This is a genomic window from Pseudomonas sp. NPDC087358 (assembly GCF_044900785.1).
In the GTDB taxonomy this organism is placed as follows: Bacteria; Pseudomonadota; Gammaproteobacteria; order Pseudomonadales; family Pseudomonadaceae; genus Aquipseudomonas.
On sequence record NZ_JBJDOA010000016.1, the window covers coordinates 70,489 to 128,159 of the forward strand.

The 57,671-nt window shown below is 64.0% G+C and carries 22 protein-coding genes (2 of these 22 only partly in view); 14 read left to right on the forward strand and 8 right to left on the reverse strand.

Annotated elements, in window-relative coordinates; genetic code table 11:
• Window positions 1–284, forward strand: partial view of an OPT family oligopeptide transporter gene (locus tag ACI2KS_RS26590; protein ID WP_404624002.1) — the final stretch only. It extends 1,471 nt beyond the left edge of the window; the window shows 284 of its 1,755 coding nt (coding positions 1,472–1,755); its start codon lies beyond the left edge, outside the window; the stop codon is at window positions 282–284.
• A gap of 146 nt (window positions 285–430) precedes the next feature.
• Window positions 431–1,411: a FecR family protein gene (locus tag ACI2KS_RS26595; RefSeq protein WP_404624003.1), complete on the forward strand. Its 981-nt coding sequence runs from the start codon at window positions 431–433 to the stop codon at window positions 1,409–1,411.
• A gap of 51 nt (window positions 1,412–1,462) precedes the next feature.
• Here ACI2KS_RS26595 and ACI2KS_RS26600 read toward each other — a convergent pair whose 3' ends face one another.
• From ACI2KS_RS26600 to ACI2KS_RS26610, 3 genes are all read right to left on the reverse strand, one after another.
• Window positions 1,463–3,736, reverse strand: coding sequence for an acylase (locus ACI2KS_RS26600; protein WP_404624034.1), 2,274 nt, complete (start codon window positions 3,734–3,736; stop codon window positions 1,463–1,465).
• A 147-nt stretch (window positions 3,737–3,883) separates the two neighbouring features.
• Window positions 3,884–5,221 carry a lysine N(6)-hydroxylase/L-ornithine N(5)-oxygenase family protein gene (locus tag ACI2KS_RS26605; protein WP_404624004.1) on the reverse strand — a complete coding sequence of 446 codons (1,338 nt, stop codon included), beginning with the start codon at window positions 5,219–5,221 and terminating at the stop codon, window positions 3,884–3,886.
• 149 nt (window positions 5,222–5,370) lie between these two features.
• Window positions 5,371–5,853: a sigma-70 family RNA polymerase sigma factor gene (locus tag ACI2KS_RS26610; protein ID WP_404624035.1), complete on the reverse strand. Its 483-nt coding sequence runs from the start codon at window positions 5,851–5,853 to the stop codon at window positions 5,371–5,373.
• A 284-nt stretch (window positions 5,854–6,137) separates the two neighbouring features.
• On the opposite strand from ACI2KS_RS26610, the gene ACI2KS_RS26615 reads away from it, so the two are divergent.
• The 4 genes from ACI2KS_RS26615 to ACI2KS_RS26630 all read left to right on the forward strand — a co-directional run bounded on the left by ACI2KS_RS26615 (window position 6,138) and on the right by ACI2KS_RS26630 (window position 11,346).
• Window positions 6,138–7,310: an efflux RND transporter periplasmic adaptor subunit gene (locus ACI2KS_RS26615; protein WP_404624005.1), complete on the forward strand. Its 1,173-nt coding sequence runs from the start codon at window positions 6,138–6,140 to the stop codon at window positions 7,308–7,310.
• The gene (locus tag ACI2KS_RS26620) at window positions 7,311–9,281 is read left to right on the forward strand and encodes a MacB family efflux pump subunit (protein ID WP_404624006.1); all 1,971 of its coding nucleotides are present in this window, start codon (window positions 7,311–7,313) and stop codon (window positions 9,279–9,281) included.
• A gap of 7 nt (window positions 9,282–9,288) precedes the next feature.
• The gene (locus ACI2KS_RS26625) at window positions 9,289–10,695 is read left to right on the forward strand and encodes an efflux transporter outer membrane subunit (protein ID WP_404624036.1); all 1,407 of its coding nucleotides are present in this window, start codon (window positions 9,289–9,291) and stop codon (window positions 10,693–10,695) included.
• 189 nt (window positions 10,696–10,884) lie between these two features.
• Window positions 10,885–11,346, forward strand: a complete 462-nt coding sequence (locus ACI2KS_RS26630; RefSeq protein ID WP_404624007.1) for an REP-associated tyrosine transposase — start codon at window positions 10,885–10,887, stop codon at window positions 11,344–11,346.
• 658 nt (window positions 11,347–12,004) lie between these two features.
• Here ACI2KS_RS26630 and ACI2KS_RS26635 read toward each other — a convergent pair.
• Entirely contained in the window at window positions 12,005–14,491 is a 2,487-nt protein-coding gene (locus tag ACI2KS_RS26635) for a TonB-dependent siderophore receptor (protein ID WP_404624008.1), read from the reverse strand.
• A 255-nt stretch (window positions 14,492–14,746) separates the two neighbouring features.
• Window positions 14,747–16,387 (reverse strand): PvdJ/PvdD/PvdP-like protein, encoded by a 1,641-nt coding sequence (locus ACI2KS_RS26640; protein ID WP_404624009.1) that lies wholly within the window; start codon window positions 16,385–16,387, stop codon window positions 14,747–14,749.
• Window positions 16,388–16,603: 216 nt separating this feature from the next.
• Here ACI2KS_RS26640 and pvdM point away from each other — a divergent pair, with 216 nt between their 5' ends.
• The 7 genes from pvdM (at window position 16,604) to ACI2KS_RS26675 (ending at window position 38,977) form a co-directional block, all read left to right on the forward strand.
• Window positions 16,604–17,953: a pyoverdine-tailoring dipeptidase-like protein PvdM gene (gene pvdM, locus ACI2KS_RS26645; RefSeq protein WP_404624010.1), complete on the forward strand. Its 1,350-nt coding sequence runs from the start codon at window positions 16,604–16,606 to the stop codon at window positions 17,951–17,953.
• A gap of 30 nt (window positions 17,954–17,983) precedes the next feature.
• Window positions 17,984–19,282 (forward strand): aminotransferase class V-fold PLP-dependent enzyme, encoded by a 1,299-nt coding sequence (locus tag ACI2KS_RS26650; RefSeq protein WP_404624011.1) that lies wholly within the window; start codon window positions 17,984–17,986, stop codon window positions 19,280–19,282.
• A 30-nt stretch (window positions 19,283–19,312) separates the two neighbouring features.
• Window positions 19,313–20,212: a formylglycine-generating enzyme family protein gene (locus tag ACI2KS_RS26655; RefSeq protein ID WP_404624012.1), complete on the forward strand. Its 900-nt coding sequence runs from the start codon at window positions 19,313–19,315 to the stop codon at window positions 20,210–20,212.
• 294 nt (window positions 20,213–20,506) lie between these two features.
• Window positions 20,507–22,156 (forward strand): cyclic peptide export ABC transporter, encoded by a 1,650-nt coding sequence (locus tag ACI2KS_RS26660; RefSeq protein ID WP_404624013.1) that lies wholly within the window; start codon window positions 20,507–20,509, stop codon window positions 22,154–22,156.
• A 516-nt stretch (window positions 22,157–22,672) separates the two neighbouring features.
• Window positions 22,673–26,026 (forward strand): amino acid adenylation domain-containing protein, encoded by a 3,354-nt coding sequence (locus ACI2KS_RS26665; RefSeq protein ID WP_404624014.1) that lies wholly within the window; start codon window positions 22,673–22,675, stop codon window positions 26,024–26,026.
• Complete coding sequence (locus ACI2KS_RS26670) at window positions 26,026–37,926, forward strand: amino acid adenylation domain-containing protein (RefSeq protein WP_404624015.1); 11,901 nt, start codon at window positions 26,026–26,028, stop codon at window positions 37,924–37,926. Before ACI2KS_RS26665 ends, ACI2KS_RS26670 begins: the two co-directional genes overlap by 1 nt.
• Before the next feature lie 79 nt (window positions 37,927–38,005).
• Window positions 38,006–38,977 (forward strand): alpha/beta hydrolase, encoded by a 972-nt coding sequence (locus ACI2KS_RS26675; RefSeq protein WP_404624016.1) that lies wholly within the window; start codon window positions 38,006–38,008, stop codon window positions 38,975–38,977.
• Between the two features lie 496 nt (window positions 38,978–39,473).
• On the opposite strand, the gene ACI2KS_RS26680 is transcribed toward ACI2KS_RS26675, so the two are convergent.
• From ACI2KS_RS26680 to ACI2KS_RS26690, 3 genes are all read right to left on the reverse strand, one after another.
• On the reverse strand, window positions 39,474–42,002 hold the full coding sequence (locus tag ACI2KS_RS26680) for a TonB-dependent siderophore receptor (RefSeq protein ID WP_404624017.1): 2,529 nt from the start codon (window positions 42,000–42,002) through the stop codon (window positions 39,474–39,476).
• A 955-nt stretch (window positions 42,003–42,957) separates the two neighbouring features.
• Entirely contained in the window at window positions 42,958–46,143 is a 3,186-nt protein-coding gene (locus ACI2KS_RS26685) for an amino acid adenylation domain-containing protein (RefSeq protein WP_404624018.1), read from the reverse strand.
• Window positions 46,140–56,510, reverse strand: a complete 10,371-nt coding sequence (locus ACI2KS_RS26690) for an amino acid adenylation domain-containing protein (protein ID WP_404624019.1) — start codon at window positions 56,508–56,510, stop codon at window positions 46,140–46,142. The genes ACI2KS_RS26685 and ACI2KS_RS26690 overlap by 4 nt, the downstream gene beginning before the upstream one ends.
• Before the next feature lie 1,110 nt (window positions 56,511–57,620).
• On the opposite strand from ACI2KS_RS26690, the gene ACI2KS_RS26695 reads away from it, so the two are divergent.
• A protein-coding gene (locus tag ACI2KS_RS26695; RefSeq protein WP_404624020.1) for a siderophore-interacting protein crosses the window boundary here: on the forward strand, window positions 57,621–57,671 show its 5' end (the start). It continues 924 nt past the right edge of the window; 51 of the gene's 975 nt are visible here — the first part of the coding sequence; it begins with the start codon at window positions 57,621–57,623; its stop codon lies off the right edge, out of view.

Genomic DNA, 57,671 nt, shown 5'->3' on the forward strand with positions numbered 1-57,671 from the left:
CATCCGCTGACTTGGCGGGCGTGGTCCTGGGCCTGCTCGACAGCCTGCTGCCTGCACGACTGGCGCGTTTTCTGCCCAGTGCCGCCGCATTGGGCCTGGCGTTCGTGCTGCCCACCTCGACCTCGTTGATGATGGCGCTGGGTGCCCTGCTGACCTGGTTGGTCGCGCAGCGCTGGCCGGATATCACCACGCACTTTGCGATCACTGTTGCCGCAGGCCTGATCGCCGGGGAAAGCATCACCGGCGTCGGCGCGTCATTCTGGGCCATGGCAACTCATCTCTGAACGGCTGGCCGCGCCTGCCGGTGATTGAGGCGCGCGACCGTTCGCCGATTGGTGGTGATTTTGCGTGAAACGATGATATGCATTTGCCATGATGGTTGGTCCGGCCCTGCCTCGAAGGTTAGAATGCGCAAAATCAGGACTGATCGATGACCGACGCACACGATTCCCACGTTCAGGACAGCATCGCCGACGCCGCCGCGCATTGGTGCATGCGCCTGCACGAGTCGGACTGCACCGAGGCTGAACGAACAGCGTTCGCCCAATGGCTGGCGGCCGATCCCCTGCATGCCGTCGAGTACCAGGCGATGCTGGAAATCTGGGACGTCGCCGATCACCTGCCCCGCTCCCCGGCCGACAAGCTGCTGCCGCTACCGGTCAGGCGCCGGAACTGGCGACAGTACGCGGTCGCGGCGGCGATCAGCCTGTTGGCCATACCACTGGCCGGTATCGCCGGCTGGAACATGGGCTGGGTGCCAAACGCCTATCAGCGTTTTGAAGCCGACGGCCAGGTCCGCCACGTGACGTTGGCCGATGGCAGTCAGGTCGAGCTGAATCTGGGCACTCACCTCACCTACGCCAACTACAAAGACCAACGTCGGGTCACGCTGGACGACGGCGAGGCGTTCTTTCAGGTCAGCCGTTCGGCCGCACACCCGTTTGTCGTGCGCGCAGCCGATGGCCAGATCCGGGTGACCGGCACCGAATTCAACGTCTGGAAGTATGAGGACCAGGTGCGCGTCACCCTGCTCAAGGGTTCGGTGCTGGTCACCGGCAATCGCCAGCGTGATGGCTACCGTCTGGATCCGGGGATGCAGGCCAGCTACAAGTCAGGCGACTACGAGCCGCAGATCCGCCAGACCTACGCCCAGGATTCCTCGCTGGCATGGCGAGACGGCAAGCTGGTGCTGGACAACCTCTCCCTGGACGAAGCCCTGCCGCTGATCAACCGTTACCTGGAACGCCCCGTGCAACTGGCCGACGAGGCCACCGGCAGGATCCGCATCGGTGGGGTCTACAACACGCGAGATATCAAGGGGCTGGTCAAATCGTTGCCCAAGGTGCTGCCGGTTTACCTGAGCGAGAACAGGGATGGCAATCCGGTGCTCAGCTCGACGCCAAAGACCTGATGGTGTTTGTTGCCAAGCCGTAGCAGCAATCACCCTCCGGCGCCGTGATGCCTACTGCTTGACCACCACCTGATCGCCTTCGCGAATGACCTGGCTGCTGTAATGGGCGTCGTCCCTGATCTGCTGTTCGGTGAATGGCAGTACGCTCCATTGTTTCTTCGAGAACGCTTCGGTCTGATCTTTCGAATAGGGCGAGGTCGGGTCGCTGGAAAGCGAGAACGCCAGCAGCCCCGTGGCGTGCGGGCCTTTGTCGTCGAAAGACACCACTTGCACGTAACTGGTGCCGCTGACCACTTCGCGCTTGCCACCCGGCCCCGGCACGCTTTGCATGGCGTTGTAGACGCCCAGATCGGAAGGGCCGCCATGGATCGCAATGCTCCTGCCGCCACTGCTGACTTGCTGGACGTCACCCCAGACACTGTCAGCCTTGAGCCCCGCCGTGGAGGTCTGTTCGACGGACGCCAGCATCGCCTGGCGCAGCGCTGCAGCGACGGCCGGCTGTTCGATGTCCAGCCCTCGTGGCGAATGCTGCGGGTCATCGGCGGTGAATTTCACCCGCCAGATATCATCGTTTTCCAGCAGCGCCTGCATGACGTTCTGAAAGTGCACAAAGCCGATACCGCTTTGCAGATTGGCACTGCCATCCCAGGCCTTGAGGCTTGAACAGAGTGACAGCAGCGTGCGGGCATCGGCGCCCAGATCCCCCGCGCAATAACGCAGCAGATCGGGCAGGACCTGCCCTGCCAGATACACCTGGTCGTCCATGACCATGTGCTGCAGGTCTTGCGCCTGGACCGGCCCGGCCTGGTCCAGCTCGGCCAGGCGCTGCAGGGCAAATCGCGCCCGCGCGCCCAGCGCCAGCCGTTCACGACTGAGCACCGGCGAGTACCCGGTCAAGGGCGCTGCGGGGTTGACCATCCAGGCCGAATCGTTGGAATTCTGCACGTAGTCGCTGCGCAGCAACTGTGGCTGTTGGTCGGCCGGATAAATACCTTTCTGCACACTGTTGGCGGCCACGCTCCAGCTGCAACCCTGGCGCGATCCGTCGAGCACGATCATCTCCAGCCCGGCGCGGGGATCGCTGCACTGCGCAAGCTTGGCGGCATCCACGTACGGCACCACCGACAGGTTCATGTACAGCGTCTGGCCCTTGTCGTCGACCGCCAGCGTATTGACCCACGGAATGCCGTGGACCTTGTGCACCGAGGCTTGGAATGCCTCGAGGCTATCAGCCCGGTTCATCGCGTACCACTGCTGCAGCACCCGGTCGTTGTCCTGATTGGCGTCGCGCAGGCTGAAGGCGACCTCGCGGTTCCAGTCCAGTTTGCCCGGCCACTGCACCACCGGCCCGAATGTCGAACTGTAGACCGTATGCGTCTGCATCTTGCTGCTGCCGTCGGCCTGCCTGACCTGTACCGACACATCGCGCTTGCCCATGGCCACCGACTTGCCGTCGAGCAGGTAGCGGGTGGGATCTTTGGGGTCCAGTTGCAGGCGATACAACGTGAAGTGTTTAGAGGTGTCGACGGTATGGGTCCACGCCAGATGCTGGCTGAAACCGATGTTGATCATCGGCAGGCCCGGCAACGCGGCGCCCATCACGTCCAGCTTGCCCGGGATGGTCAGGTGCATCTGATAGAAACGCATGCCGCCGACCCAGGGAAAATGCGGGTTGCCGAGCAACAGGCCGCGACCGTTGAAGGAGCGGTCACGGCCGATGGCCACGCCATTGCTGCCCCGATCCAGGGCGAAGCGTTGCTGGCGCGCCTCGGCCAGCTGGAACGAAGGCTCGCGCTGCACCTGCGCACTGTCTTGCGGCGGCCGCGCACCGGCCAGGGCCTCGGCGAACTGACCAATGCCACCCTCGGCCAGCAGGCGACGCGTGAGCTTGACCAGATCCAGCGCCGTGATCGGCCGCACCCACGCCGCCTGGCACGCTTGGGGCAGGGTTTTGCGCTCACTCAACTGGCGGTTGTAGCCGGCGACGTAACCTTCCATCAGTTTGCGCACCTCCGGCGTCTGCGCCTGCCAGAACGCCGACACCGCCTGCGGGGTATTGAGCCAGTTGAAAAACAGGTCGCTGGTGAGGTTGTCGCGCTGCTCGATGGTCATCTGCTCTGGTCCGAAATACTTCGAACGCTCGCCGTTGACCGTCACGACTTCATTGGCCAGCAGGCACAGATTGTCCTGAGCGTAGGCATACCCGATGCCGTACCCCAGGCCACGCTCGTCGGCCGCGAGGATATGCGGCACCCCATAGGTGGTGCGACGAATGTCAGCGCTGAGGTCGGTGTTCTGGGGTTTCGCCTGAGCGCTCAGACTCATGCCGATGAACAGCGCCGACAGGCAGAAACGAGGAAACGAACGAGCAATGATCACGCTGACTCCAGACCAGATAGGGGGCTTGCGGGGCGCTGGGTGCAACCCGCTGTTGATGTCGAGCATCGAACTGCTGCAGGACCCGAGGGTGCGTCAGCTGGCGGTTGCCAGCAACCCGTCATGAATGCTGCGAACAGGCACCTGCTGCTTGCCATGGGCGTACAGCGACGCGGCGATTTCATCGGCGCGTATTGGCAGGATCGACAGCAGCGTGTCGCTCAAACCATGGCTGGCCTGACAGAAACCCTGCATATAGATACCCGCCTTGCACCGCTCATCGGTGGCCAGCCGATAGTCACGATCGACCTGGTAATCACCCAGGTACTCAGCCAGCGGCGCCAGCAACTGGCGATGCATCTGGCGCTCGTAACCGGTGGCAAGAATCACCACGTCGTAGTGATGCTCACTCGGCTCGCCCGTCGCCGTACTGCGCAGCGCCAGTTCGATGCTGCCCTTGTGGCTGATGGCGCGCTCGACCGTGGTCAGGCTGCGAAACGCGTGACGCGGGATGCCCGACACTTTCTGCCGATAGAAAATGCCGTAGATGCGCTCGATCAGGTCCAGATCCACCACCGAATAATTGGTGCTCTGGTATTCGTTGATCAGCCGCTCACGTTCGGCGCTGTTCTGCTGGTAGATCAAGTCAGTGAACTCCGGTGAGAACACCTCATTGACGAACGGGCTGTCATCGGCCGGTTTCAACGCCGAGCCGCGCAGGATCCAGTCCACCTGCACCGAGGGGAAGCAATCGTTGAGATCGATGAAGGCCTCGGCGGCACTCTGTCCACTGCCGATGATCGCCACACGCAGGGATTGGCCGCTGATACTCGGTTGCGCCGCCATGCGCTCCAGGTAGCGCGAATGGTGAAACACCCGGCCATCGTCTTTCAGCGCCTTGAAGGGCTCGGGAATGCGCGGCGTGCCACCGGCGCTGACCACTACCGAGCGCGTGGTGCGCACCGACTGCTCGCCGTGGCTGTCACGCGAGATCACGCGCAAGGCCTGGACCTGCTGCTTGTGCAGCACCGGCTCGATGGCCAGCACTTCTTCCCCGTAGCGGCTCTGCGCCTGGAAGTGCCCGGAAACCCAGCGCAGGTAGTCGTTGAACTCCATGCGGCATGGATAGAACGTGCCCAGGTTGATGAAATCCACCAGCCGGCCATGGGTCTTCAGATAGTTGACGAACGAATACGGGCTGGTCGGGTTGCGCAGGGTCACCAGGTCCTTGAGGAAGGAAATCTGCAATTCGCTCTGGGCCACCAGCGTATTGCCGTGCCAGCGGTAGTCGGCCTGCTTGTCGAGGAACAGCACATCCAGTTCGCCGTGGGTCTGCGCATGCTCACGCAGGGCAATGGCCAGCGCCAGGTTTGAAGGGCCGAAGCCCACGCCGATCAGATCGTGAACGACAGCCGATGCGATTGCCTGAGTCATTTCCAGTGTCCTCTGGATAGCCCCTCAACAGTGGGGACGAAAAACCGGGTGACCTGATCGGCGCGCAAGGCGGCGCAGGTCGTCTGTTGAGTAGGAACGAGGACGCAGCGGCAAAATTTAGCAAGCGATGGCGCCGATTGCGGCGAGTCTCAACCGATGTCCCATTGCCGAACCCGCACGCGGCAATGTTTCATGGCGTTGACGATGTGCTTCTCCACCACACTGCGGGAAATACCCAGGCGTTCGGCGATCTGGGGGTGTGACAGACCGTCGATCTTGCGCAGCGTGAAGCATTCGCGGCACAGGTACGGCAGCTCGGCCAAGGCACGCTGCATCATTTCCAGGCGTTGACCGTGGTCCATGGTCGCCTGCGGTGAAGGGCTGAACAGTTGTTCTTCATGATCGACCGCGTCCAGCGGCTCGGTCTGACGAATCACATTGCGCCGGTGATCGTCGATCACCAGGTTCAGGGCCGTGCGATAGAGAAACGCGCGAGGCTGCTTGATCGGCGTTTCACTGGAGCGCTCCAGCACCCGCAGATAAGCGTCATGCACCACGTCTTCGGCCGACTGCCGGTTGCCCAGTCTGGCGTTGAGGAAACACACCAGCTCCCGATAGTAGTTTTCCACGATGACTCCCGCTAACCCTGCGCCTGTCCTTGCTGCCGTCTGCGCCACTCGAAAACGAGTAAAGGCACGATGATGGCAATCCGAGGGCGCTAATTTATAGTAATTCTCATCTGGAGTTAAAGATCTGTCGGTCGGCAGATACAAAATTCATTGCAGGACAGCCCGCTTGCGCGCCTAAATTTCCCGCACCACCCTTCGTTTATCTGGCAGTCCCCGTCTATTGCGTGTTCGAGCCTTGCGGTTCACTCCCCATGCGCCGGGGCGATTTCCAATTGCCGGAACCCTGCATGAAACGTCCCCGCAAACCCCGACGCGCGCTGCTCGCCACACTCTGCCTGATACCCGTCGTTGCCTGCGCCGCCTGGCAGCTGATGCCGGCCGGACGCGATCAGCTGGCCACGGTGCAAGTCAGCCGTGGCGACATCGAAAGCAGCGTGACCGCCCTGGGCACCTTGCAGCCCCGGCGTTATGTCGATGTGGGCGCCCAGGCTTCCGGGCAGATCAGGAAAATCCACGTCGAAGCCGGCCAGCAGGTCGAGGAAGGTCAGTTGCTGGTGGAAATCGATCCTTCCACGCAAAAGGCCAGGCTCGACGCCAGCCGCTTCGCCATCGACAACCTCAAGGCGCAACTGCAGGAGCAACGTGCCCTGCATGATCTGGCGCAGCAGAAATACCAGCGCCAGCAGCATCTGGCCAAAGGCGGCGCGACCCGCGAAGAAGACGTGCAGAGTGCCGAGGCCGAACGGCGCACCACCCAGGCGCGCATCGACATGTTCCAGGCGCAGATCCGTCAGGCCCAGGCCAGCCTGCGCAGCGACGAAGCCGAACTCGGCTACACGCGTATCTATGCGCCGATGGCCGGCACCGTGGTCGCGCTGGACGCCCGCGAAGGCCAGACCCTCAACGCGCAGCAGCAGACGCCACTGATCATGCGCATTGCCAGACTGTCGCCGATGACGGTCTGGGCCGAGGTTTCAGAAGCCGACATCGGTCACGTCACACCGGGCATGAGCGCCTATTTCACGACCCTGAGCGGCGGCGCACGGCGCTGGAGCAGCACTGTGCGCCAGGTATTGCCAGTGCCGCCCAAGCCGCTGGAACAGCAGAACCAGGGCGGTGGTAGTCCGGCCAGCACCAGCAAGAGCGGCAGCGGCCGGGTGGTGCTGTACACCGTGCTGCTGGACGTCGACAACAGCGACCACAACCTGATGGCCGAGATGACCGCACAGGTGTTCTTCGTCGCCAGCGAGGTCCGCAACGTGCTCACCGCACCCATCGCCGCCCTGCAGGGCGATGGCAGCAGCGACCGGCCGACGGTGCGCGTGGTCGCCAGAAACGGCGACATCGAATCCCGTCAGGTGCATACCGGGGTCAGCGACCGCCAGAAAACCCAGATCCTCGAAGGCCTGGTCGAAGGCGATTACCTGTTGATCGGCCCGGCCAATGGCAGCGGGGGCTGAATGCAGACGCCTTTGATCGAACTGCAGGGCATCTGCAAATCCTACGGCGGCGGCGACAGCCCCAGGGTCGACGTCCTGCGCGGGGTCAGCCTGTCGATCCATGCTGGAGAGTTCGTGGCCATCGTCGGCGCTTCGGGCTCGGGCAAGTCGACCTTGATGAACATCCTCGGCTGCCTGGATCGTCCAACTGAAGGCAGCTACCGTTTCGCCGGTGAAGACGTGGCCCGGCTGGACAGCGATGAGCTGGCGTGGCTGCGGCGCGAGGCTTTCGGCTTCGTATTTCAGGGCTACCACCTGATCCCTTCCGGCACGGCCCAGGAAAACGTCGAGATGCCGGCGATCTACGCCGGCATTCCCGCCAGCGAACGTCACGCCCGCGCCGCCGCCCTGCTCCGGCGGCTGGGGCTGGCCGAGCGCACCGGCAATCGTCCACATCAATTGTCTGGCGGTCAGCAGCAACGGGTGTCGATCGCCCGTGCCCTGATGAACGGCGGGCACATCATCCTGGCCGACGAACCGACCGGTGCGCTGGACAGCCACAGCGGTGCCGAGGTGATGACGCTGCTCGACGAGCTGGCAAGCCAGGGCCACGTGGTGATCCTCATCACTCACGACCGGGAGGTGGCGGCGCGGGCCAAGCGCATCATCGAAGTACGCGACGGTCTGGTGGTCAGCGACAGCGCGCGGGCCGCTGCACATGAGCAACCTGGCGCCAATCCCAAGGCACTGAACGCGCTGGATCTGCGTCAACGCCTGAGTGAAGGCAGCCTGCAGCGCAGCGCCTGGAAAGGCGAGCTGGTCGACGCGATCAAAGCCGCGTGGCGGGTGATGTGGATCAACCGTTTCCGGACCGCGCTGACCTTGCTCGGGATCATCATCGGCGTCGCGTCGGTGGTGGTCATGCTGGCAGTCGGCGAAGGCAGCAAACGCCAGGTCATGGCGCAAATGGGCGCGTTCGGCTCCAACATCATCTTTCTCAACGGCAGCGCACCCAATCCGCGAGCGCCGCAAGGCGTCGTCAGCCTGAGCGACGTGGCGGCGCTGGCCACCCTGCCGCAAGTGACGCGGATCATGCCCTTGATCGGTGACTACGCCGGTATCCGTTACGCCAGCAACGACTACAAAGTCTACGTCGGTGGCGCCAGCACGCTGTTCCCGGACATCTTCAACTGGCCGCTGTCCCAGGGCAGTTTCTTTACTCGCGCCGACGAGCAGAGCGCAGCCTCGGTGGCGGTGATCGGCGACAAGGTACGGGAAAAATTCTTCAGCCACAGCAACCCGGTCGGCCAGTACATCCTCATCGAGAACGTGCCGTTCCAGGTGATCGGGGTGCTGGCGGCCAAGGGTGCCAGCTCCGGCGAAAAAGACAGCGACGTGCGGGTGATGATTCCCTACTCGTCGGCAAGCATTCGCCTGTTCGGCAGCCATGATCCCGAATACGTGGTGATCGCCGCCAACGATTCGCGCAACGTCAGGGAGACCGAGCAGGCGATCAACGAGCTGATGCTCAAGCTGCACCGCGGCAAGCACGACTATGAGCTGACCAACAACGCGGCGATGATCCAGGCCGAGGCGCGGACCCAGAACACCCTGTCGCTGATGCTCGGCGCGATTGCCGCCATTTCCCTGTTGGTGGGCGGCATCGGGGTCATGAACATCATGCTCATGACCGTGCGCGAACGTACCCGCGAGATCGGTATTCGCATGGCCACCGGTGCCCGTCAGCGCGACATCCTGCGCCAGTTCCTGACCGAAGCGGTGCTGCTGTCGGTGGTCGGCGGGCTGACCGGGATTGTCCTGGCGCTATTGGTCACCGGGGTGTTGCTCGTCGCTCAAGTGGCCGTCGCCCTCTCGCTGGCGGCGGTGCTCGGTGCCTTCGCCTGCGCCCTGATCACAGGTGTCGTCTTCGGCTTCATGCCCGCCCGCAAAGCTGCCCGGCTCGATCCGGTGACGGCCCTTACCAGTGAATGAATTCTTGATCAGACCCTGCCTGAGTGTTCTCACCGTCTGCGTGCTGCTCAGCGCGTGCAGCGGCCCTGCCCCACACCTGGACAGCGGCATCCCGGCTCCGGCGGCGTGGCAATCGCCGCAAGCCTTGCACAGCCTTAAGGACAACCGCCAGTGGTGGACGCAGTTTGCCGATCCGCAACTCGACGCGCTGATCGAACAGGCGCGGCTGGGCAGTCATGATCTGGCAGCGGCGGTGGCCCGTGTGCGCCAGGCACGGGCAGCGCTCATCGTGGCCGGCGGCCCGCTGTTGCCGCAAGTTCAGGGCACTGCCAATGCCAGTCGCGAAAAGCTGCTGCGCGGCAGCGGCTACACCCAGCTCGATGCCGACAGCGAGAACAAGGCGGTGGACTACTTCGACGCCAGCCTGACCGTCAGCTACGAGGTGGATTTCTGGGGGGCTCGGGCGGCGGCTTATGACAGCGCCCGGCACAGCCTGCAAGCCTCCGGCTTCGATCAAGCCACAGTTGAGCTGACCCTGCTCAGCGCGGTCGCCAGTACCTACATGCAGGTGCTGGCGCTGCGCGAGCAGACGCACATCGCCGAGCTGAACCTGGCTAACGCGCAACATGTGCTGGAGCTGGTACAGACCCGCTACGACGCGGGCTCGGCGACAGCACTGGAACTGGCGCAGCAGAAAAGCCTGGTGGCCAGCCAGCAACGTCAGCTGCCGCTGATACGGCAACAAGCGCAGGAGGCGCTGATCGGCCTGGCGCAGTTGCTCGGCCAGCCGGTGCAGCAGGTCCGGATCGAGCGCGATGGGTTCGATCGCCTGCACTGGCCACGGATCGGCAGCGGCCTGCCCAGCCAGCTGCTGACCCGCCGACCGGACATCGCCAACGCCGAAGCGCAATTGGCAGCAGCGCAGGCCGACGTCAAGGTTGCGCGGGCGGCGATGCTGCCAACCCTGACCCTGAGCGCCAACATCGGCTCCGGCGCCGACAGCGCCAGCGACATTCTGCGCAGTCCCTTCTACAACCTCACCGCCGGTCTGGTCGGCCCGATCTTCAACAATGGTCGCCTGAGCGCCGAACGCGATCGCGCCACGGCCCGTCAGGAGGAACTGCTGGAGAACTACCGGGGCACGCTGATCAACGGTTTCGCCGACGTCGAAAAAGCCCTCAACGGCATCGCCGGCATCGACCAGCAACGCCAGTGGCAGGACGAAGAACTGCAACAGGCCCAACGCGCGTTCGACATCGCCGAACGCCGCTATCGAGCCGGCGCCGAAGACCTGCTCACGGTGCTCGAAACCCAGCGCACCCTGTATGCCGCGCAAGACCTCAACGTGCAATTGCGCCTGTCCCGATTGCAGGCGAGCGTGGCGCTGTACAAGGCGCTGGGCGGTGGCTGGCAAAGCGAAACAGCAGGCTTGTAGACGCCGGTCATGCCACGGGGAACGCGCGCCGTGCGGCATTGCGCCGGCTTTGCCGGTCGCGGGGCAGGCGCTGTTGTGCGGGTGTGATCGTTCGCCAATTTCTGTCACACAAAGTGCATCCCGATGAGCGCATTCAACTAGGTAATCGACACTACCGTTATGGGTTCATGGACCCATCAGGACAACGGAATGTCTGGATTATCGGCAAACAGCTATCGCTTGCGTCAGGGGCGGTTTTCGCAATCGGGGCGGATCTATCTGCTGACGAGTGTGACCCAGGATCGCCAGCCCGTATTTTCCGACTGGCGAATCGGGCGCCTGGTCGCCAAGGCCTTTCGCCTGGCAGAGGATGAAGGCTGCGCCAGCTCTCTGGCCTGGGTGGTGATGCCTGACCACTTCCACTGGCTGATTGAGCTCAAGAACGACTCCCTACCAGCGTTAATGCGCAAAGCCAAATCGCGAAGCTATCGCTCGGTCAGCGCGGCTACGGGAGATGAGCGCCCGTTGTGGCAAAAGGGCTATCACGATCGGGCAATCAGACACGAACAAGACCTTAAGGCCGTGGCGCGCTACATCATCGCCAACCCGATACGCGCAGGGCTGGTGACACGCTGCCACGACTATCCGCTGTGGGATGCAGTCTGGCTGTGAAATCAAGGGGCCCCGGAGCAGGACCGTAGGAGCGGGCTCGCCCCGCGAGCGGCGACGCAGTCGTCGTAGAACCGGTGAATGCGGAGTGTCAGGTATAGCAGCCATCGTGATCGCAGCGTGTCAGACACACCCGCATTCACAGACCTTACGACCGGTCCCCGGCCGCTCGCGGGGCCAGCCCGCTCCTACAGCTTCAACCACGACACCGCATCCAACCGCCATTACCGTCCTTGGAATGCAACTCAGCGGTAGAGACACGCACCCCGTAGGAGCGGGCTTGCCCCGCGAGCGGCGACGCAGTCGTCGTAGAACCGGTGAGTGCGGGGTGTCAGGTATAACAGCCATTGTCGTAATCGTGATCGCAGCGTGTCAGACACACCCGCATTCACAGACCTTACGACCGCTCCCCGGACGCTCGTCCGAGTGCGGCCCAGAGGCCAGCCCGCTCCTACAGCTTCAACCACGACACCGCATCCAACCGCCATTACCGTCTTTGGAATGCAACTCAGCGGTAAAGGCACACAACCCGCAGGAGCGGGCTCGCCCCGCGAGCGGCTATAGGGGTGCATGACAAACAAAAACCCCGCCAGGCTTTCACCTGGAGGGGTTTTGTTTGCGTCGGCGGGTGATCAGGCGGGTACAGCGCCCGAGCTACCGATCAGAACTTCCATTTGGCGTTGAACATCAGGTTGCGCGGTTCGCCGTAGGAGCCGGAGTTGAAGGTGCCCAGGCCGTCGTAGTACTTGCGGTCGAACAGGTTGTCGAGGTTGGCGCCGACGGTCAGGTGGTCATCGACCTTGTAGTTGGCCAGCAGGCCGACGACGGCGTAGGGGTCCTGGGTGGCTTTGTGCACGCCATCGTCGAACTCGTTGGCCGCGTAGATCTCGCTCTGCCAGATCACATTGCCGCCGATGGTCAGGCGATTCCAGGCGCCGGGCAGGCGGTAGGTGGTCCCCAGTTTGAACAGGTTCGAAGGCTGGTTGGTTTCCACGCGCTCACCGTTCTTGTCGTGGGATTCGCGGTAGGTGTAGCCACCGAACACGTTCAAGCCGTCAGCCAATTCACCGGATATTTCCGCCTCGACACCCTTGGTGCTGGTGCCGCTGATGGCACGATAGACTTCGCGACCGGTCACCGCGTCGTCACCGACGAACTGCGGCGTGTTCTTCTGCTCCACGTCGAACAGGGCAATGCTGGCGTTCAGCGCGCCGTTGAAAAATTCGCCCTTCAGACCGATCTCGTAGTTGTCGCCTTCAAGCGGGTCCAGCGAGGTGTTGGCGGCAGTCTTGTAGAAGGTCTGCGGCAGGAAGATATCGGTGTAGCTGGCGTAGACCGAATAGGTGTCGTTGATGTCATAGATGATCCCGGCGTACGGGGTCACTACACCGCTCTTCTTGGTGCGGTCGGTCGACTCGCTGTAGGCGTCTTCATCGGTGGCGAAGTTGCTGCTGAAGTCGTTCTGTTTCCAGGAGCTGACGCGAGTACCGATGATGATCGACAGCGGGTCGAACGGTTTGAAGTTGGCGGCGGTGTAGAAGCCAGTCTGCTGCAAGGTCGTGACGTTGTCACCGACGCGCGACAGGTGGGGCTTGTCGAGCTGGTGACCGTCCCAGGCAAAGATGTTCGGCACGTCCGGGTTCTGGTTCTGGTAGGTCGGGTAGTTCAGGTGAGTCCGGCTGGTGCTGCCACCGACGACCAACTGGTGCTCACGACCACCCAACTGGAACGGGCCGGAGGCGTACACATCCAGAGTGTCCTGCTCCTGATAGCTGTCCAGGCGGTTGACGAACATGAACACGCCTTCGCCCGTGCCCGGATCCGGCTGGCCACCGCTGGCCGAGCCGACCGTGCCGCGACGGTATGAATACTGATGGCTGTACGCCGCTTTCAGGCTCCAGTCATTGGCCAGCTTGTGCTCCAGCAGCGTGGTGAAGTTGTAGTGGGTGTTGTCCAGATAGCTCCAGCGCGCCGCCGGGTTGAACGAGCGCGAGAAGTTGGTCTGCGAACCATTGTTGTAGAACAGCGGGATGTGACCGAAGCTGACGCCGTCGGAGTCGTTGTTCTGGTAATCCAGGCTCAAACGCAGCAGGGTGTCTTCGCTGAGGTCGACGTCCAGTGCGCCGTACATGACCTTCTTCTCGGTCTTGTACCAGTCGGCGAAGGAGTTGGATTTTTCGTAAACCCCCACCAGACGACCACGAATAGTGCCTTCGGCGTTCAACGGACCGGATACATCGGCTTCGCTGCGGTATCGGTCCCAGGCGCCGGCCTCACCGGAGACGTAGGCCTGGAAATCCTGGGTCGGGCGCTTGCGCACCAGGTTGACGGTCGCCGATGGCGTGCCTGCACCGCTCATCAGGCCGGTCGCGCCACGTACCACTTCGACACGGTCGTACAGCGCCATGTCCAGCAGGCTGCTGGTGTATTGCTGGGATTCGTTGGCCACCTGCGACGGGATGCCGTCGTACATGAAGTTCTGGATCTGGAAGCCACGCGAATAGAAGGTGTAGCGATCACTGTCGCGGTGGTTGCTGGTGATGCCGGGGGTGAACTTGAGCACGTCATCGATGCTGGTCAGGTTCTGGTCATCCATGAGCTGGCGAGTGACCACGCTGACCGATTGCGGCGTTTCACGCAGTGACAGCGGTAACTTGGTGGCGGTCGAGGTCGCGCCGGTGGTGTAGGAACCGGTGTTTTCCGTGGTCAGCCCCAGGCCTTGGCTGCTGACGGTGGTGGCGTCCAGCGCAAGCGCCGAGCTGTTGGCGCTGTTGGCGCTCAGCACCAGATAGCTGCCGTCAGCCTGACGCGAGGCATTGGCGCCGGTGCCGGCCAGCAAACGCAGCAAGCCGTCCTGCGCGGTGTAACTGCCTTGCAGACCGGGGGAACGGCGCTCCCCCGCCGCTCCCTCAGCCAGCACCTTGACACCGGTGGCGGCGGTGAAACTCGCCAACGCACTGCTCAGGGGCCCTGCAGGAATCGAGAACGTGCTTTTGCCCGACTCGCTCTGAGCGAACGCCGAACCCGAAAACAGCGCTGCACCCACGGGCGCCGCCAGTGCCGCGCCAAGCGCGATGGAGCGAACGGCGCGCGGCAAGGCCTGCAGCGCGAAGACCCTGGTAGGGGAAGAGCGGAACGCGGTGGACATCGTGAATGATCCTTTTGATGACAAGTGGTGGACGGCGTCTTTTTGCGCCTCTGGTAACTGAGACGGGCCAGAAATAAAAACCAGACGCATTCTCATAAAAATAAAAGGTTTGTCTCAGCCCTTGCTGCATGCGCATCTGGCCGTTATCGGTGACCTGTAGCCGCACGGCTTGCCGACCCAGGCGCCCTGGACAGCGCTGCCATCGGCAAGCCGTCCTGCGACGGGTCAGTGGCACCTGAGGCGTTTCGGTCCGCCTCAATTCCAGGGAGTCGAACTGCTCAGATGGCGGGCATACCAGGGTCGCCTGGGTATGCGTTTGAACAGACCCGCCAGCGTGTCTTCGTCCTCGAAGGTGATGCGCAGCGCCAGTTTCATGGTTTCCGGGTCCATCTCCACGGTCTTGCCGGGAACCAGGCCCGGTGTGGTGCTGCAACCATGGGTGCTCGGCCCCAGCCATGGATCGGCCACCTCCACCCACCGCCCCGGGGCAAACCAGGGCACGCCGTTGAGCGTCTGGCGCGTGAGTTCACCGGGATGAAAACGCCCGTGGGCCAGGAACCAGTCCTCCAGGCGATCGTCGATCCAGCCATGGAAATGCCAGAACACCGGATTGACGTGAGAGGAAAACGGATCACCGAGAAAGTCGTTCTCAGGACTGAACCAGCGCGCGGCAAAATCGGCCGGGTCGCGGGCCATGGGCACCGCAGCGCCGTTGGACGGATCGCGGGGTACCGATGCCCAGCGCATGTGCAGCCAGTCGTGCAGGCCCAGTTCGATCTCCGAGCCGAACTGGCCCAGGGTCAGCCTCGACAGATAACGCGGATCGCGATAGCGCGACTCCCACACCTGAAAGTTGCTGTGGAAGGTCTCGGCGTTTTTGATGTCGCTGACCCATTGCGTGTATTCGTCATCGTCCTCGGCCAGCCAGGTCGGCGGGATCGAATAGCCGTCGTGGTTCTCGAAATAGCGGGCAAACCCCGGTCGATCACGCTCAAGTTCCGGCTGAGGCAGCGGGAAGTGCTGCCATGACGGCAAATCCTGCAAGGCGCGTGCGTGCCTGAGCATGTGGCGATGCATGAAGAAAAAGTCGACCCCCGAGCCGTTGCGGTCCTTGTGCTCGCCCCGCGCGTCACGCTCCTTGTCCCGCGGCCCCGGTTGCCAGCCGATCCCCCGCAGCGCATTACGCTTGTCCTGCGAGAGTTTGTGCCACTTGTCCCGCGAGGCATGCCAGAGCTGATGAAACAGCCGGTGTTCGGGGGCGATCAACGAGGCCAGCAGTGCTTCATCAAGGCCGATACGCTGGCGAGCCTCGGGAAACAGCCGCTTGACCGCGACCAATCGGTTGTCGTGCAGCGGCAGGCCGGCCGGGCGATCAAGGCGCAGCACGCGGCCGCTGAGGGTCGCGCCACCGGCGTTGCCGAACTCGGCCCAGACCTCGTCCAGGGTCAGCTCCAGCTCATAGCCAACCCGGCCATTGGCGGGGTCTGCGCTGAACAGCCGCCAGTGCAGCCCTGCCGCTGGGGTCGGGGCCGGGTCGAGCGGCACCAGATCGCCCATCAGTTGATAACGCGGTGGTTCATCGGCACGCAGCCGCTGGGGGGTATCGACGAACCCGCGCACGCCACGCCCGCGCTGGGCGATATCGATGAGTAATTGCAGGCCCGCCGCCGGCAATCCGTCGAGCCCGGCATCGGCGCCTTCGAAACGAATGTCCCAGACCCCGCGCAGGGTGTCGGCCAGTTGCCGTCCGTTGGTGTCCGGCAACTCCACCCGGGCCTCTTCCGGGGTGACCGGTTCTTCAGCGCGGGTCAGTTGGCGATGTGCGTAATACACCGCTGGCACCGCCGCGCCCGTGAGCGCAAGACCTGCGATGAACCCTCGTCGAGAAATCGTCATTGCTCTACCTGTTTGAGCCATGGAGCAGGCTTTATCCAAGCTAGAACGTTCCTCACCCGGGCAAATTTAGCGGCGCGGACACACAGCGCCAAGCGTCGACCACCCCAGGCTAAATTTGCCTGCCCATCGCTCGTTCTTCCCACATAGCAAAGCGCCCTGCGTTGACAGCAACCTGTGCTGCACCCGATCTGGACGGCGAACCTGACTGAGATGGCAATGACTAAACTGCGTTGGAAAAAAGCCCTGTACCTGGGCCTGCCATTGGCACTGGTGATCGGCGCCGGAGCAGGCTTTGCCGCCTGGGAACTGTGGTTCAACGAAACCCTGAGCTACCCGCTGAAGGTCATCAGGCAGGCCGATGAGCTACAGGAGCGGATTCTGTCTTTCGACAGCCACATCACCGTGCCGCTGGAGTTCGGCACCGCCGGCAACGAGGCCGACAAGGACGGCGAAAGCCAGTTCGACCTGGTCAAGGCCGGACGCGGGCGTCTGTCCGCTGCGGCATTGACTGTATTTGGCTGGCCGGAAATCTGGAACGGCGCCAACGCCCCGCACAAGCCCACCGCCGGATTCGTCGAACAAGCACGCCATCAGCAGGAGGTGCGCTACAAGATCATCCAGGGCCTGGTGCGCGATTTTCCCGAGCGGATCGGCATCGCCTACAGTCCCGATGACATGCGCCGGCTGCACGGCGAGGGCAAGTTCGCGATCTTCATCAGCATGCTCAATGCCTACCCGCTGGGTAATGACCTGAGTCTGCTCGACACCTGGGCCGCGCGCGGCATGCGCATGTTCGGTTTCAGTTATATCGGCAACAACAGCTGGGCCGACTCTTCGCGCCCCCTGCCCTTTTTCAATGACTCGCCGGACGCCCTCGACGGCCTCTCCGACATCGGCAAGCAGGCGGTGCACAGGCTCAACGACCTGGGCGTGATCATCGACGTCTCGCAAATGTCCAGCAAAGCCCTGGAACAAGTCGCGCAACTGAGCCGCACGCCACTGGTGGCCTCGCATTCGGCGCCACGGGCAATGGTCGACATCCCGCGCAACCTCAGTGACAAGGAACTGCAACTGATCGGGAACAGCGGCGGCGTGGTGCAGATCGTCGGCTTCGGCGGCTATCTCAAGCCGCTGAGCCAACGCACCCAAGGCAGGCTCAACGAGCTGCGCGGCACATTCGACCTGCCGCCGCTGCCGAACCTGGCCATGGCGCTGATGCCGGGCGATCCGATCATCGCCGCCTGGCCGGAAAAGAAGTTCGGCGAGTACGCAAGCCAGCTCTACGCGATTCTCGACGAAGAACCCAAAGCCACCCTCAAGGACCTGGGCGACGCCATCGACTACACAGTGCGCAAGATCGGCATCGACCACGTCGGCATCAGCTCGGACTTCAACGAGGGCGGCGGCCTCAAAGGCTGGAAGGATGTCAGCGAGGTGCGCAACGTCACCGCCGAACTGATCCAGCGCGGCTACTCGGAAGCCGACATCGCCAAGCTCTGGGGCGGCAACTTCCTGCGCGTCTGGGATCAGGTGCAGCAAGCCGCCCGCCCCGTGGCCAGCCGCTAATTCCTCTTTTCCTGCCGGATGAACCGTGCCATGACTGACCGCAGAACCTTTCTCAAGCAGGCCGGGATGCTCGCCGCCGCCCTGCCCCTGGGCACTGCCCTGAACGGCACCGCCTTCGCCGCTGATGCTGTCAGCAGCAAACAGCCGGCCGGGGTCTCCAGCGACAAATGGGCGCAGTTGCGCCAGCTGTTTGTGCTCGATCCCGACTACATCCACTTTTCCAACTTCCTGATCACGCCGCACCCGCTGCCGGTGCGCGAGGCCATCGAAAAGCACCGGGCCTGGCTGGACCGCAACCCAGGTCTTGCCATGGACTGGGATCGCGAGGAAACCTGGCAGCACGAAGGCGAAGTGCGCCATCAGGCCGGTCGTTACCTGCAGGTCAAACCCGCTCAGATCGCCCTCACCGGCAGCACCACGCAAGGGCTGGCGATGATCTATGGCGGGGTTCATGTGCGTGCCGACCAGGAAATCCTGACCACTGAGCACGAGCACTATTCGACCCAGTACATCCTCGAGTTCCGCACCCGCAAACAGGGCACGCAGGTGCGCCAGATCCGGCTGTTCAAGGAGCCGCAACAAGTGTCGGTGGACGAAGTGCTGGGCACTATCGCCGGCAACATTCGCCCCAACACCCGGGTCCTGGGCATGACCTGGGTGCAGTCAGGCAGCGGCGTGAAACTGCCGGTCGGCGAGATCGGCAAGCTGGTGCAGGAACACAACCGCAATCGCGAGGAAAAGGACCGGATCATCTACGTGATCGACGGCGTGCATGGCTTGGGCGTGGAGAACGCCAATTTCGCTGACTTCAACTGTGACTACTTCATCGCCGGGACCCATAAATGGATGTTCGGCCCGCGCGGCACCGGCATCGTCTGCGCACGCAGCGAGGTGGTCACCGACCTGACGCCCAACGAGCCGACCTTCTCCCAGGACGACAACTTCGCCACCAGCCTGTCGCCGGGCGGCTACCACGCCTTCGAGCATCGCTGGGCGCTGAACGAAGCGTTCAAGCTGCACCTGCAACTGGGCAAGGCCGACGTGCAGTCACGCATCCATGAACTCAACAGCTACCTCAAGGCGCGTCTGCAGGAGCATCGTCAGGTGGAACTGGTCACGCCGCTGAGCCCGCAGTTTTCCGCCGGATTCACCTTCTTCCGGGTCAAGGACCGCGACAGCGACGAGGTCTCCGCGCACCTGATGCAGCACAAAGTCATCGCCGACGCGGTGGACCGCGACGTTGGCCCGGTGATCCGCACCGCGCCAGGCCTGCTCAACAGCGAACAGGAAGTCGACCGTTTCAGGGCCCTGCTGAGCCAGGCGTTCTGACGCCCCCATTCCCCGACATCGAGAGGCCCCATGAAGCCGATATCCCCCATCAAACTGCTGAGCGGCCTGACCCTGGCGGGTCTGATCAACCTGCTGCCGGGTCTGGCCCATGCGGCAAAGCATGACGAGCACGCCAGCCATGCCGAGCTGCACCCGGGCAAGGTGTTCAAGGACTGCAAGGATTGCCCGGAAATGGTCGTGCTGCCCGCAGGCACTTTCACCATGGGCACGCCTGACGATGAAGTCGGCCGCCAGCAGGATGAGGGGCCTATGCATCCGGTGACCTTCGCCAGACCCTTGGCCATCAGCCGGTTCGATGTGCTGGCCAAAGAATGGAAGGTGTTCATCAAGGACACCGGCTACCAGATGCCCGATGGCGACACCCGCCCCGGTCGCGAATGCATCGCCGGTGAGCCGCGCTACCCGGTCGGCCCGACCCAGCCTGCGGTGTGCATGGACATGGCCGAGGTGCAGGCGTACATCGCCTGGCTGTCGAACAAAACCCACCAGCATTACCACATGATGAGCGAGTCGATCCGCGAGTATGCCGCCCGCGCCGGCAGCAGCGGACCGTTCCCGTTCGAGTTCGACGAAGGCAAGACCTACAGCATTGCCAGACACGCCAATACCTATGGCCCGGAGGATGGCTACAGCTACACCTCACCGGCCGGCGCCTTCGCGCCGAACGCCTTTGGTGTGTATGACATGCACGGCAACGTGTCGGAGTTTCTCGAGGACTGCGCCCACGACAACTACATCGGTGCGCCCAGCGATGGCAGCGCCTGGACCGAACCGAACTGCCAGTTGCAACAGATGCGCGGCAACGACTGGACCGAAGCACCGATCTGGTCGCGGTCGGGCAACCGCAACAACATCTACGCCACCGACCGCGGTGACTGGCTGGGCTTTCGGGTGGTGCGCGATCTCTGATCAGGGCGCGGCGTGGCTTGTCCCGCGAGCGCCTGCGCAACAGTCATGAAGACCCTTACGCGTGGCTGTTTCCGGGGCACCGGGTGTACCGGTTCACGACGACTGCGTCGCCGCTCGCGGGGCAAGCCCGCTCCTACGGCTCTGGTGCCAGGATCGGCCGCATCGCGCTAAATCCTTGCCCGGTTGACTCGTCTTCCTAGCAGTGATTCGCCGTCCGCCGTCTGACGACGAAAGCGTCTCAACCATTCGCCATCAGCACGTCGCCCGCCCCCGCGCTGCGACGGAGGTAGTTTCATGACCGCAAAACCGCGCAGCGCCCTTCGCGAAATCCTCAGCCTGCTCAAGCCGTACCGCGCAATCGTCAGCGGGTCCATCCTGTTCGGCATCGTCGGCGGTCTGAGCGTCACGGCGCTGCTGGCCACGGTCAACCGCGGGCTGCACAGCGAAGATGGCCTGAACAGCGCCGTGGTCCTGGCCTTCGCCGGGCTGTGTCTGCTGGCCCTGCTGAGCAGCATTGCCGCCGACATCGGCAGCAATTATGTCGGGCAGAAAGTCATCGCCGGCCTGCGCAAGGACTTGGGGGCCAAGGTGCTGGCAGCGCCAATCGAGCAGATCGAGCGCTATCGCACCCATCGGCTGATCCCGGTATTGACCCACGACGTCGACACCATCAGCGACTTCGCTTTCGCCTTTGCCCCGCTGGCGATTTCGATGACCGTCATTCTCGGCTGCCTGGGCTATCTGGCAACCCTGTCGCTGCCGATCTTCGCCATGACCGTGCTTGCGATCGGCATCGGTTCGGCGGTGCAATATGTCGCCCAGGGCAAGGGTATCCAGGGCTTCTACGCCGCCCGCGACGCTGAAGACAGCCTGCAAAAGCACTATCAGGCGATTGCCGAAGGCGCCAAGGAATTGCGCATTCATCGCCCGCGTCGGCATGCCATGCTGACCCGCAACATTCAAGGCACTGCCGATCACATCTGCGACACCCACGTGCGCTCGATCACCATTTTCGTCATGGCCAAGAGCTTTGGCTCCATGCTGTTTTTCGTGGTGATCGGCCTGGCCCTGGCCCTGCAGGCATTCTGGCCCAGTCAGAATCCGGCAATGATGAGCGGCTTCGTGCTGGTGCTGCTGTACATGAAGGGCCCGCTGGAAAACCTGCTGTCCAACCTGCCGATCATCAGTCGCGCGCAGATCGCTTTCCGCCGTATCGCCGACCTGGCCGAGCGTTTCTCTTCCCCTGAACCGCATCTGCTGCTGAGCAATGCCGAGCAGCAGGTGCCGGTGATGCACAGCCTGGAACTGCGCAACGTGCAGTACGCCTTCGCGCCGGTGCCGGGCAGCGAACCGTTCAGATTGGGACCGGTCAACCTGACCATCACCCCTGGCGAGATTCTGTTCATCGTCGGTGAAAACGGTTGCGGCAAGACCACCCTGATCAAGCTGCTACTGGGTCTGTACACGCCGCAGCAGGGGGAAATCCGGCTCAATGGCCAGGCGGTGGACGCCCGTGGCCTGGATGATTACCGACAGATGTTCACCACGATTTTTGCCGACTACTACCTGTTCGACGATCTGCCGGAAAGCGAAAAAGCCCTGCCTGCCGATGTCGGTCAGTATCTGCAACGGATGGAACTGGCGCACAAGGTCAGCGTGGTCGATGGCGCCTTCACCACCACCGACCTGTCCACCGGGCAGCGTAAACGCCTGGCGCTGATCAATGCCTGGCTCGACGAACGCCCGGTGCTGGTGTTCGACGAATGGGCCGCTGACCAGGACCCGACTTTCCGCCGGGTGTTCTACACCGAGCTGCTGCCCGACCTCAAACGCCTGGGCAAAACCATCATCGTCATCTCCCACGACGACCGCTATTTCGACGTCGCCGATCAACTGGTGCGCCTGAGCGCAGGGCAAGTGCTCGCCGAACGAGCCTGCGCCTGATGGGCACCTGGTGATCGTTCCCACGCGCCTGCGTACACCACCCGCCCGCTTCTACAGTTGAACGCGGTGTTTGCTCGTTACCACGCGGAGCGTGGGAACGATCAATCAATTTCGACGTGGCCGATCAACTGGTGCGCCTGAGCGCAGGGCAAGTGCTCGCCGAACGAGCCTGCGCCTGATGGGCATCTGGTGATCGTTCCTACGCGCCTGCGTACACCACCTGCCCGCTTCTACAGTTGAACGCGGTGTTTGCTCGTTCCCACGCTCCGCGTGGGAATGCATACCCTGACGCTCCGCGTCAGCTGGATACTGGACGCTGAGCGTCCGCGGCGGCGTTACCACGCGGAGCGTGGGAACGATCAATCCTCGGATTCTGCCCGAGGGGCCGGGGAACCATCACTCACAGGTGCCGGACCATCCGCTGCACCTGACAGCACATCCCCGCTAAATCTCGCCCGTCACGCTTCGTCCTTTTGAGAACGCTTATTTACTCCGTGCACGGCGACGAGATCGATCATGACCCCTTTGAACCAAACCCTTGACGACGACCTGCTGGCCCTGTTGATGGCTGACGAGCAAGACGCCGGGCATGGCATTCCCTGTGTCGCCGAGCGCGGGCCGAGCGTGCTGTCTTTCGCCCAGCAGCGGCTGTGGCTGTTGCAGCAGTTTTCCACCCAGAGTTCGGCCTACAACCTGCCCAGCGCCTTGCACATCAGCGGGGCGCTGGATGCAGCGGCGCTGGCCCGGGCGCTACAAACGGTCATCGAGCGCCACGACATTCTTCGTACGCGCTTCGGCGAAAACGCCGGCGTCGCCTTTCAACAGGTTGACCGCACAGCGCGGATCACCCTGCCCACCGAAGACCTCAGCGCCCTGCCCGCCGCTCCTCGCGGACAAGCGCTGCAAGGCATGCTGGAAGCGGAATCCGCCCACGCCTTCGACCTGGCCCAGGCGCCGCTGATGCGCGCCACGCTGATCCGGCTGGCGGCGGATGCACACGTGCTGTTGCTGAACATGCACCATATCGTCTCCGATGCCTGGTCCAACCCGATTCTGCTGCATGACCTCAACCGCGCTTATCAGGCAGCGCTCGAGGGCAACCAGGCGCCATTGCCACGCCCGGCGATCCAGTACGCCGATTACGCCCACTGGCAACGCCAGACCTACACCGATACCGCACACCAGCGACGCTGCGCCGACTATTGGAAACGCTATCTGGGCGAGCAGATCCAGGCGCTGGATTTGCCCACCGATCACCCGCGCAGCAGCGCCCTGTTTCACGGCGCCGGCAGTCATCATCTGAGCCTGCCCGACAGCCTGACCAGACAGATTCACCAACTGTGCGAGGCACGCGGCCTCACCCCCTTCGTGGTGCTGCTCGGCGCCTGGCAATTGCTGCTGGGACGCTACAGCGGCCAGCGCGACTTCACCGTCGGCGTGCCCAGCGCGACCCGCAGCCAGGGCGAAACCCAGGAGCTGGTCGGTTACTTCGTCAGCAGCCTGATCTACCGCGCACAACTGGAGCCGGACCTGAACGCCGAGGCGTTCCTGCAACGCCTGCGTCAGCAGAGCCTGGCGGCGTTCGAGCACGGCGACTACCCCATCGAACTGATCCTCGAACACCTGCAACTGCAACGCAGCGGCCAGGGTAATCCACTGTTTCAGACGCTGTTCGACTGGCACGTCAGCGGCCAGCAACAGGCGCAACCAATGCTCGGCGAGCTGCCACTGACGCTGATCCCGGTCAGTCAGCAGCAAGCCAAATTCGACCTGTCGCTGGATGTCGATTACAGCCGCCAGCAGATCTCGGCGAACCTTGAATACAGCACCGCGCTGTTCAACCAGGCGACCATCGCGCGCCTTGCCAACCACTGGCGCAACCTGCTGCAGGCGCTGGTCGACAACCCGCGCAGCCGGCTGAGCGAGCTGCCGATGCTGGACGCCGCCGAGCACCAGCAACTGGTCAACGACTGGAGCAGCGCAACCCTCGACTACCCAAGCGAGCAACCGGTGCATGTGCTGTTCGAAGCGCAGGTCGCGCGCCAGCCTGAGGCGCCGGCGTTGTTGTTGGGTGACGTGGTGCTGAGTTACGCGCAACTCAACGCTCGCGCCAATCAGCTCGCCCGTCACTTTCGCGCTCTGGGCGTGGGCCCGGATGTGCTGGTGGGCATCGCCGTCGAGCGTGGGCTGGACATGATCATCGGCTTGCTCGCGGTGCTCAAGGCCGGTGGCGCATACGTGCCGCTGGACCCGGAGTACCCACAGGACCGCCTGCACTGCATGATCGAGGACAGCGGCACGCGGTTGTTGCTGACCCACAGCCATTTGCTGGCGCGGCTGGCAATTCCTTCGGAGGTTGAGCAGCTGTGTCTGGACCAAGACAGCGATTGGACGCTCTTGGGCAGCGACAACCTGAGCAACGTCACTCACGGTGAAAACCTTGCCTACGTGATGTTCACCTCGGGCTCTACCGGCCGCCCCAAGGGCGTCGGTATCAGCCAGCTTTCCCTGGCGCGCCACGCTTATGTGTCCCTTGAGTTTTTCAATCTCAAGGGCGACGACCGCATCCTGCAGTTCTCCACCTTCAACTTCGACGGCTTCGTCGAGCAGCTGTACCCGGCCTTGATCTGCGGCGCCTCGGTGGTGCTGCGCGGCACCGACATCTGGGACAGCGAGACCTTCTATCGCGAGCTGGTGGGTAAACAGATCAGCGTGCTCGACCTCACCACGGCCTACTGGAATCTGCTGGCCCGCGACTTCGCCCGTGCCGGGCGGCGCGACTATGGCCGTTTGAAACAGGTCCATGCCGGTGGCGAAGCCATGCCGCCGGAGGGTCTGGCCGCCTGGCATCAGGCCGGGCTGGGGCATGTGCGCCTGCTCAACACCTATGGCCCGACCGAAGCCACGGTCACGGTCACCGCGCTGGACTGCAGCGACTACGTCACCGGGGCCAGACCCACGCCGCTGACCATGCCCATCGGCAGCGTGCTGCCGGGACGCAGCATCTACCTGCTGGACGACAGCGGTTCGCCCGCGCCGATTGGCGTGGTGGGTGAGCTGGTGATCGGCGGCGAGCTGCTGGCACGCGGGTATTTCAAGCGCCCGGGCCTCACCGCCGAACGTTTCCTGCCGGACCCGTTCAGCCACAGCGGTGGCCGGCTGTACCGCAGCGGCGACCTGGCGCGGTACAACGCCGAAGGGGTGATCGAGTACGTCGGGCGCATCGACCATCAGGTGAAGATTCGCGGCTTTCGCATCGAGCTGGGGGAAATCGAAGCGCGCCTGCTGGAACAGGACGCGGTGCGCGACACTCTGGTACTGGCGCAACCCGGCAGCAGCGGCCTGCAACTGGTGGCCTATGTGGTGCCCAGTGACCCGCAGCACGCCAATGCCAATGCCGAACAGCAGGCCACCCTGCGCGAATCGATCAAACGCCAGCTGCGGGACAACCTGCCGGACTACATGATCCCGGCGTACATCCTGCTCCTCGAAAAGATGCCGCTGGGCCCCAACGGCAAGCTCGACCGCAAGGCCCTGCCCAAGGCAGACGCCAGCCAGTTGCAGCACGGCTACATCGCGCCGCAGACCGAGCTGCAAAAACGCATCGCCGCCATCTGGCAGGACGTGCTGGAACTGGAGCAGGTCGGCCTCAACGACCACTTCTTCGAACTCGGTGGCCACTCGCTGTTGGTGATGCAAGTCGTCTCCCGTGTGCAACTTGACCCCGGACTGCCCATGACCGCGCAACAACTCTTTCAATTCCCGACCCTGCATGCATTGACCGAGCACCTGGCACAACACGCCAGCCCGATCAATGCCGACAAGCTGGACATGCTCGAAGCGCTGTTCGACAAATTGGAGTACGTGTGATGGACCGTACCGCCGCAACACGGATTGCCCGCCGTTTCATCACGCTGCCGCTGCAACAGCGTCGGCAGTTCCTGGAAAAAATGCTCGCCGAAGGCGTGTCGCCGGCCAACCTGCCGATCCCCGAGGTGCAGTCGCACTACCCTGACATTCCCCTGTCGTTCGCCCAGGAACGCCAATGGTTTCTCTGGCAGCTGGACCCGCAGGGCAGCGCCTACCACATCCCCAGCGCCCTGCACTTGCGCGGCGCCCTGCAGGTGCCGGCGCTGGAGAGCGCCTTCAACCTGCTGATTGCCCGGCATCAGAGCCTGCGCACCGCCTTCGTCCAGACCGACACCGGTGTCTATCAACGCATCGCCCATGAGCAGACGCTCACTCTCACGGTGGACCCGTTGGCCGAGCCCGGTGGCGATATTGACGCGCAGATCAAGGCCTATGTGCAGCAGGCTGTCGCCGAGCACTTCGACCTGCAGACCGGGCCGCTCCTGCGGGTCAGGCTGCTGCGCCTGGCGCAGGATGAGCATGTGCTGGTGCTGACCCAGCACCACATCGTTTCCGACGGCGCCTCGATGCAGATCATGGTCCGGGAACTGGTGCAGCTGTACGCCGCCAGCCGCCTCGATCAGCCCGCCGAGCTGCCGGCGCTGAGCATTCAGTATGCCGACTATGCGATCTGGCAACGGCACTGGATGCAGGCCGGTGAACGCGAACGCCAACTGGCCTACTGGAGCCAGCGTCTGGCGGGCGAGCAGCAGGTTCTGGAGTTGCCGCTGGACCACCCGCGCCCGGCCACGCAAAGCCATCGCGGCGCGAGCCTTGAGCGGGCGCTCAGCGGCGCCCTGAGTCGCCAGCTCAAACAGCTGGCGCAACAGGAGAACGTCACGCCCTTCATGCTGCTGCTGGCGGCCTTCCAGGCCCTGCTGCACCGCTACAGCCGCCAGCGCGAAATCAGCGTCGGGGTGCCCAATGCCAACCGCAACCGGGTAGAGACCGAGTGCCTGCTGGGCTTTTTCGTCAACACCCAGGTGCTGCGCAGCGAAATCGACGGGCAGCTGCCGTTCCGCGATCTGCTGCAACAGGTTCGCCGGCACGCACTCGATGCCCAGGCGCATCAGGAGCTGCCATTCGAGCAATTGGTCGAGGCGCTGCAGCCGGAACGCAGCCTCGGCTACAACCCGCTGTTCCAGGTGATGTACAACCATCAAAGCGCAGGCAGAGACGCCACGACCAGTAACACCATGGCGCTGCAGGTGCAGGACCTGAACTGGGACAACCCCACTTCGCAGTTCGACTTGACCCTTAACACTTTTGATTCCGACGAGGGACTGATTGCCTCCTGGACCTGGGCCACCGACCTGTTCGAGGCGCCGACCATCGAGCGCATGGCGCGGCACTGGCACAACCTGTTGCAGGCCATCGTTGCCGACCCCGGGCAACGCATCGGCGAGCTGCCCATGCTCGATGGCACCGAGCAGCAGCAGACCCTTGAGGACTGGAACCGGCAACCGGCCGAACACACCAGCAGCGCCAGTCTGCATGAGTTGATCGAAGCCCAGGTGCAACGTACCCCCGAGGCCATCGCCCTGACGCTGGGCGACCGGCACATGAGTTACGCCGAACTCAACCGCCGCGCCAACCGGGTGGCCCACCGCCTGATCGCTGAAGGCGTCGGGCCGGAGGTACGCGTGGGCCTGGCTTGCGAACGCAGCCTGGAAATGCTCATCGGCCTGTTGGCCATCCTCAAGGCGGGCGGGGCCTATGTGCCGCTGGACCCGGCCTATCCGCAAGATCGCCTGGCGTTCATGATTCAGGACAGCGGCCTCGCCCTGCTGCTTGCGCAACCTGCGGTACTGGATCGTTTCGCACTGCCGGAGGATCTGCAGGTACTGCCGCTGGACGCCGAATCCGTCGCGGCAGATTCATCCACCACCGGGTCGATGCCCGCTGAAGAGCAAAACCCGAAGGTCTGGGTCGATCCGCAAAACCTCGCCTACGTGATTTACACCTCAGGCTCCACCGGCCAGCCCAAGGGCGCGCTGCTGAGCCACCACAACGTGCTGCGCCTGTTCAAAAGCACCGAAGCCTGGTTCGACTTTGGCCCGGCCGACGTCTGGAGCCTGTTTCACTCCTATGCCTTCGATTTCTCGGTGTGGGAGATCTTCGGCGCGCTGCTGTATGGCGCTCGTCTGGTCATCGTGCCCCACGCCATCAGCCGCTCCAGCGAAGACTTCTACGCGCTGCTCTGCGAGCAAGGCGTCACCGTGCTCAACCAGACGCCGTCGGCGTTCAAGCCGCTGCAGCAAGTGGCCTGCCGCGAGCAGCGCAGCGATCTGGCGCTGCGTTACGTGGTGTTCGGTGGCGAAGCGCTCGAGGTCCAGAGCCTGCGGCCGTGGCTTGAATGGTTCGGCGCCGGGCACGGCAACCGGCAGACGCCGCAGCTGATCAACATGTACGGCATCACCGAAACCACCGTGCATGTAACCTGGCGCCCGATCAGCCTCCAGGACCTGCAACACAACGCCGCCAGCCCCATCGGCGCGCCGCTCGAGGACCTGGCCTGGTACGTGCTCGACAGTCAGCTCAATCCGGTCGCCAGGGGCTGCGTCGGTGAGCTGCACGTCGGTCACCAAGGGCCGACCCAGGCCGGTCTGGCGCGCGGTTACCTGAACCGCAGCGACCTGACGTCCAGCCGCTTCATTCCCGATCCGTTCAGCCGCCATGGCGGGCGTCTGTACCGCACCGGCGACCTGGCGCGCTACTGCGCTGACGGCAGCATCGAGTACATAGGCCGCATCGATCAGCAGGTGAAGATCCGCGGCTTTCGAATCGAACTGGGGGAAATCGAAGCCCGCCTGTTGCTGCACCCCGCGATTCGCCAGGCAGCGGTGCTGGCGGTGGACGCTGTCGGTGGCCAGCAACTGGCGGCGTATCTGGTCGCCGATCATTCAGACGACGCCGCGCTGCGCGAGTCGATCAAGGCACATTTGAAAGCACGCCTGCCCGACTACATGGTGCCGGCCCAGTTGCTGTTTCTCGATCAACTGCCGCTGACCAGCAATGGCAAGCTCGACCGCAAGGCCCTGCCCGCCGCCGACACCCGTCAACCACAGGTGCAGTACCTGGCGCCGCGCAACGCATTCGAACGGCAGGTCGCCGGCATCTGGTGCGAAGTGCTGCAGGTCGAACAGGTCGGCCTGAGTGACAACTTCTTTGAACTGGGTGGTCACTCATTGCTGGCGACCCAGATCATCTCGCGTCTGCGTCAGGTGCTTGACCTCCAGGTGCCGCTGCACACGCTGTTCAGCCACAGCACCCTGCAGGCTTTCGTCGAGGCCGTGGACGTCAAGCCGGTTGTCGAGTCGAGCATTCCCCTGGCCGAGCGCAATCAGCCACTGGCACTGTCCTACGCCCAGGAACGTCAATGGTTTCTCTGGCAACTGGAGCCGCTGAGCAGCGCCTACAACATTCCGACCGCCCTGCGCCTGCGTGGCGAGCTGAACCTCGCTGCGCTGGAACAGGCCTTCAACGCGCTGATCGCCCGCCACGAAACCCTGCGCACCACTTTCGCCCAGCTCGATGAGCGCAGCGTGCAGGTGATTCACCCCGAGCTGCGCTTGCGCATCGGCCGCGAACGCCTCGAAACGATGCCGGACGAGCCGACCCGACAGTCACAGATCGAGGCGTTCATCCAGCGCGCCACTGGCGCTTTGTTCGATCTCGAGCACGGGCCCTTGTTGCGCGTCAGACTGCTGACTGTCGCCGACGACGATCATGTGCTGGTGTTGACTCAACACCACATCGTCTCGGACTTCTGGTCGATGCAGGTCATGGTCAAGGAGTTGATCGAACTGTACGCCGCGCAGACTCAAGGCCGTAGCGCCGACCTGCGGCCGATGACGTTGCAGTATGCGGACTACGCCATCTGGCAGCGCAACTGGATGGACGCAGGCGAGCGCGAACGGCAGATGGCCTACTGGTCGCAGCAATTGGGCGCGCAACAGCCGGTGCTGGAATTGCCCCACGACCACCCGCGGCCGGCCCAACGCAGCGACCGCGGCGCGCACCTGGACATCGAGCTGGACGCACACATTGCCAGCGGTCTCAAGCAACTGGCGCAGCAGCACAACGTCACGCCATTCATGGTCCTGCTGGCGTCATTCCAGACCCTGCTGCACCGCTACAGCGGCCAGGCCGACATCCGCGTCGGGGTGCCGATCGCCAACCGCAACCGGGTGGAGACCGAAGGGCTGATCGGCTTCTTCGTCAATACCCAGGTGCTCAAGGCGGAGTTCGCCGACCGCCTGCGTTTCAGTGAGCTGTTGCAGCAAGTGCGTCAGACCGCGCTCGATGCCCAGGCCCATCAGGACCTGCCCTTCGAACAGTTGGTCGATGCCCTGCAACCCCAGCGCAGCCTCAGCCACAGCCCGTTGTTCCAGGTGATGTTCAACCATCAGAACGGCGCCCCAAGCCACGCCGCCAGCCCGGCGCGCAGCCTGCCCGGCCTGCACATCGAAGGCCTGATGACCGAGGACCGCAGCGCGCAGTTCGACCTGACGCTCAACACCTTCGAATCGCCGACCTTGCTGGCCGCCAGCCTGACCTACGCCACCGACCTGTTCGAGGCCGGCACCATCGAGCGCATGGCCCGCCACTGGCAGCAACTGTTGCGCAGCCTGCTGGAAGATCCGCAGCAGCCTGTGTCGCAGCTGCGCCTGCTGCAAGCGAGCGAACAGCACAACCTGATCAACGGCTGGAATGCCACCGATGTCGGCTGGGATCTGGGCCAACCGGTGCAGCGCCTGATCGAGGCGCAAGTGCTGGCGACCCCGGAGGCCATCGCGCTGATCTTCGCTGAAACACAGCTGACTTACCGTCAGCTCGATAACCGCGCCAACGCCCTGGCCCACCTGCTGATCGAACAGGGGGTCGGCCCCGATGTGCTGGTCGGCATCGCGGTCGAGCGCTCGGTGGAGATGGTCGTCGGCCTGCTGGCGATTCTCAAGGCTGGCGGCGCCTATGTGCCGCTGGACCCTGAATACCCCCGCGAGCGCCTGGCCTACATGATCGACGACAGCGCCATCGGTTTGCTGCTGACCCAGGCGCATGTGCACGAGCGCCTGCCAGTGCCGGATGGCTTGAACGTGCTGGTGCTCGACCGTCTGCGCCTGGAGGGGTTTGCCACTGGCAGCCCACGGATCGAGGTCGACCCGGCGAACCTGGCCTACGTCATTTACACCTCAGGCTCCACCGGCAAACCCAAAGGTGCCGGCAACCGTCACGACGCCCTGGCCAACCGTCTGCACTGGATGCAGCAGGCCTACGCTCTGAATGCCAGTGACACCGTGCTGCAAAAGACCCCGTTCAGCTTCGATGTCTCGGTGTGGGAGTTCTTCTGGCCGCTGATGACCGGCGCCCGCCTGGCGCTGGCAGGGCCAGGTGAGCATCGCGACCCGGCGAAGCTGGTGCAGCTGATCCAGCAGCATCAGGTCAGCACCCTGCACTTCGTGCCGTCGATGCTCCAGGCTTTCCTGCTGGACAGCGATGTAAGCCAATGCACCGGCCTGCGGCGGATCATCTGCAGTGGCGAGGCGTTGCCGGTTGACGCCCAGCAGCAAGTGTTCGGCAAACTGCCGGGTGTCGCCCTGTTCAACCTGTATGGCCCGACCGAAGCGGCCATCGACGTGACCCACTGGAGCTGCCGCGACGAAGGCCGGGACAGCGTGCCCATCGGCCAGCCCATCGCCAACCTGCGCACCTACATTCTCGACGCCGAACTGCAACCGGTGCCGGTGGGGGTGATCGGCGAGTTGTATCTGGGTGGCGTCGGCCTGGCCCGGGGTTATCACCGTCGTCCGGCGCTGACCGCCGAGCGCTTTGTGACCAGCCCCTTCGGCGACGGCGAGCGGCTTTACCGTACCGGCGACCTGGCGTGCCATCGCGCCGACGGTGTCATCGAGTATCGCGGCCGTATCGACCATCAAGTGAAGATTCGCGGCCTGCGTATCGAACTGGGGGAAATCGAGACCCGCCTGATGGAACTCGAACAGGTGCGCGAAGCGGTGGTCATCGCAGTGACCGGCGCAACAGGTCAACAGCTGGTCGGCTATGTGGTGCCGAGCGACGAAGCGGCCGGTCTGGCGCATGCCGATCTGCGCGAGAGCCTGAAGACTCGGTTGGTCGCCAGCCTCGCCGATTACATGGTGCCGAGCCAGTGGCTGTTCCTCGAGCAACTGCCGCTGAGCCCTAACGGCAAGCTCGACCGCAAGGCGCTGCCGGTGCCGGATTCGAGCCATGCGAGCAAGGCCTATGCGGCACCCCGGAGCGCCACCGAACAGGCGCTGGCGACGATCTGGCAAGAGGTGCTGAAGATCCCGCGGGTGGGTCTGAGCGACAACTTCTTCGAGCTGGGCGGCGACTCCATCGTTTCGATCCAGGTGGTCAGCCGCGCCCGCCTGCTTGGCATCGGCATCACGCCCAAGGACCTGTTCCAGTATCAGACCGTACAGGCGCTGGCCGCCGTCGCGCGCGGCGAGGAACAACAGCCATCCGTGGATCAGGGACTGTCCGTCGGCTCTATGCCGCTGCTGCCGGTACACCGGGTGTTTTTCGACAGCGACATCCCTGAACGTCAGCACTGGAATCAGTCGGTGCTGCTGCAACCGCGCCAGGCACTGGACGCCGGGACGCTGGAGCATGCCCTGCGCGCCATGGTCGCTCATCACGACGCCTTGCGCCTGTCGTTCAGCCAGCAGGACCAGCAATGGCGCGCCAGTTACCGGGCACTGCCCGCCCTGCAACTGGACTGGCAACAGGCGCCGCTGCTGCACTGCGTCCACGCCAGGCTTGAGGACATGGACGCGCTGGCCAACCAGACCCAGCGCAGCCTCGATTTGCACAACGGCCCGCTGCTGCGTGCGTTGCTGGTGGATCTGGATGACGGCGAACAGCGCCTGCTGCTGGTGATCCATCACCTGGCAGTGGACGGGGTGTCGTGGCGGATTCTGTTCGAGGACCTGCAAACAGCCTATCAGCAGTTGCAGGCTGGCCGCCCACTCGCGTTGCCGAACAAGACCAGCGCCATCCAGAGCTTCGCCGAACAGCTGCAACGCCATGCCCGCGAAGGCGCCCTGCAACAGCAGATGGGTTACTGGCAAAGCCAGTTGAGCACTGCGCCCAGGGACTTGCCGCTGGATAATCCGCACGGCAGCTGGAGCAACCGTCACGGCCGCAGCCTGCAGACCCGCTTGAGCAAAGACCTCACCCGACAGCTGCTGCAAGATGCGCCGGCGACCTATCGCACGCAGATCAACGACCTGCTGCTGACCGCCCTGGCGCGGGTCATCAATCGCTGGACCGGCCAACCCGGCAGCCTGATCGAGTTCGAAGGCCATGGCCGCGAAGAACTGTTCGAGGGCATCGACCTGACCCGTACCCTGGGCTGGTTCAGCACGCTGTATCCGCTGCAACTGACACCGGTGGACGATCTCGGCGAGTCGATCAAGCGCATCAAGGAGCAACTGCGGGCCGTGCCCGATCGCGGCATCGGCTACGGCGCCCTGCGCTACCTGGGCGACGACCAGACCCGTCAAGCGCTGGCCGCCCTGCCGACGCCACGCCTGACCTTCAACTACCTGGGCCAGTTCGACGCCAGCTTCGATCACAGCCCTGACGGCAACGCCCAGGCGATGTTCATTCCGGCCCATGAAAGCACTGGGCAGGAGCAACACCCGGACGCGCCGTTGGGCAACTGGCTGACCCTGACCGGGCAAGTATTCGCCGGGGAGTTGAGCCTGAGCTGGGGTTACAGCCAGGATCTGCATCAGCAGGCGACCATCCAGGCGCTGGCCGACGATTTGCAGCAAGAGTTGACGGCCCTGATCAGGCATTGCTGCGACAGCCGCTACAGCGCAATCACCCCGTCGGACTTCCCGCTGGCGCGACTGACCCAGGCTCAGCTGGACCGCCTGCCTGTGGATGCCGCGCTGATCGAGGACATCTACCCGCTGTCGCCGATGCAACAAGGCATGCTGTTCCACACCCTGGAAGCTGCCGAAGCCGCGCTGTACATCAACCAGATGGCAGTCCCGGTGCAAGGCCTGGACGTGGAGCGGTTCGTTGCCGCATGGAACGGCGTGATCGAGCATCACCACATCCTGCGCACCGGTTTCTGGGCCGACAACGCCCTGAGCGAACCTCTGCAACTGGTCTATCGCCAGGCGCCATTGACCGCGCGAGTACTGGATTGGCAAGACCGCGCAGCGAGCGCTGATGATCTGCAGGCACTGGCCAGTGCTGACTGCGCCGCAGGTTTCGACCTGTTGAGGGCGCCCTTGTCCCGGCTGACCCTGCTCAAGCTTGGCGAGGACCGTCTGCATCTGATCTGGACCAGTCATCACATCCTCATGGATGGCTGGTCCAACTCGCGGCTGCTGGGAGAAGTATTCGCCCTCTACAACGGCCAGCCTGGCGCGGCCCGTCGCGGACAGTATCGCGACTACATCCAGTGGCTACAGCTGCAACCGGCAGACCGTCTGCAGCAGTTCTGGCAGGACAAGCTGCGCGACCTGGAAGGCCCGACGACCCTGGCCAGCAGTTTCGCCCCGCGCCCTGATGCCGACTTGCAGGGCCACGGCGCGTTGTATCTGAACTGGGACGCCAGCCAGACCCGGCGTCTGCGCGAACAGGCGCAAGCGTTGCGGGTCACGGCCAACACGCTGATCCAGGCGACCTGGCTGTTGCTGCTACAGCGTTACACCGGACAGCAAAGCCTGTGCTTCGGGGCCACGGTGGCCGGACGTCCGGCCAGCCTGCCCGGGGCCGAGGACATGCTCGGGCTGTTCATCAATACCCTGCCGATCATCCAGAGCCCACGACCGCAACAGCGGCTGGTGGATTGGTTGCAGCAGTTGCAGGGCTACAACCTGGAGGTACGCGATCACGAGCACGCCTCCCTGGCCGACGTGCAACGCTGGGCCGGGCAAGGCGGCCAGGCGCTGTTCGACAGCATCATCGTGTTCGAAAACTATCCAGTGGACGAGCGTCTGCAGGAGGCCGGGCAGGATCGCTTGCACTTTGGTGAGGTCGCCAGTCGCGACGTCACCCACTTCGCCATGGACCTGGCGATCCAGCTGGGCGATCGCCTGAGCATCGAATTCCTGTACCTGCGCAATCGCTTTACCGAAGATGCCACGGCGCAGATCCGGCGCAGCTTCGAACAGCTGTTGCTGGCCATGCTCCAGGCACCGGATGCCACCCTCGGCAGCCTGAACATGCTGTCCGGCGCCGAGCAGCGACAGCTGGCCGAACGCAATACCCTGCAAGCTGCCCCGCAGGCGCCGAGGCTGCTGGCCGAAATCATCAAGGGGCATGCGCTGCAGCAGCCGGATGCACTCGCGGTGGTCTGCGCCGAGGTGCAGTTGACCTACGCCGAGCTGGATGTGCGCGCCAGCCGGCTGGCCCATCAGCTGATTACCCAGGGTGTCGGGCCGGAGGTTTGTGTCGGCATCGCCCTGGAACGCTCGGTGGAGGTAATCGTCGCTTTCCTTGCGGTGATGAAAGCCGGCGGCGCCTATGTGCCGCTGGACATCGATTACCCGCCTGAGCGGGTCAAGTGGATCGTCGAGGACTCGAACATGGCCGTGCTGCTCACCCAACACAGCCTGCGTGATCGCTTCGAAGGGCCATGGGCGGCGACGCTGATCGAGCTCGACCGCCTGGACCTCGAGCGGCTGCCTGACACCGGCCCGACGCCGCGCGCAGCGCCGGACAACCTGGCGTACCTGATCTACACCTCCGGCTCGACCGGCATGCCTAAAGGCGTGGCGGTGTCCCACGAACAGATCCGCATGCACTGCCTGGCCATCGCCCAGCGTTATGAAATGGACACGCAGACCCGCGAGCTGCTGTTCATGTCATTTGCCTTCGATGGCGCTCAGGAACGCTGGTTGTCGACCCTGCTCAGCGGTGCGCGGCTGGTGGTGCGCGAGAACCGCCTGTGGACCCCGGAAGAAACCTGGCACGCGCTGCACGCCCATGGCATCAGCATCGCCTGCTTCCCGCCGGCCTATCTGCAGCAGTTGGCCGAGTTCGCCGACACCCAGCTCCAGGAGCCGCCGCCGGTGCGCATCTATTGCTTTGGCGGCGACGCGGTGGCCGAGGCCAACTTCGAGTGGGTCAAGCGCACGCTCAAACCGCAGTACCTGACCAACGGCTACGGTCCGACCGAAACCGTGGTCACGCCGCTGTTGTGGAAAGTCGCTGCCACCCAGACCTGCGGCGCGGTGTACGCCCCGATTGGCACGCGCATCGGCGAGCGCACGCTGTACGTGCTCGACGAACAGCTCAACCCGGTGCCCGATGGCGTCGCCGGTGAGCTGTACATCGGCGGCCAGGGCGTCGCCCGCGGCTACCATCAGCGTCCGGGCCTGAGCGCCGAGCGCTTCGTCGCAGACCCCTTTGCGGTCGATGGCGGGCGGCTGTATCGCACCGGTGACCGAGTACGCCAGCGCACCGATGGGGTGATCGATTACCTCGGTCGTCTCGATAACCAGGTGAAGATCCGTGGTTTCCGAATCGAGCTGGGCGAAATCGAATCACGTCTGCGCCAGTGTCTGCCGGTGCAGGACGCCGTCGTGGTGGCGCGAGACACGGCCGGCGGCAAGCAGTTGATCGGCTATGTGGTAGCCGCAGCGGACCCCGCACTGGCGCAGCGCCTGCGTTCGACCCTGCAGGCGGACCTGCCCGATTACATGGTGCCGGCTCAGATCCTGGTGCTGGATGCCTTCGCGCTCAACCCCAACGGCAAGCTGGACCGCAAGGCGCTGCCCGATCCGGACTTCAAGGGCCGCGAGTTCATCGCGCCGCGCAATCATGTCGAACGCTGTCTGGCGGCGATCTGGCAAGAGGTACTGGAGGTGGACAGGATCGGCGTCACCGACAATTTCTTCGAGCTGGGCGGCGATTCGCTGCGGGTCCTCAAGGTGCTGTCGAAAGTCCGCGGCCAGGCGGATCTGGATATCGAACTGAAACTGCGCGACATGATCGGCAAGCCGACCATTGCCGAGCTCTCCGGCTACGCCGCAGACGACGCCGGCAGTCTCGACCCCTTGCTGTTGCTCAACCGCGCGGTGGCCGATCAGCGTGCGCTGTTCTGTCTGCACGCAGGCTTCGGCACGGTGTTCGACTACGAGCCGCTGGCGCGGCGTCTGGATGGTCAGCGCAGCGTCTATGGGCTGCAATGCCGAATGCTGCTGGACCGCAATTGGCAGGATGAATCGCTGGACGCCATGGCCATCGACTACGCCCAGTACATCCGGCAGAAGCAGCCCCAGGGACCGTATCAACTGCTCGGCTGGTCGCTGGGCGCAACCCTGGCGGTGCTGGTGGCGGCCGAACTGGAGAGGCAGGGTCAGGCGGTGGAGTTTCTGGGTCTGGTGGACAGCTACCTGCCGTCACCTGACTCGGCAGTAAAGGCCTTGGACTGGAGCGCTGACCTGCGCAGCTATCTGGCTGTGATTCTGGGTGTCGCCAGTGAACAGTTGCCCGCCCTGGACGTGGCCGCTGACACCTCGACCCAGGTGCTGGAGCGGTTGATTGGCGGTGTCCAGCGCACCGTCGCCCAGACTTCGGTATACAGCCAGATCAGCACCGAGGAGCTGGCGCACACGTTCCGGGTTGCCATGGGGTTGAAGGCGTTGTCGCTGCAGATCGATGGTTTGCCCGCAACAGCCCAAGCCGCGCATTGCTGGTGGGCCCATGCGGCAACGGGCAGCGAGGCCAACCGTCTGGCGGCGGCACTGTGCAATGAGCAGATCGCCTGCGGCCACTACGAGATCCTCAAACATCCGGCGCTGTTGCATGGGTTGATCCAGGCGCTGCCCTACCCGGAACCTGTCACCGGCTGACCACTCACAGCCCGCCCCTGCTGACCGGGGGCGGTGTCCTCACCTGCAAACGTTCTGTTAAACAATTAAGGAACACCTGATGCCTCTGGACCCCGACCTCGAAGGATTTCTCGAACTGGCGCAAATGGGCCGCCTGACCGGCAAGAGCCAGGCCATGCACCAGCTCAGTGTCGAGCAGGCCCGCGCCCAGTTCGAGTCCACCTCGCAGATACTCGACCCTGCACCGCCAGACAGCGTGACGGTCAGCGAGCTTGAATTCACCGCGCGGGACGGACACCGTCTGGCCGCGCGCCTGTATCGCGGCAACGCTGCTTCGGCCCAAGGGCTGGCGGTGATGATGTATTTCCATGGCGGTGGTTACGTGGTCGGCAGTCTCGATTCCCACGACGCGGTGTGCCGGCGACTGGCCGCCAGCGGCAGCCACGCCGTGTTTGCCCCGGCTTACCGCCTGGCGCCGGAAGCGCCCTTCCCGGGTGCCGTGAACGACGCCATCGATGCCGCCAACTGGCTCGGCGAACAGGCCGCCAGCCTGGGGCTGGATCAGCGTCGGATCAGCCTGGCCGGCGACAGTGTCGGCGCGACCCTGGCCACGGTGCTGGCGATCAGCGCTGTGCAGGAGCCTGAGCGGCTTCGGATCAGACCGGTGGCGCAGCTGCTGTTCTACCCGGTCACCGACTGCTCGCGGATTCGCGACTCACACCGCCGATTCGCCGAAGACTACCTGCTGGAAAGCCAGACGCTGCAGTGGTTCTACCAGCATTACTGCGCCGAACCGCAACAGCGCCTGGACTGGCGCGCCTCACCGCTGCTGACGCCGAACCTGAGCGCGTTGGCGCCGGCCTACATCAGCCTCGCCGAATACGACCCGTTGTACGACGAAGGCCTGGCCTACGCCAGATTGCTCGAAGCCAGCGGCACCCCGGTGACCCTGGATGTCCGGGAGGGCCTGACCCACGACTTCCTGCGCATGAACGGCATCAGTGGCGCGATTGCGCCGGTGTACGCCGGGATCGAGCATTGGCTGGCGAATGCGGTGAACGTCACTCATTGAGGGCAGCAGCCAGAGGCTGCGGCGCAGTGCGGCCGGGCATGCGCGGTTTTCCCCGGTCACCGCCCTGTTGCCCGAGGGCGTGCAATCGGGCTTGCCGCCCCCCACGCCCTGCGGCCAGAACCGGACGCTGCTGCAGGAGCGTGGCTTGTCCGGCGAGCGGCGACGCAGTCGTCGTAAAACCTGAGATCGCGGTGATGCCTGACACACCGCATTTACCCAATCGACTGCCGCTTCACGCCAGCTCGCGGGACAAGCCCGCTCCTACAGGCCCGCGGCGAGAACCGAACGCGGCTGTAGGCGCGAGAACCGAACGCTGCTGTAGGAGCGTGGCTTGTCCCGCGAGCGGCGACGCAGTCGTCGTAAAACCTGAAGTCGCGGTAATGCCTGACACACCGCAGTTACCGAATCGACTGCCGCTTCGCGCCAGCTCGAAGGTGCATGTCAGGCTCCGACCTGCTTCTGCCCGATGGGCGTGGGCGTCCGGCTTGTCGGCGATCTACCAGAAGCGACCCTGCAGCGTCAGCATCTGGCTGCGCGGTTCGCCGTAGTAGTTGCCGCTGTCCGAGGCGCCGACCGTGAAGTAGTAGGTCTTGTCGAACACGTTGTTGGCGTTGTACGTCAGGCTCCAGTGCTCGTCCAGGCGGTATTCGAGCATCATGTTCCAGATCCCGTAGCCGGCCTGTTTGTAATCGTAATCCCGAGTAACGGCCGAGCCCGAGCTGTCGAGCGCAACGCTGCCGTCTGCAGCACGCACGGCAGCGGTGCCGCTGACGAAGGTCGCGCTCTGGAAGTTGACGCCGCCGCCCACCTTGAAGTCATTCAACGCGTCGGGCAGGCGATAGGTCGACCAGAGTTTCAAGGTGTGCCGCGGCGTGATGCTGCTCAAGGCCGCATCTTGCGTGCGATCACGGTTGAGGTTGAAGGTGTAGCCCGCCGAGACGCTGAGGTCCGGCAGCACTTCGCCGCTCACCTCCATGTCCACCCCGCGACTGACCACCTCGCCCTGGGTCACGTAGCAGCAGTTGCCGCCGAACAACACCGAGGTCGACGGATACAGCGGATCGAGTTGGGCCAGGTTGTCCTGCTCGGTGTAATACAGCGCGAACGACGTATTCACCCGCCCATCGAGCAATGCGCCCTTGAGTCCGACCTCGTAGGTTCGCCCGGTGGTCGGGTCGATCGGCTTGCCCGGCAGCGGCCCGCGCAGTTTGTCCTGCTGGGGCTTGAAGATTTCCGAGTAGCTGAAATAGCTGGACCACTGATCGTCCAGGTCATAGACCAGCCCACCGAACGGCACCACCCTGGTCGGTTCGCGCACGGCGATGTTCGACTGCACTTCCCAGGCCGCGCTGGTCGGGTCGAGCTGGCGGTACAACTGGGCGAACTCATAGCGCTGGGCCCGGGCACCGACGATCAGGTGCAGGGGATCGGCCAGTTGCAGGCGCAAGGTCGAATACGCGCCATATTGTTTCTGCCGGTTGGGCGAGTAATCGCGGGTGTAGTGCCGGTCGGTCGGCGGCGCGGTCCATGGCGTGGCCGCCGGATCGAACACATCCACCGGTTGGTCGATGCCGTCCAGCGGTTGAGTGCCGCGCCAACGGCTGGCGATCTTCTGGTAATCGATACCGAACAACCACTGGTGCTCCTGACCCAAGGCGCGGAACGGCCCGGACAGGTTGGCATCCCACAACACCTGATCGCTGCGGTAGCGGCTGTCGGCGCCATACCACAATGACCCCTGCCCGGTGTTCGGATCGACCGCGCCGAATGCCGATGAGGCCTTGGAAAAACCGCTGTCCAGCGTGCGGGTATAGGACAGGTTGAGTTTCCAGTCCTGGGCCAGTGCCTGATCGACCTTGGCGAACAGCTCCTGTGAACGACCATCCAGATAGGCCCATCCGGAGGTCAGGTTGGTGTGCCGTGGCAGTCCCAGATCCTCACCGGTGCTGTAGCGCGGCAGTTCCGAACCGTTGCCGTTTTCGTGGATTTGCTCCGAGCGCCCACCCAGGGTGAGGCGCGTATCAGGCAGGAGGTCGGCTTCGAGCACGCCATAGATCAGCGGCTTCTGCGTCGCGCTGATATCAGTGAAGTACTGCTTGTCGGTGTACGCGGTGACCAGTCGCCCGCGCAGTTTGCCGTCGAATGCCAGCGGACCGGTGACGTCGAGCTGACTGCGGTAGTTGTCCCAGCTGCCGGCCGAGGCATCGAAGGTCAGTTGGTAGCTGTCCAGTGGACGTTTGCGCACCAGGTTGATGATGCCGCCGGGATCACCGGTGCCGCCGAACAGACCCGACGCGCCACGCAGGACCTCGATATGGTCGAACTCGGCCAGCTCGTAGGTCTTGTTGGAGTAGAAACTGCCCGCCGTGGTGCCCAGCGCCATGGGGGCGGCGCCGTCGATCTGGATGTTCTCGATGCTGAAGCCACGGGAGTAAAACGCCGGCAGCCGGTAATTGCCCTTTTGCACCGTGACCCCCGGTGCGCTTTTCATCGCATCGGCCAGGTCGACCAGATGCTGATCCGCAAACGCCTGCTGGGTCACCACCGACACCGATTGCGGCACCTGACGCAGACGGGTCGGGCTCTTGGAACCGACACTGGTCAGGTCGGTGGTGTAGGACCCGGAATTCTCGGTCATCTCGCCCATGCCCTGGCCCTGGATGGTCACAGCCCCCAGTTCCATCGGCGCTGGCGGTTCGGCATGGGCGGTGAGGTAAATGGTGCCGCCTTCGATGCGGGCATCCAGATCGGCATCACGCAGCAGGCGGTTCAGTGCCTTGAGCGGATCCGTCTCACCGTGCACCCCCGGCGATTTTTTCCCCGTCACCAGATCCGCCCGGTACAACAGCTGCAGACCGCTCTGGCTGCCCAGCTCGGCCAGCGCCTTGTCCAGCGCCTGCGGGGCGATGTCGATGGCCAGCGGCCGGGCGAACAGATCCAGCGTCAGGCCGGTGAGCAAAATGCCCACACAGCCACGTGCCAGACGCCGTGGCACCGGAAGACGCCGGTTGTCGTCGGATTTCATGGATCGGGAAGCACCCCTGCGGAATCGGCATAGAGTAGCCATCGCCGAACACGGAGTAAATCGTAAAGATTCTTATTAAGAATTTGAACTGCGTTTGATTCTGCTCCCAGGCCGTGGAAGCCGGGTTGCTGGCGAAGGTGGGGGGTCAGTCAGCATCGTGATTCATGACCCCCCGCGTTCGCCAGCAAGCCACTGCGTTTGATCGCTCCCACGCTCCGCGTGGTAGCGCGTCGCCTGCTGGAGGACGCAAGGCGTCACAAGCTGCATTCCCACGCGGAGCGTGGGAACGATCAACCTGTGGCGGCCCATGAGGATCTGCTTCTGGCCGCAGGCCGTGGGAGATTCTATGGTTTCAAACAAGCTCCTCAAGTGGCTTTGGACTATTGCGCCGCCTGCTTTTGATTCTGGCCAGAGGCCGTGGGAGCTTGGCTTGCCAGCGATCTGCCGGGCACCGGCAGTAGAATCAGACGGCTCGGTAGGTCAGGCGCATAGCGTTGATCGCTCCCACGCTCCGCGTGGTAGCGCCTCGCCAGACGCTCCGCGTCGCCTGCTGGAGGACGCAGAGCGTCACAAGCTGCATTCCCACGCGGAGCGTGGGAACGATCAACCTGTGGCGGCACATGAGGATCTGCTTCTGGCCGCAGGCCGTGGGAGATTCTATGGTTTCAAACAAGCTCCTCGAGTGGCTTTGGGCTATTGCGCCGCCTGCTTTTGATTCTGGCCAGAGGCCGTGGGAGCTTGGCTTGCCAGCGATCTGCCGGGCACCGGCAGTAGAATCAGACGGCTCGGTAGGTCAGGCGCATAGCGTTGATCGCTCCGCGTGGTAGCGCGTCGCCTGCTGAATGACGCAGAGCGTCATAGGCTGCATTCCCACGCGGAGCGTGGGAACGATCAACGTGGCGGCACATGAGGATCTGCCTCTGGCCGCAGGCTCCTACAGTGGATTGGCGGTGTGTCACTGCACTCGGGCCTTTTCCAGCAGGGCTGCCTTCTGTTGCGGTGTCATTGCATCCAGACGCAGCCTGGCGCTGGCGAGCTTTTCCAGTTGACCCGGCAGGCTTTCCTGGTCGCGCAGCACCTGCGCCAGCGCCGCTGCGCTGGGGTGATCGAAGACCACACCGGGGTGAATCTCGCACTGCAACAGCTTGCCAATCCCCGCCACCAGCTTGATCACCAGCAACGAATGCCCGCCCGCGGCAAAGAAGTCCTGGGTCACGCTGAGCCGGGGAATATCCAGCAACTGCGCCATGCGCGCGGCCAGCAGTTGCTCAAGCGCATCCCTGGGCGCGACGTAGGACTCAAGCCGCTCGGCCATTTGATACAGCCTTAACGCCGATCGATCGACCTTGCCGTTGGCAAGGCGCGGCATGCTCTGCAGCACCTGGATCGCGTTCGGCTGCATCACCGCAGGCAGACGCAGGCTCAATCCGGCCTTCAGTTGCGCCGTCCAGTCTTCGGCAACGGCTTGCTGCGCGACCACGAACGCTTGCAGTCGCCCCGTTTGATGCATCACCACCGCCGCTTCGCCGACCCCAGGCAGACTCCCCAGTTGGTTCTCGATTTCCGTGAGCTCGATCCGGAAGCCGCGAATCTTGATCTGCTCGTCGCGTCGGCCGTGCAACTGCAAACCGCCTTGCAGGCGGTAACGTCCCAGATCACCGGTGCGATAAAGGCACTCGCCAAGCTGAAACGGGCTGTCGACGAACGCTTCGCGGCTGGCGTTGAGGTAGCCACGGCAGAGCTGGCGTCCGCCAATGTAGAGCTCGCCCAGTTCACCGGGGGCCACCAGTTGCAGGCGTTCGTCGAGCAGATACACCTGATTGCCCGGCAACACCTGGGTCAACGGCACCGCCCCGCCCTGCCCCGCGACCAGCGCGTGTACCAGCACGCCGACGGTGGTTTCTGTCGGCCCATAGTGGTTGAACACTCGCGTGCCCGGGTTGATCTGGGTGATGCGCTGCAGCAGGCCCGAGGCCGGCGCTTCGCCGCCCAGGATCAAGGTATCGGGCAATGCGGGCTGTACAGCGTCGAGCAATGCCGCCAGATGCGAGGGCACGATTTTCAGGCAGTCGATGCCCTGCTCGCGGATAAACCGGGCGAATGCCTGCGGGTCTTGCAGGGTCTGATCGTCAGCCACGTGCAACGTCGCACCGTTGAACAACGCACCGAACAACGTGGTGTTGCCCAGATCCGCGGCAACCGTGGAACTGAAGGCATGCTCACGGCAAGCCTGCAGACCCAGCGTCTGGCTTGCGCTTGCGATGTAACCAAGCACATGGCGCTGCTCGATCACCACTCCTTTAGGCACGCCGGTGGAGCCGGAGGTGAAAAGCACGTAAGCGACATCGCTGCCCTGGCTGCTGTGGGCCGCGACAGGTACCAGACCGGCGCCGTGATCGATGGCCTGGACCACGCCAAGCACCGGGACCGGCTGCGCGGCGTCGTCAGCCGGCGCGCGATGGTCGGTCAACAGTAACGCCGCCCCTGCTTGTTCGAGCACTTGCGCCCGACGCGCTGCGGGCCATTGCGGGTCCAGCGGCACATAGGCAGCACCCAGCCGCCAGCAGGCCAACAGGGCAACCACCAGCGATGCACTACGTGGCAGCGCCAGACCGACGATGCTACCGGCCGTGACACCGCGCTCGGCAATCGATGCCGCCAGCGCCGAGACCTGGCGTTCCAGCTCGGCGTAACTCAACGACGTGTCGCCATCGACCAGCGCCAGCGCGTGCGGCGTGCTGTCCGCCCACCCGGCGATGCGCTGGGGCAGCCATGGCTCCTGCAGAACCGTCGGCGGCGGGTTGAATGCCAACAGGCGAGCACGCTCGGTTTCGCTGAGCAGGTTGAGCTCGCCGATAGGCGAATCGGCATTGGCGACAATGCTCTGCAACAAGGTCTGGTACTGCTCCAGCAGCATCTGCGCCGCCAGCAGCGAATAGCGTTGCGCTGCGTATTCGAGGGTCAGGTTCTGCACCTGACCCTCGTCGCCCAGCGCTGCGTTGAGGATCAATTCGAAGCTGGGTACGCCTTGGCTGACCGGCTGCGCCGTCCAGGACAATCCGCCGTGCTCGCGGGTCTGCCAGGCAGACCGGCAGGCAAACCCGCACGCCGGGGCGGCCAGCTCCGGATAGGCTTGCGCCGACCAGTATTCCTGCCAGGTGCCGTGCTGTTCGAGGGTGGTGCTCAAGCCACTGAGCCACTGGCTGAACCGGTGCTGCGGCGTGACGTTGAGCACCAGCGGCAGGGTCTTTTCGAAGAGCCCGGTGGACGTGGCGAAGAACTCGTAATCACGCCGCGCATCGTGGCGCCAGCCCACGGCAAAGCCTTCGCGACCACTGATGCGCGCCAGCAGGATCCACCATGCCGCTTGCAGCACATGCTCGACCGGCACTGCGCGTTGCAGCGCCAGCTGGCCGACGCAGGTGCTCAACGCCGGCTGTAGCGCGAGACTGACCATGCGGGTCTCGGTCGCCAGGCCATCGTCGGTGCGATAAGGCAGGTCCGGCGCAGCAGGCACCGTGCCGTGCGGCAGTACGTGCTGCTGCCAGTAAGTGCGCGCAGCCTCGGCGTCTTCGTCGAACAGCACTTCGCTGCGCCAATCCAGATACTGGCTGAAATGCCCGGGCTCTTCCTTGGCAGCCAGCACACCTTGCTGATACGCAGCGAACAGGTCATCGGCCAGCAGATTGAGGCTGCCGACATCACCCAGATACCCTGCCAGGTCCAGGCGCACGCGCCAGTGGTCCTGCTTGATCTGTTGCACACAAACCTCAAGACCGGCATCGGCAAGGCTGGCCGGTCGTTGTGGCCAGGCTTGAAAACGCTGCTCGATCACCGAGGCCGGCTGGATGTCGGCATGCACCGTCAGCGCCACCGCCTGCGCAGCGCAATCCTGCACCAGACGCAGACCGTGGTACCCCGGCACCGCCACGAAACGGCTATGCAACAGCGGGTGACGGGGCGCCAGACTGTCCAGCGCCTGCTGCAACCGCTGCACCTGCAAGGCCCCGCGGATATCCAGCAACAGCGCGTGGCTGACGTCGGCGCGGCAGGCGCCCTGCTCGATCAGTTGCAGGTAGCGCTGCTGCTCGGCGAGCAAGGCCTGACCGATATCCTGAGTGTCTTCGCCTGGCGTGCTCATGCGTCTGCCTCCTGCGTTTGTGGGATGGGGTTACGGACCTGGGACGGATCGTCCAGTTGACTGCGATCGATCATTTCGCCCATGGCCACGACGATCTTGCGCGGGCCTTCATAGGGGTCGCGGGCATGGGCGGCGAGCATGTTGTCGAGCAGGATCACGTCGCCCTTCTGCCAGTCGAAACGCACGGCGCAGGCCTCGTATAGCTCGCCGATCAGTTGCATGACCTCATCCTCGATCGGCGTGCCGTCGCCGTAGTAGACGTGGCGCGGCATGCGCGCTTCGCCGAACAGCGCCAGCAGGTCGTCGCGTACATCGGCGTCCAGGCAATGGATGTGATGCAACTGAAGCTGATTGAAAAAGGTTTTTTCACCGCTGACCGGGTGACGAATGATCGCCGGGCACGGCGTGCGGATCTGCAATTGGTCGTTGTCCAGCCAGGTCCACTGAATGCCGGCCAGCTGACAACGGGCTTCGACTTCCGCACGCAGGTCGGTCTTGAAGAAATGCTGCCAGGACACGTCGAGCTTGTCGGCGAAGGTACGTACATACAGCAGGCCCTGGCTTTCGAAGCGTTGCTGCAGTGCGGCTGGCAGGCGCTGGTACATCAGCCGGCAATCGACTACCGGGGTGGCGCCGCCGACCGGCGACGGCAGTTCGCAATAGAACATCTGCTTGCGCGGCCAGCGGTCCTGGTGCGAGCTCTCGTTGTGGAAAAGAATCATCTTCTTCTCCGGATACGGTGTAGAGCGGTAGGTGTTCTTGCCGCCCTCTTTCTTCGGCAGGTCACCGTACTGGCCGTAGAGCCCCGGTTGCACGGCTTCGGCAAAGGCTTCGAAACCCTGGATATCGCCCAGGTTGAAGCCGCGAAAGAGTATGCCGGCGTGGCGCGAGAGCTTGTCTTCGATCAACGGCCGGTTGGCCTTGACCCACTCCACCAGATCCAGACCGGGGTCGCCGGGCTCCATCAGCAGCGGGAACACCTGCCCGGCCACCAGCGGCGTTTCGCGGATCAGCGCGGCGCTCGGGCGCTGACCAGGCGCTTGGGTCTTTTTCAGGAACTTGCCGAGTTTGTCGGCCTTGCTCGCGGTGCTGGCCGGGGCTGCAGGCTGGGCGCAAGGCGTTGCGGCTGCGGTGGATGTTGGCACGATGATCTCCCCTAATGTGATGGTGGTCCGGGCAACGATCTGCTCGAGAATGCCGGTCCAGTCCTTGACCAGATGGGCGATGCGCTCCGGCTTGAACAGGTCGCTGGCGAACTGCCAGGTGCCCCGCAGAGACGCGCCGTCCAGCGCATCGATTTCTTCGTCGATGAACAGCGCCATGTCGAACTTCGAGTAACCGCTGGCGCTGTCCAGCACCTGCACCTCAAGGCCGTCGATCGAGGCACTGCGCAGCGGCAGGTTGTTCATCACGAACAACGCCTGCAGCAGCGGGTTGTGGCCCTTGTGACGCGGCGCGCCAGCGGCCTCGACGATCATGTCGAAGGGCAGGTCCTGATGCTCGAAACCGCTCAACAGCGTGTGCTGGGTAGCGCTCAGGTAATCACCCAGCGCCAGGCTGGTGTCCAGGCGTGAACGCATCGGCAGGATGTTGACGAAAAAGCCGATCAACCCTTCCAGCTCAGGCAGCGAGCGCCCGGCGACGTCGGCGCCGACCAGCACATCGTCGCTGCCGGTGATGCGGTGCAGCAGCAGCTGGAAACTGCCGAGCAAGGTGCTGTAGAGGGTGACGCCTGCCCGCCGCGACAACGCGTGCAGTTGCCGACACAGCATCGGGTCGAGACTGAAGCCCAGATCCTGCCCTGCGTAGCTGGGCGTCGGTGGTCGCGCAAAGTCGGTGGGCAGAGGCAACAGCCCGTCGTGCCCGGCCAGCGCCTGATGCCAGTAAGCGGCCTGTTCAGCGAGGATTCCGGCCTGCTGCAATTGCAGTTGCCACTGCGCGTAATCGGCGTATTGCAGCGGCAATGGCGCCAGCGGCGTGTGATCGTCGGCCTGAAGGCGGCTATAGATTTCCACCATTTCGTTGACCAGTACCGACATCGACCAGCCATCGGAAATGATGTGGTGCATCGAATACAGCAGCACGTGCTCGGTCGGGCCCAGCTTGAGAATCCGTGCGCGCAGCAACGGTGCCTGCAACAGGCTGATCGGCTGGCGGCTGTTGTCCTCCAGCGCTTGGGCGACGTATGCCTCCTGGTCCGAGGGCGCTAGCCCGCACAGGTCCTGCAGCGGCAAATCCACGCGCAGTTCAGGGCTGATGATGGCCAGCGGGTCGCCTTCGTCGTCCGTGACATAGGCCGTGCGCAGCACCTCGTGACGGCGCACCACGCTATTGAGGCTGGTCATCAGCAGCGTGACGTCCAGCTCGCCGTTGAGGCGCACGGCCAGCGGCATGCCGTAGGCACCGGAGGCCGATGACAGTTGCTCGACTACCCACAAGCGTCGTTGCGCCAGGGACAGGCTGGCCTCGGTCCGTGGGCCGCAGGCAACCAGCTCAGGCAACGCACGAACCGCGACATCCTGCTCGATCCGACCGGCCAGCAGCGCGCTGAAACGGTTCAAGGTCGATGCACCGAACAGGTCGCGCAGGGTCAGCTGGCAGCTCAGCAGCGGCTTGAGCCGTGCCACGACCTGAGTCGCCAACAGCGAGTGGCCACCGAGTTCGAAGAAGTGGTCGTTGAGGCCGACCTGCTCCAGTTCCAGCACGTCCTGCCAGATGGCGGCGATGCGTTTTTGCAGCGCGGTCTGCGGCGCGATGTAGCCATGCTGCAACTGGCTGGCGTCTGCCTTGGGCAGGGCCTTGCGGTCGAGCTTGCCGTTGGGGCCCAGCGGCATCTTTTCGAGGAGCAGGATGTACGCCGGGATCATGTAGTCCGGCAGGTTGTCCCGCAGCTGGCGTTTGATCGATTCGCGCAGGGTGGCCTGCTGTTCGGCATTGGCAGTGGCGTGCTGCAGGTCACTGGGCACCACATAGGCCACCAGTTGCAGACCGCTGCTGCCGGGTTGCGCCAGTACCAGGGTGTCGCGCACCGCGTCCTGTTCCAGCAGGCGCGCTTCGATTTCCCCCAGCTCGATGCGAAAGCCGCGAATCTTCACCTGGTGGTCGATGCGCCCGACGTACTCGATCACCCCTTCGGCGTTGTACCGCGCCAGGTCGCCGCTGCGGTACAGCCGGCCACCGCTGCGGCTGATCGGGTCCGGCAGGAAACGTTCGGCGGTGAGTCCCGGGCGCTTGAAATACCCGCGTGCCAGCAGCTCGCCGCCGATCACCAGCTCACCCACCACGCCAATCGGCGCGGGCGAACCGCTGTCGTCCAGCAGGTAAATACTGCGTCCCGGCAGCACGCTGCCGATGGGCATGGTCAGCGGCGTGGGTCTGGCCCCGGTGACGTAGTCGCTGCAGTCCAGCGCCGTGACCGTGACCGTGGCTTCGGTCGGGCCATAGGTGTTGAGCAGGCGCACATGCCCCAGCCCGGCCTGATGCCAGGCGGCCAGACCTTCCGGCGGCATGGCTTCGCCACCGGCATGGACCTGTTTCAAACGGCCATAGTCGCGCGGCCCGGCACGGGCGAAGTCGCGGGCCAGCAGGTTCCAGTAGGCCGTGGTCAGGTCGAGCACGCTGATCTGTTTACCCACCAGCTCGCGATAGAAGGTCTCGCTGTCCCAGATATCGGTGCCGCGCAGCACCACCGAGGCGCCGCAGATCAGCGCCGGGTACAACTGCTCGACGAAGCCGTCGAAGTTGAAGGTGGAGAACTGCAGGATGCGGTCGTCGCCCTGGAGATTGAAAAACTCAAGGGACACATAAGCGTGGCGCGTCAGGGCAAGCTGGCTGATACCGACGCCCTTGGGGCGGCCGGTGGAGCCTGAGGTGAACATCACGTAGGCGAGGTTTTCACCGTGAGTGACGTTGCTCAGGTTGTCGCTACCCAAGAGCGTCCAATCGCTGTCCTGGTCCAGACACAGCTGCTCAACCTCCGAAGGAATCGCCAGCCGCTCAAGCAGATGGCTGTGGGTCAGCAACAACCGCGTGCCGCTGTCCTCGATCATGCAGTGCAGGCGATCCTGCGGGTACTCCGGGTCCAGCGGCACGTATGCGCCACCGGCCTTGAGCACCGCGAGCAAGCCGATGATCATGTCCAGCCCGCGCTCGACGGCGATGCCCACCAGCACATCCGGGCCCACGCCCAGAGCGCGCAAATGATGGGCAAGTTGATTGGCGCGAGCGTTGAGTTGCGCGTAACTCAGCACCACGTCACCCAATAACAACGCCGGCGCCTCGGGCTGGCGCGCAACCTGCGCTTCGAACAGCACATGCACCGGCTGCTCGCTGGGGTAGTCGAGGGTCGCCGTGCTCCACTCTTCCACCAGTTGCCGCCGCTCCCGGACGCCTAACAGGTTCACTTCTCCAAGCGGCTGATCGGCGCTATCGGCCATGCGCTCGAGCAGATGCCCAAGATGCGACGCCAACCGCTGAACCTGGGCCGGATCGAAATGGGCGCGGGCGTAGCTGAATTCCAGTTCGAGGCTGTCGCCCAGATTGACGCTCAGGGTCAGCGGGTAATGGGTCTGCTCGACATTGACGATCTCGCCAAAGCGCAATCCCTGCGGCGCGCCACGTTGCAGCACCTGCGACACCGGGTAGTTCTCGAACACCAGAATGCTGTCGAACAGCGCTTCGCCGCCATGCCCAGCCCAGCGCTGGATGTCGAACAACGGGGTGTGTTCGTGCTCGCGCAGGCTCAGGTTCAATGCCTGCACCTGTTGCAGCCAGTCGCCGACAGATTGTTCGGCACGGGGACTGGCAACCACCGGGAGTGTGTTGATGAACAGCCCGATCTGCTCTTCGACACCCCGCAAGTCAGCCGGACGCCCCGCCACGGTGGCGCCGAATGCCACGCAGGCCTGTCCGGTGTAGCGCTGCAACAGCAGCAGCCAGGCGGCCTGCATCAGGGTGTTGACAGTGACTTTTTGCTGCCTGGCGAACTGATGCAAGCGCTGGGTTTGCGCACTGTCAAGCCGTTGCAGGTGTTCGCCGTAGCCCTGCTCGCCACTGCGTTGCCCGTCGCCTTGAGCCAGACGCGTCGGCGCTTGCAAGTCAGTCAGTTGCTGGCGCCAGAAGGCTTCGTCCAGCGCAGCGTCCTGACGTTGAAGCCAGCCGATGTAATCGCGATAACGCCCGGCCGCACTGGCCACCTGTTGGCCGCTGTAGCGCTGCAGCACCTCACCCAGCAGGCGCGAATTGCTCCAGCCGTCCATGAGCATGTGGTGGCTGGTGTAGATCAAGTGATGGCGGTTTTCAGCGGTGCGCACCAGTTGCAGGCGCATCAGCGGCGCTTGCTGCAGGTCGAAGCCGCGACGGTAATCGGCAGCGGCGAGGGTCTTCAGCGCATCGGCAAGGTCGGCGTGATGACGCCAGTCATGCAGAGTGAATTCCAGGCTCGCCTGCTTGAGCACGACTTGCAGCGGCTGCTTGAAATCACCCTGCCAGAGGAACGCGCTGCGCAGCACCGGATGCGCGTCCACCGACGCCTGCCAGGCCTGCTGGAAGCGCCCGGCGTCTAGCCCTTCGACATCCAGGCACATCTGGTTGACGTAGTCGCCGCTGTCGTGCTCGGTGCCGGGCTCCTGATACAGGGTGTGGAACAGCATGCCCTGCTGCATCGGCGACAGCGGGTAGATGTCTTCGATGCGCTGAACGGCAATCGGCAACGCGTCGAGTTGCGCCTGATGCAGACCGCACAACGGAAAGTCGGCAGGTGTGGCGGCGGCCTGTGGCAGGTTCAGGCAATGCTCGATCAGCTGTGTCAGTTCGGCGCTGTAGGCATCGGCCAGCGTCTGCATCTGCGCTGGATCAAACACCTCGCCACTGAAGGTCCAGGCCACGTTCAATTCACCGTTATAGACCTGACCGTCCAGGCTCAGCCAGTTGCCCAGCGGTGCATCCAGGCTCTGCTCGCGCCCTGCGTTTTCAGTGGCCGGGGCAAACAGCGCGTGGCGGGCAAAGCTGGTGTCGAACTGGCCCAGATAGTTGAAGGTAATACGCGGCTGCGGCAAACCGCTAAGGGCCGCACGGGTCTGGGCCGGGCCCATGTAACGCAGGGCGCCGAAACCGATGCCTTTGTGCGGAACAGCGCGCAGTTGCTCCTTGATGCCCTTGATCGATGCCGCGACATCGGCCATCGGCGTCAGACGCACCGGGAACAGGCTGGTGAACCAGCCAACCGTGCGGCTCAGGTCCAGCTCCTCGGACAGGCTCTCGCGACCGTGTCCCTCCAGCTGCACCAGCAGCGAATCGTGCCCGGTCCAGCGCCCCGCTACCCGGGCCAGCGCCGTCAGCAGCAGGTCGTTGACCTGGGTACGATAGGCCGCCGGCGCGTTCTGTAGCAGCTGGGCGGTGAGGGTCCGGTCCAGACGCGAATGGACTTTCAGCGCGTGACGGTTCAGTTGCGCGCCGTTCGGGTTGGCACACGGCAGCGCGACGTCGGCATGCTGCACAAGCGCCTGCCAGTCGGCGGCTTGCGCCTGTGTCGCAGGGTCATTGGCATAGCGCTGCAAATGCTCGGCCCACGCCTTGAGCGAACCGGTCTTGGCGGGTAACTGCACCGCCTGCCCCTGAGCCAGTTGTTGATAGGCGACCTGTAAATCTTCGAACAGAATCCGCCACGACACGCCGTCCACCGCCAGGTGGTGAATCACCCACAACAAGCGTTGCTCACCCGACGGCAGGCTCGCCAGCACCCCACGCAGCAGCGGGCCGTTTTGCAGATCCAGACTGCGCTGGGCCTCTTCACCCAATGCCGTCAGTTGGCTCAGATCATTGATTTCGCTGCGCCACAGCAACGGTTGATCAGATGTCTGGGCAAAGGCTGCGCTCCAGCCACCGGCCTGCTCGACGAAACGCAGGCGCAATGCATCGTGATGAGCCACCAGCGCATTGAGCGCCTGCTCCAGGACCTGGGCCTGCAACGGCTGTGCAGGCTTGAGCAGCACCGACTGATTCCACTGCTGACGCATGGCAATCTCGGTGTCGAAGAACGCCTGATGAATCGGCAGCAGCGGCGTCGAGCCCGTCACCGCACCCTGCTCGGTTGCCGGTTGCTCGCTGACCCGACGCGCCACCGCAGCCAGGCTGCGCACGTTCTGATACTGGAACAGGTCCCGCGGATTGAGGTGTATGCCCGCCTGCCGCGCGCGGCTGACCACCTGAATCGATATGATCGAGTCGCCGCCCAGCTCAAAGAAGTTGTCGTCCAGCCCGACCTGCGACTGGCCGAGCACCTCGCACCAGACCGCTGCCAGGGCCTTTTCCAGTTCGCTGCCCGGCGCGATGAAGGTTTGTTGGGGGGCAGCGTCCGGCAACGGCAGCGCCTTGCGGTCGAGCTTGCCGTTGGCGGTCACCGGCAGTTTGTCCAGGGCGACCCACCAGGTCGGCACCATGAACTCGGGCAGGCTTTGCAGCAGCCAGCTTTTGAGGGTTGCCTGCCAGTCGTCAGCGCCATGCCCGTCGTTGAGCACCAGCCAGGCCACCAGTCGCTTGCCATCGGGCACCAGCACCACGGCTTCGCGCACCGAGGCGTGCTGCATCAAGCGGCTTTCGATCTCGCCCAGCTCGATGCGCAGCCCGCGCAGCTTGACCTGATGGTCGAGGCGACCGAGGTATTCGATGACCCCGTCAGCGCGCTGGCGCACCCGGTCGCCGGTGCGATACAGGCGCGCGCCCTGTTGAAACGGGCACGGCACGAAACGCTCGGCGCTCAGCCCCGGACGGCGATGGTAACCGCGGGCCAGGCCGACGCCCCCCAGGTACAACTCACCTGCCACGCCGGACGCAACCGGGTGCAGTTGCGCGTCCAGCACGTGGGTGCGCAGGTTGCCGATAGGTCGCCCGATGGGGACCTGATCGGCACCTTCGTCGACGCAGGTCCAGTGGGTCACGTCGATGGCGGCTTCGGTGGGGCCATACAGGTTGTACAAATCGGCATCGGGCAGTCTGGCGAACACCTGGACCTGGGCGTCCAGCGGCAAGGCCTCGCCGCTGCAGACAATCCGCTTGAGACCGCTGCAGGCCTCAACGCCGTGCTCATGGATAAAGGCCTGGAGCATCGACGGCACGAAATGCAGGGTGCTGATGCCGTGCCGCACGATGCTGTCGATCAGCTGCGCAGGTTCACGATGCACGCCTGGCTGGGCGATCACCAGACGCGCCCCGGTCATCAGCGGCCAGAAGAACTCCCAGACCGAAACGTCGAAGCTGAACGGGGTTTTCTGCAGCACCGCATCGCTTTCATCCAGCGCATAGGCCTGCTGCATCCAGCACAAGCGGTTGACCAGCGCCGCATGGCTGTTGCCCGCGCCCTTGGGCCGACCGGTGGAACCTGAGGTGTAGATGACATAAGCCAGGTTGCGGCTGTCGCTGATTTGCACCGGACAGCTTTGGCTGTAATCGTCGAGCCAGCCGACCGGCTGATCGAGAATCAGGGTGCTGACACTGCCCACCGGCAACGTTGAAAGCAGTGCGTTCTGGGTCAGTAACAAGGCGATGCCGCTGTCTTCGATCATATACGCCAGGCGTTCGCGCGGGTATTCCGGGTCCAGCGGCACATAGGCGCCACCGGCCTTGAGAATCGCCAGCAAACCGATGACCATCTCCAGCGACCGATGGGCGGCGATACCCACCAGCACGTCTGCTCCGACGCCTTGGTCGCGCAACCGATGGGCAAGCTGGTTGGCGTGAGCATCCAGCTGCGCATAGCTCAGTTGGTCTGCGCCGAACACCAGCGCCACGGCGTGCGGTGTACGCCGGGCCTGGGCATGAATCAGCTCATGGATGCAGACACCGGTGGGGTAAGGCTGCGCGGTGGCGTTCCAGTCATGCACCAGCACGTGATGCTCGGCCGGGTGCAGCATCGACAACTCGCCGATCCGTTGATCGCCCTCGCTGACCAGCGCCTGCAACAGCCTGGTGAAGTGGCGGGCCATGCGCTCGACGGTCGCCGCCTCGAACAGATCCTCGGCATAGGTCAAGGCAGCGTGCAGACGCCCGCCCTTCTCCCAGGTGTCCAGGGTCAGGTCGAACTGGGTGGTGCGGCTTTGCCACTCGATAAGCTCCAGCGCAAGGCCGGACTCGGTGTTCAGCGCGGCAATGTCAGCCACCTGCGGCTGATGGTTGTACATCACCTGGAACAGCGGGTTGTGACTCAGGCTGCGTTCCAGTTGCAGGGCCTCGACCAGCCGCTCGAATGGCAGCTCCTGATGGGCCTGGGCGCCGAGGGCGGTTTCCTTGATGTCGCGCAGCAGTTCGCTGACGCGGGTCTGGCCGTTGAGCCGGGTGCGCAGCACCTGAGTGTTGACGAAGAAACCGATCAAACCCTCGACTTCGCTGCGGTTGCGGTTGGCGATCGGTACGCCGACGCGCAGGTCATCCTGCCCGGTGTAACGGTGCAGCAGGATATTGAAGGCGCCCAGCAACAGCATGAACAGCGTGACCTGATTGTGCTGCGCCAACAGCCGCAGTTGCTCGGCCAGTGCCGGCTCGATGGAAAACCCATGCCGCGTGCCACGGTAGCTCGGCATTGGCGGACGCGGGTGGTCGGTGGGCAGCTCGATGACCGGATGCTCGTCGCCCAGTTTGGTCTGCCAGTACTGCAACTGGCGCTCCTGCTCGCCGGCCTCCAGCCAGCGGCGCTGCCACAGCGCGTAGTCGCTGTATTGGATCGGCAGCGCGGGCAACTGCGGTTGCTCGCCCCGAGCGTGGGCGTCATAGCAGCGGGTGAATTCGTCGATCAGTACGTTCATCGACCAGCCGTCAGAAACGATGTGGTGCAGAGTCAGCAGCAGCACGTGCTCGGCTTCGCCAAGCTTGAGCAGTTTGACCCGCAACAGCGGGCCGGTGCCCAGATCGAACGCCAACAGCGATTGTTGCTGCGCCTGGGCAATGACTGTCTGCTCGCGTGCCTGTCGGGGCATGGCGCTGAGGTCTTGATGCTCGACCGCCACTGCGTGTGACAGCGGGACTTGTTCGAGTCGATCATCGGCATGGCGCCTGAACACCGTGCGCAGGGTTTCATGGCGGGCCACCAGGCTGGCGAAGGCCAGGTCGAGCGCACTCGTGTCCAGCGGGCCGGTGAGGCGCACCGCGCCCGGCAGGTTATAGGCGCCGCTGTGTGGGTCCAGTTGCCAGAGAAACCACATGCGCTGCTGGGCATACGACAGCGCCTGGCGGTCCTCGACCTGGACCTCTGCCGGAATGGGAAACACAGAAAAATCGATCTTCTCCGCACGCAAACCGTCGAGAAACGCCCGACGCTTCTCCACAGGCAGTTCGATGAACCGGCGGGCCAGTTTCAGGGACTTTTCAGCATTCATCCGGGATTCTTCCGTACAGGTAGGGTCACGAGCTTTGGCTCTGCTATCCCTACGGAACGGATGAAGCACGGGGAAAATTAAGCGGTGGGCCGGGGCAAACAGGCGCAAAGCCCCGGACGGCGCCGCCAGCCGGCGCCGGGCAAACCGCAGGTATGGTGCGCAGCGGCAGCAAACCCTGCCAACGCGGGGTGTCTGATACGGCGGAGGTGTCTGGTTCTACTGCCGGTGCCCGGCAGATCGCCGGCAAGCCAGGCTCCCACGCCCTCCGGGCAGAAGCAGAATGGAGTGCGGTTAATTGATTTGATTCTGCCCGAAGGGCGTAGAAGCAGATTGGAGTGCGGCGACTGCTTTTGATTCTGCCCGTAGGGCGTAGAAGCAGATTGGGTCGGCGACTGCTTTTGATTCTGCCCGGAGGGCGTGGGAGCGTGGCTTGTCCCGCGATCTGGCGCGCAGCGGCAGCAAATTCTGCTAACGCGGGGTGTCTGATACGGCAGAGGTGTCTGGTTCTACTGCCGGTGCCCGGCAGATCGCCGGCAAGCCAGGCTCCCACGCCCTCCGGGCAGAAGCAGAATGGGGTGCGGTTAATTGATTTGATTCTGCCCGCAGGGCGTAGAAGCAGAATGGGGTCGGCAACTGCTTTTGATTCTGCCCGTAGGGCGTGGGAGCGTGGCTTGTCCCGCGATCTGGCGCGCAGCGGCAGCAAATCCTGCCAACGCGGGGTGCCTGATATGGCAGAGGTGTCTGGTTCTACTGCCGGTGCCCGGCAGATCGCCGGCAAGCCAGGCTCCCACGCCCTCCGGGCAGAAGCAGAATGGGGTGCGGCGAATTGATTTGATTCTGCCCGAAGGGCATAGAAGCAGAATGGAGTGCGGTTAATTGATTTGATTCTGCCCGTAGGGCGTAGAAGCAGAATGGAGTGCGGCGACTGCTTTTGATTCTGCCCGTAGGGCGTGGGAGCGTGGCTTGTCCCGCGATCTGGCGCGCAGCGGCAGCAAATTCTGCCAACGTGGTGTGCCTGGCACGGCCGGGGTGCGAGGGGTGACTACCGGCAGTAAATCCTCTTCCCCTCCATCCGTTTACAAGGCATCCACTTCGCTAAAGGTGCCGCTCATGAACGCCGCTGTCGGGCTGGTTTCATCCCTTGCTCAGAACCTGCGCAGA

Bases quoted from the DNA above. Each gene is read 5' to 3' on its own strand.
- ACI2KS_RS26595 (WP_404624003.1), top strand. From the start codon at position 431: ATGACCGACGCACACGATTCCCACGTTCAGGACAGCATCGCCGACGCC.
- ACI2KS_RS26620 (WP_404624006.1), top strand. From the start codon at position 7,311: ATGCAGACGCCTTTGATCGAACTGCAGGGCATCTGCAAATCCTACGGC.
- ACI2KS_RS26665 (WP_404624014.1), top strand. From the start codon at position 22,673: ATGACCCCTTTGAACCAAACCCTTGACGACGACCTGCTGGCCCTGTTG.
- ACI2KS_RS26640 (WP_404624009.1), bottom strand. From the start codon at position 16,387: ATGACGATTTCTCGACGAGGGTTCATCGCAGGTCTTGCGCTCACGGGC.
- ACI2KS_RS26685 (WP_404624018.1), bottom strand. From the start codon at position 46,143: ATGAGCACGCCAGGCGAAGACACTCAGGATATCGGTCAGGCCTTGCTC.
- ACI2KS_RS26660 (WP_404624013.1), top strand. From the start codon at position 20,507: ATGACCGCAAAACCGCGCAGCGCCCTTCGCGAAATCCTCAGCCTGCTC.
- ACI2KS_RS26600 (WP_404624034.1), bottom strand. From the start codon at position 3,736: ATGAGTCTGAGCGCTCAGGCGAAACCCCAGAACACCGACCTCAGCGCT.
- ACI2KS_RS26635 (WP_404624008.1), bottom strand. From the start codon at position 14,491: ATGTCCACCGCGTTCCGCTCTTCCCCTACCAGGGTCTTCGCGCTGCAG.
- ACI2KS_RS26630 (WP_404624007.1), top strand. From the start codon at position 10,885: ATGTCTGGATTATCGGCAAACAGCTATCGCTTGCGTCAGGGGCGGTTT.
- ACI2KS_RS26675 (WP_404624016.1), top strand. From the start codon at position 38,006: ATGCCTCTGGACCCCGACCTCGAAGGATTTCTCGAACTGGCGCAAATG.
- ACI2KS_RS26655 (WP_404624012.1), top strand. From the start codon at position 19,313: ATGAAGCCGATATCCCCCATCAAACTGCTGAGCGGCCTGACCCTGGCG.
- ACI2KS_RS26670 (WP_404624015.1), top strand. From the start codon at position 26,026: ATGGACCGTACCGCCGCAACACGGATTGCCCGCCGTTTCATCACGCTG.
- ACI2KS_RS26680 (WP_404624017.1), bottom strand. From the start codon at position 42,002: ATGAAATCCGACGACAACCGGCGTCTTCCGGTGCCACGGCGTCTGGCA.
- ACI2KS_RS26605 (WP_404624004.1), bottom strand. From the start codon at position 5,221: ATGACTCAGGCAATCGCATCGGCTGTCGTTCACGATCTGATCGGCGTG.
- pvdM (WP_404624010.1), top strand. From the start codon at position 16,604: ATGACTAAACTGCGTTGGAAAAAAGCCCTGTACCTGGGCCTGCCATTG.
- ACI2KS_RS26615 (WP_404624005.1), top strand. From the start codon at position 6,138: ATGAAACGTCCCCGCAAACCCCGACGCGCGCTGCTCGCCACACTCTGC.
- ACI2KS_RS26690 (WP_404624019.1), bottom strand. From the start codon at position 56,510: ATGAATGCTGAAAAGTCCCTGAAACTGGCCCGCCGGTTCATCGAACTG.
- ACI2KS_RS26650 (WP_404624011.1), top strand. From the start codon at position 17,984: ATGACTGACCGCAGAACCTTTCTCAAGCAGGCCGGGATGCTCGCCGCC.